Origin of the sequence: Myxococcus sp. CA033, assembly GCF_013336625.1 — a bacterium.
GTDB lineage: Bacteria > Myxococcota > Myxococcia > Myxococcales > Myxococcaceae > Myxococcus > Myxococcus llanfairpwllgwyngyllgogerychwyrndrobwllllantysiliogogogochensis.
In genome coordinates this window covers 1-56,857 of record NZ_JABUMU010000033.1, presented here as the reverse complement: position 1 = coordinate 56,857, position 56,857 = coordinate 1, and the positions used below count along the sequence as shown (strand labels likewise).

The 56,857-nt window shown below is 69.0% G+C and carries 51 protein-coding genes (1 of these 51 cut by a window edge); 16 read left to right on the top strand and 35 right to left on the bottom strand.

Translation table 11 applies throughout. From position 1 onward, the window contains the following. On the bottom strand, positions 1-184 hold the 5' end (the start) of the coding sequence (locus HUA78_RS42380) for an FdhF/YdeP family oxidoreductase (RefSeq protein ID WP_174478807.1). Its footprint begins 2,195 nt before the window's first position; the window shows 184 of its 2,379 coding nt (coding positions 1-184); it begins with the start codon at positions 182-184; the stop codon falls past the left edge of the window. 511 nt (positions 185-695) lie between these two features. On the opposite strand from HUA78_RS42380, the gene HUA78_RS42375 reads away from it, so the two are divergent. From HUA78_RS42375 to HUA78_RS42355, 5 genes are all read left to right on the top strand, one after another. Then, positions 696-1,619, top strand: coding sequence for a BON domain-containing protein (locus HUA78_RS42375; protein WP_174456794.1), 924 nt, complete (start codon positions 696-698; stop codon positions 1,617-1,619). Positions 1,620-1,790: 171 nt separating this feature from the next. Continuing rightward, positions 1,791-3,446 (top strand): urocanate hydratase, encoded by a 1,656-nt coding sequence (gene hutU / locus HUA78_RS42370; RefSeq protein WP_174462479.1) that lies wholly within the window; start codon positions 1,791-1,793, stop codon positions 3,444-3,446. 14 nt (positions 3,447-3,460) lie between these two features. Beyond that, complete coding sequence (locus HUA78_RS42365) at positions 3,461-4,201, top strand: hypothetical protein (protein WP_174456795.1); 741 nt, start codon at positions 3,461-3,463, stop codon at positions 4,199-4,201. Positions 4,202-4,205: 4 nt separating this feature from the next. Beyond that, positions 4,206-5,471, top strand: a complete 1,266-nt coding sequence (gene hutI, locus HUA78_RS42360) for an imidazolonepropionase (protein ID WP_174478806.1) — start codon at positions 4,206-4,208, stop codon at positions 5,469-5,471. Positions 5,472-5,559: 88 nt separating this feature from the next. Then, positions 5,560-6,417 carry a class II glutamine amidotransferase gene (locus HUA78_RS42355; protein WP_174456797.1) on the top strand — a complete coding sequence of 286 codons (858 nt, stop codon included), beginning with the start codon at positions 5,560-5,562 and terminating at the stop codon, positions 6,415-6,417. 3 nt (positions 6,418-6,420) lie between these two features. Here the strand turns inward: HUA78_RS42355 and HUA78_RS42350 are convergent, their stop codons facing one another. From HUA78_RS42350 to tilS, 9 genes are all read right to left on the bottom strand, one after another. Further along, positions 6,421-7,761, bottom strand: a complete 1,341-nt coding sequence (locus HUA78_RS42350) for a hypothetical protein (RefSeq protein ID WP_174478805.1) — start codon at positions 7,759-7,761, stop codon at positions 6,421-6,423. A 63-nt stretch (positions 7,762-7,824) separates the two neighbouring features. After that, entirely contained in the window at positions 7,825-8,304 is a 480-nt protein-coding gene (gene tsaE / locus HUA78_RS42345) for a tRNA (adenosine(37)-N6)-threonylcarbamoyltransferase complex ATPase subunit type 1 TsaE (protein WP_174478804.1), read from the bottom strand. Continuing rightward, the gene (locus HUA78_RS42340; RefSeq protein ID WP_174478803.1) at positions 8,301-9,836 is read right to left on the bottom strand and encodes an NAD(P)H-hydrate dehydratase; all 1,536 of its coding nucleotides are present in this window, start codon (positions 9,834-9,836) and stop codon (positions 8,301-8,303) included. Before HUA78_RS42340 ends, tsaE begins: the two co-directional genes overlap by 4 nt. Before the next feature lie 4 nt (positions 9,837-9,840). Then, complete coding sequence (gene acpS, locus HUA78_RS42335) at positions 9,841-10,221, bottom strand: holo-ACP synthase (protein WP_174478802.1); 381 nt, start codon at positions 10,219-10,221, stop codon at positions 9,841-9,843. A 6-nt stretch (positions 10,222-10,227) separates the two neighbouring features. Further along, on the bottom strand, positions 10,228-10,953 hold the full coding sequence (locus HUA78_RS42330) for a pyridoxine 5'-phosphate synthase (RefSeq protein ID WP_141646196.1): 726 nt from the start codon (positions 10,951-10,953) through the stop codon (positions 10,228-10,230). Positions 10,954-11,061: 108 nt separating this feature from the next. Then, positions 11,062-12,456: a phosphoglucosamine mutase gene (glmM, locus tag HUA78_RS42325; RefSeq protein ID WP_141646197.1), complete on the bottom strand. Its 1,395-nt coding sequence runs from the start codon at positions 12,454-12,456 to the stop codon at positions 11,062-11,064. Between the two features lie 228 nt (positions 12,457-12,684). Continuing rightward, on the bottom strand, positions 12,685-13,923 hold the full coding sequence (gene folP, locus HUA78_RS42320; protein ID WP_174478801.1) for a dihydropteroate synthase: 1,239 nt from the start codon (positions 13,921-13,923) through the stop codon (positions 12,685-12,687). A gap of 143 nt (positions 13,924-14,066) precedes the next feature. Continuing rightward, on the bottom strand, positions 14,067-15,983 hold the full coding sequence (gene ftsH / locus HUA78_RS42315; RefSeq protein WP_141646199.1) for an ATP-dependent zinc metalloprotease FtsH: 1,917 nt from the start codon (positions 15,981-15,983) through the stop codon (positions 14,067-14,069). Between the two features lie 178 nt (positions 15,984-16,161). After that, entirely contained in the window at positions 16,162-17,523 is a 1,362-nt protein-coding gene (gene tilS / locus HUA78_RS42310; protein WP_174478800.1) for a tRNA lysidine(34) synthetase TilS, read from the bottom strand. A gap of 453 nt (positions 17,524-17,976) precedes the next feature. Here tilS and HUA78_RS42305 point away from each other — a divergent pair, with 453 nt between their 5' ends. Both HUA78_RS42305 and HUA78_RS42300 read left to right on the top strand, forming a co-directional pair. Continuing rightward, on the top strand, positions 17,977-18,180 hold the full coding sequence (locus HUA78_RS42305) for a TIGR04563 family protein (RefSeq protein WP_015350409.1): 204 nt from the start codon (positions 17,977-17,979) through the stop codon (positions 18,178-18,180). A 7-nt stretch (positions 18,181-18,187) separates the two neighbouring features. Further along, on the top strand, positions 18,188-18,475 hold the full coding sequence (locus HUA78_RS42300) for a TIGR04563 family protein (RefSeq protein WP_141646610.1): 288 nt from the start codon (positions 18,188-18,190) through the stop codon (positions 18,473-18,475). 27 nt (positions 18,476-18,502) lie between these two features. Here the strand turns inward: HUA78_RS42300 and HUA78_RS42295 are convergent, their stop codons facing one another. Continuing rightward, positions 18,503-19,342 carry a 5'-nucleotidase C-terminal domain-containing protein gene (locus HUA78_RS42295; RefSeq protein ID WP_141646611.1) on the bottom strand — a complete coding sequence of 280 codons (840 nt, stop codon included), beginning with the start codon at positions 19,340-19,342 and terminating at the stop codon, positions 18,503-18,505. Further along, on the bottom strand, positions 19,342-22,359 hold the full coding sequence (locus tag HUA78_RS42290; RefSeq protein ID WP_174456804.1) for a TonB-dependent siderophore receptor: 3,018 nt from the start codon (positions 22,357-22,359) through the stop codon (positions 19,342-19,344). Before HUA78_RS42290 ends, HUA78_RS42295 begins: the two co-directional genes overlap by 1 nt. A gap of 115 nt (positions 22,360-22,474) precedes the next feature. Between HUA78_RS42290 and HUA78_RS42285 the strand changes: the two genes are divergently transcribed. Next, positions 22,475-24,031 (top strand): ChaN family lipoprotein, encoded by a 1,557-nt coding sequence (locus HUA78_RS42285; protein WP_174456805.1) that lies wholly within the window; start codon positions 22,475-22,477, stop codon positions 24,029-24,031. A gap of 3 nt (positions 24,032-24,034) precedes the next feature. Here HUA78_RS42285 and HUA78_RS42280 read toward each other — a convergent pair whose 3' ends face one another. The 10 genes from HUA78_RS42280 to HUA78_RS42235 all read right to left on the bottom strand — a co-directional run bounded on the left by HUA78_RS42280 (position 24,035) and on the right by HUA78_RS42235 (position 32,143). Then, on the bottom strand, positions 24,035-24,970 hold the full coding sequence (locus HUA78_RS42280; RefSeq protein ID WP_174456806.1) for a hypothetical protein: 936 nt from the start codon (positions 24,968-24,970) through the stop codon (positions 24,035-24,037). A gap of 260 nt (positions 24,971-25,230) precedes the next feature. Beyond that, positions 25,231-25,617 (bottom strand): hypothetical protein, encoded by a 387-nt coding sequence (locus HUA78_RS42275; RefSeq protein ID WP_174456807.1) that lies wholly within the window; start codon positions 25,615-25,617, stop codon positions 25,231-25,233. A gap of 145 nt (positions 25,618-25,762) precedes the next feature. Then, entirely contained in the window at positions 25,763-26,296 is a 534-nt protein-coding gene (locus HUA78_RS42270) for a hypothetical protein (protein WP_174462487.1), read from the bottom strand. 103 nt (positions 26,297-26,399) lie between these two features. Continuing rightward, positions 26,400-27,194 carry a class I SAM-dependent methyltransferase gene (locus HUA78_RS42265; RefSeq protein ID WP_174456808.1) on the bottom strand — a complete coding sequence of 265 codons (795 nt, stop codon included), beginning with the start codon at positions 27,192-27,194 and terminating at the stop codon, positions 26,400-26,402. Then, a complete protein-coding gene (locus HUA78_RS42260; protein ID WP_174456809.1) occupies positions 27,184-27,960 on the bottom strand; it encodes an SDR family NAD(P)-dependent oxidoreductase in 777 nt (258 codons plus the stop codon). The genes HUA78_RS42265 and HUA78_RS42260 overlap by 11 nt, the downstream gene beginning before the upstream one ends. Positions 27,961-28,110: 150 nt before the next feature. Then, on the bottom strand, positions 28,111-28,938 hold the full coding sequence (locus tag HUA78_RS42255) for a 3-keto-5-aminohexanoate cleavage protein (protein WP_174456810.1): 828 nt from the start codon (positions 28,936-28,938) through the stop codon (positions 28,111-28,113). After that, positions 28,935-29,333 carry a hotdog fold domain-containing protein gene (locus tag HUA78_RS42250; RefSeq protein ID WP_371745792.1) on the bottom strand — a complete coding sequence of 133 codons (399 nt, stop codon included), beginning with the start codon at positions 29,331-29,333 and terminating at the stop codon, positions 28,935-28,937. The genes HUA78_RS42255 and HUA78_RS42250 overlap by 4 nt, the downstream gene beginning before the upstream one ends. After that, the gene (locus tag HUA78_RS42245) at positions 29,330-30,115 is read right to left on the bottom strand and encodes an OAM dimerization domain-containing protein (RefSeq protein WP_174462490.1); all 786 of its coding nucleotides are present in this window, start codon (positions 30,113-30,115) and stop codon (positions 29,330-29,332) included. The genes HUA78_RS42250 and HUA78_RS42245 overlap by 4 nt, the downstream gene beginning before the upstream one ends. A 4-nt stretch (positions 30,116-30,119) precedes the next feature. Then, a complete protein-coding gene (locus HUA78_RS42240) occupies positions 30,120-30,596 on the bottom strand; it encodes a hypothetical protein (RefSeq protein WP_141646621.1) in 477 nt (158 codons plus the stop codon). Further along, positions 30,593-32,143: a lysine 5,6-aminomutase subunit alpha gene (locus HUA78_RS42235; RefSeq protein ID WP_174478799.1), complete on the bottom strand. Its 1,551-nt coding sequence runs from the start codon at positions 32,141-32,143 to the stop codon at positions 30,593-30,595. The genes HUA78_RS42240 and HUA78_RS42235 overlap by 4 nt, the downstream gene beginning before the upstream one ends. Positions 32,144-32,403: 260 nt before the next feature. Here HUA78_RS42235 and HUA78_RS42230 point away from each other — a divergent pair, with 260 nt between their 5' ends. Further along, positions 32,404-33,936, top strand: coding sequence for a catalase (locus tag HUA78_RS42230; protein WP_141646623.1), 1,533 nt, complete (start codon positions 32,404-32,406; stop codon positions 33,934-33,936). A gap of 149 nt (positions 33,937-34,085) precedes the next feature. Beyond that, positions 34,086-34,700, top strand: coding sequence for an ankyrin repeat domain-containing protein (locus tag HUA78_RS42225; protein WP_174462492.1), 615 nt, complete (start codon positions 34,086-34,088; stop codon positions 34,698-34,700). 111 nt (positions 34,701-34,811) lie between these two features. Here the strand turns inward: HUA78_RS42225 and HUA78_RS42220 are convergent, their stop codons facing one another. The 9 genes from HUA78_RS42220 to HUA78_RS42180 form a co-directional block, all read right to left on the bottom strand. Next, entirely contained in the window at positions 34,812-35,843 is a 1,032-nt protein-coding gene (locus HUA78_RS42220; RefSeq protein WP_141646625.1) for an L-erythro-3,5-diaminohexanoate dehydrogenase, read from the bottom strand. Positions 35,844-36,038: 195 nt separating this feature from the next. Continuing rightward, positions 36,039-37,046, bottom strand: coding sequence for an esterase family protein (locus HUA78_RS42215; protein WP_174456813.1), 1,008 nt, complete (start codon positions 37,044-37,046; stop codon positions 36,039-36,041). 24 nt (positions 37,047-37,070) lie between these two features. Continuing rightward, positions 37,071-38,198, bottom strand: coding sequence for a uracil-DNA glycosylase family protein (locus tag HUA78_RS47020; protein ID WP_174478798.1), 1,128 nt, complete (start codon positions 38,196-38,198; stop codon positions 37,071-37,073). Between the two features lie 200 nt (positions 38,199-38,398). After that, positions 38,399-39,631 carry a bifunctional phosphopantothenoylcysteine decarboxylase/phosphopantothenate--cysteine ligase CoaBC gene (coaBC, locus tag HUA78_RS42205; RefSeq protein WP_141649046.1) on the bottom strand — a complete coding sequence of 411 codons (1,233 nt, stop codon included), beginning with the start codon at positions 39,629-39,631 and terminating at the stop codon, positions 38,399-38,401. 63 nt (positions 39,632-39,694) lie between these two features. Beyond that, entirely contained in the window at positions 39,695-42,673 is a 2,979-nt protein-coding gene (locus tag HUA78_RS42200) for a carboxypeptidase regulatory-like domain-containing protein (RefSeq protein ID WP_174478797.1), read from the bottom strand. 154 nt (positions 42,674-42,827) lie between these two features. Beyond that, complete coding sequence (locus tag HUA78_RS42195) at positions 42,828-43,250, bottom strand: hypothetical protein (protein WP_254614508.1); 423 nt, start codon at positions 43,248-43,250, stop codon at positions 42,828-42,830. A 131-nt stretch (positions 43,251-43,381) separates the two neighbouring features. Further along, entirely contained in the window at positions 43,382-44,668 is a 1,287-nt protein-coding gene (locus HUA78_RS42190) for a Stp1/IreP family PP2C-type Ser/Thr phosphatase (protein ID WP_141649049.1), read from the bottom strand. A 61-nt stretch (positions 44,669-44,729) separates the two neighbouring features. Further along, the gene (locus HUA78_RS42185; RefSeq protein WP_141649050.1) at positions 44,730-45,242 is read right to left on the bottom strand and encodes an FHA domain-containing protein; all 513 of its coding nucleotides are present in this window, start codon (positions 45,240-45,242) and stop codon (positions 44,730-44,732) included. A 52-nt stretch (positions 45,243-45,294) separates the two neighbouring features. After that, positions 45,295-45,771, bottom strand: a complete 477-nt coding sequence (locus HUA78_RS42180; protein ID WP_254624210.1) for a hypothetical protein — start codon at positions 45,769-45,771, stop codon at positions 45,295-45,297. Between the two features lie 270 nt (positions 45,772-46,041). Between HUA78_RS42180 and HUA78_RS42175 the strand changes: the two genes are divergently transcribed. The 3 genes from HUA78_RS42175 to HUA78_RS42165 all read left to right on the top strand — a co-directional run bounded on the left by HUA78_RS42175 (position 46,042) and on the right by HUA78_RS42165 (position 48,620). Then, positions 46,042-46,248 carry a hypothetical protein gene (locus HUA78_RS42175; RefSeq protein WP_141649336.1) on the top strand — a complete coding sequence of 69 codons (207 nt, stop codon included), beginning with the start codon at positions 46,042-46,044 and terminating at the stop codon, positions 46,246-46,248. A gap of 123 nt (positions 46,249-46,371) precedes the next feature. Further along, positions 46,372-47,016, top strand: coding sequence for a DUF4349 domain-containing protein (locus HUA78_RS42170; protein WP_174456819.1), 645 nt, complete (start codon positions 46,372-46,374; stop codon positions 47,014-47,016). Between the two features lie 299 nt (positions 47,017-47,315). After that, positions 47,316-48,620 (top strand): acetyl-CoA carboxylase biotin carboxylase subunit family protein, encoded by a 1,305-nt coding sequence (locus tag HUA78_RS42165; protein ID WP_174478796.1) that lies wholly within the window; start codon positions 47,316-47,318, stop codon positions 48,618-48,620. A 184-nt stretch (positions 48,621-48,804) separates the two neighbouring features. Here the strand turns inward: HUA78_RS42165 and HUA78_RS42160 are convergent, their stop codons facing one another. Beyond that, positions 48,805-49,149 (bottom strand): hypothetical protein, encoded by a 345-nt coding sequence (locus tag HUA78_RS42160; protein ID WP_174456821.1) that lies wholly within the window; start codon positions 49,147-49,149, stop codon positions 48,805-48,807. Between the two features lie 38 nt (positions 49,150-49,187). Beyond that, positions 49,188-49,472 (bottom strand): hypothetical protein, encoded by a 285-nt coding sequence (locus HUA78_RS42155; protein WP_174456822.1) that lies wholly within the window; start codon positions 49,470-49,472, stop codon positions 49,188-49,190. A 377-nt stretch (positions 49,473-49,849) separates the two neighbouring features. Here HUA78_RS42155 and HUA78_RS42150 point away from each other — a divergent pair, with 377 nt between their 5' ends. After that, positions 49,850-52,618 carry an Ig-like domain-containing protein gene (locus HUA78_RS42150; protein WP_174478795.1) on the top strand — a complete coding sequence of 923 codons (2,769 nt, stop codon included), beginning with the start codon at positions 49,850-49,852 and terminating at the stop codon, positions 52,616-52,618. Between the two features lie 56 nt (positions 52,619-52,674). Here the strand turns inward: HUA78_RS42150 and HUA78_RS42145 are convergent, their stop codons facing one another. Further along, complete coding sequence (locus HUA78_RS42145) at positions 52,675-52,821, bottom strand: hypothetical protein (protein ID WP_174478794.1); 147 nt, start codon at positions 52,819-52,821, stop codon at positions 52,675-52,677. 77 nt (positions 52,822-52,898) lie between these two features. Next, the gene (locus tag HUA78_RS42140) at positions 52,899-54,041 is read right to left on the bottom strand and encodes a hypothetical protein (protein ID WP_174478793.1); all 1,143 of its coding nucleotides are present in this window, start codon (positions 54,039-54,041) and stop codon (positions 52,899-52,901) included. Between the two features lie 272 nt (positions 54,042-54,313). Here HUA78_RS42140 and HUA78_RS42135 point away from each other — a divergent pair, with 272 nt between their 5' ends. Together HUA78_RS42135 and HUA78_RS42130 are read left to right on the top strand one after the other, a co-directional pair. Further along, a complete protein-coding gene (locus tag HUA78_RS42135) occupies positions 54,314-55,072 on the top strand; it encodes a tetratricopeptide repeat protein (RefSeq protein WP_174478792.1) in 759 nt (252 codons plus the stop codon). 493 nt (positions 55,073-55,565) lie between these two features. Beyond that, positions 55,566-56,462: a hypothetical protein gene (locus HUA78_RS42130; RefSeq protein ID WP_174478791.1), complete on the top strand. Its 897-nt coding sequence runs from the start codon at positions 55,566-55,568 to the stop codon at positions 56,460-56,462. Positions 56,463-56,857: the final 395 nt, after the last annotated feature.

The window sequence follows — 56,857 nt, the reverse complement described above, 5'->3', positions numbered from 1 at the left end:
CCATCTCGCCCCACGCATGCTTCATCGTGGAGATGACGGCGGGAATACCGCCCGCGACCCCAGACAAGGGGCCCACCAGGGGAGCCCGCGGCTCCTCGGGCGGCTGAACGGGAGGAAGCAGCGGCGTCAGCGCCGAGGCGGGTGCGCCCTGCGTCTCCTCGTCGTCCCGCTGTGCTTCGGCCATGCCCCGCCCTCCAGATGCCATGCGGACGATTGCCCGACCGTGGCGCGCGCGAGTCTACCCCTCCCGGGCCTCGCGGGTATGTCTGCTCGAAGCGTCCCCTCTCGTTGTCCTCATTCCCGCCCGGCCCGTGCCTGGACGGCCGACAGGGCGAGGCTGCGTTGCCAGCGATGCACACGGTCAAAACCCTCTGGAGACAGGGCCCACGGGCGAGCCGATACGCAAGGAGACGCACGACATGAGCAGGCGCCATGAGGACTCCGGCAGGCGAGGCGGAGAGCGACACGGTCGGGGGGCCTCCCACGAGGACCATGAGGGGAGGCGCCATTCGGGCAGGGGGCCGGACGAGCACGGGAGGCACACGGAAGGGGCCGACCCACGAGGCCCACCCCGCCACGAACACCACGAGCACCACCCGAGACCCGGCCGGGACTCCCACCGCTCGGACTGGGATGCGCGCCGAGACTACGAGCACCCGTCGAGGGACTTCGCTCGCGACAGCAGCTACCGCACGATGCGGGGCGACCGCGACACGCTCGACTACGAAATCGACCGGGACTTCGGTGACGCCGCGCGGGAGCTGGACAAGGCCCGGGAGTACGGCCGGGATTATGACCGCGAGCACGAGCTGGACCGTCGTGCCCGACTTCTCGACCCCGAGCGGATCGCCCGGCGGCCGGGGTACAGCCCCAGCGGCGTCTTCCGCGACCTTGGTGAAGGTGACCCTCGCATCGGGCGGGGCGACGAGCGCCTCCGACGAAGGGGCCCCTCCGAGGAAGGGGGCCGACAGGGTCCGCGCGGCGCGCCCGCTGGAGCACATCGTCAGGGCGCCGTTGGGCATGGACATTCGCGCTACGGCCTGCGCGGCTCCGATTCATGGGACGAGCCCGAGGCCTGGATGGATGAGCTGCGGGAGCTGGGGCCTCGCGACAGGCCGGCGGAAGCGGACGTGCGACAGGGCGGCACCCAGCCTTCGGGCCATGGGCCGGGCATCGAGAACATGGCCCCGCCCCAGCAGGGCTTCTCCACCAGCATGTCGCGCGGAGACGACCACGACATGGGCCACGGCGGCTTCCTCGGCGGTGGCTACCGACCTCGTGCCCCGTCACGCCCCACGGGGCGCGGCCCGCGCGGCTACCAGCGCGGCGACGACCGCATCCGCGCGGACATCTGCGACCACCTGATGCGCGCATGGATGGACTCCGCCGACGTGGACGTCCAGGTGGAAGCCGGCGTGGTGACCCTGCTTGGCCGCGTGCGAGGTCGCGACGAGAAACGCGCCATCGAGGACGTCGCCGAAGCGGTACTCGGCGTGAAGGAGGTCCTCAACCACCTGCGCCTCCACCGAAGCGAGGGGGCGTCGCACCCACCCGCGTCACGGGCGCCGCTCGACGCACCAGCGCAGGACCCGGAGGAGGACGGCTCGTTGCACTCCTGAGTCGAGTCTCGGCCCCGCGCGTCATGAATCCGGCCCCGTCCCACCCGGGACGGGATTTTCCAGGCCTCCATCGGACACTGTGGCGTCGGGCCTCACGGTGCTGTCCCCGCGCCGCGCGGGTTCGGCTAGTGTGCCGGGCCTTTCCGCCAGCCACACCTCAGGAGCCTGTTCATGTCCCGCGTCATCCGCGCCCCCCGTGGTTCCACCCTCTCGTGCAAGGGTTGGGTCCAGGAGGCCGCGCTCCGGATGTTGATGAACAACCTCGACCCGGATGTCGCCGAGCGCCCCGAGGACCTCGTCGTCTACGGCGGCACCGGCAAGGCCGCCCGCGACTGGCCGTCCTTCGACCGCATCGTCTCCAGCCTGCAGAGCCTCTCCGATGAGGAGACGCTGCTCGTCCAGTCCGGCAAGCCCGTGGGCATCTTCCGCACGCACCCGGATGCGCCGCGCGTGCTCATCGCCAACTCCAACCTCGTGGGCCGCTGGGCCAACTGGGAGCACTTCCACGAGCTGGAGAAGAAGGGCTTGATGATGTACGGCCAGATGACGGCCGGCTCGTGGATCTACATCGGCACCCAGGGAATCCTCCAGGGCACCTACGAGACGTTCGCCGCCGCGGGCCGCTTCCACTACGGCACCGAGGACCTGGCTGGCCGGCTCATCCTCTCCGGAGGACTGGGAGGCATGGGCGGCGCGCAGCCGCTGGCCGCCACCATGAACAACGCCGTGTTCCTCGGCGTGGAGATCGACCCGTGGCGCGCCCAGCGTCGCGTGGAGACGCGCTACCTGGACGTGGTGGCCAGGGACCTCGACGAGGCGCTGGCCCTCGCGAAGGACGCGCAGCAGAAGCGCGTGGGCCGCTCCATCGGCATCATCGGCAACGCGGCCTCGGTGTTCCGCGAGCTGTACCGCCGGGGCATCAAGCCGGACCTCGTCACGGACCAGACGAGCGCGCACGACCCGCTCCACGGCTACATCCCCACGGACCTGTCCCTGGAGGCCGCGGCCGAGCTGCGCACCCGGGACCCCGAGGGCTACGTGCGCCGCGCGCGCGAGTCGATGATTCAGCACGTGGAGGCGATGAACGACTTCCAGCGCGCCGGCAGCCACGTGTTCGACTACGGCAACAACCTGCGCGGACAGGCGCAGCTCGGCGGCATGGAGAACGCCTTCGAGTTCCCCGGCTTCGTGCCCGCGTACATCCGCCCGCTGTTCTGCGAGGGCATGGGCCCGTTCCGCTGGGTGGCGCTGTCCGGAGACCCGGAGGACATCCGCCGCACGGACCGCGCGGTGCGCGAGCTGTTCCCGCAGAAGGCGTCGCTCCAGCGCTGGCTGACCATGGCGGAAGAGCGCGTGGCGTTCCAGGGCCTGCCGGCGCGCATCTGCTGGCTGGGCTACGGAGAGCGCGCGAAGGCGGGCCTCGCGTTCAACGAACTGGTGCGCAAGGGCGAGGTGAAGGGGCCCATCGTCATCGGGAGAGACCACCTGGACTGCGGCTCGGTGGCGTCGCCCAATCGCGAGACGGAGGCGATGAAGGACGGCACGGACGCGGTGGCGGACTGGCCCATCCTCAACGCGCTGGTGAACGCGGTGAATGGCGCGTCGTGGGTGTCCTTCCATCACGGCGGCGGCGTGGGCATGGGGTACTCGATGCACGCCGGACAGGTCATCGTCGCGGACGGGACGGCGGAGGCCGCGCGCCGCATCGAGCGCGTGCTCACCAGCGACCCCGGCATGGGCGTGCTGCGCCACGCGGACGCTGGCTACCCGGAGGCCATCGAGGTGGCCAAGGAGCGCGGCGTGAAGATTCCGGGCATCACCGTGTAGCCTCCGGAGTCGCCATGCCCCACCCCGCGCGCCTGAGCGTCGTCCTTCCCCTGGCCCTTGCTCTCGGAGTGCTCGCGGGGTGTGCCCCGACGGCCATCGGACCCATGGTCATGCGCCTGGGTCCGGGGGCCGCGGAGCAGCGCATCCTCCAGGCAGGCATCCGCAGCGGCCCCCGGCTCAGCGCGCCCATCGCCGGCACGCAAGGGGTCGTCAGCGTCGACGAGCGCTTCCGGGGAGACGACGCGAGCTTCTCCACGCAGCAGTGGGGACTCGCGTTCGATGCCGCGATGACGTGGCCCCTCACGGAGCGGCTGCACCTGCACACCGGCATCCAGGGCGAGATGTTCCTGCCCCTGCCCGTGCCGGGCTACGGAGTGTACGCGGGCGCGTCGTATTACCTCGGCTCGGAGCAACTGGGCGTGGCGCCCTCGTTCGCGCTGCGAGGGGCGTCCGACTTCGGCATCACCTCCAGCAAGGGCGGGCCGGGCAGCATGGCCGGCGCGGAGGCGACGTGTGCCTTCAGCTTCTCGCCGGAGCCGGGCGTGTCCGTGGGATTGGTGCCCTTCGTCGCGGTGCACACGCTCGCTTCGCATGGCACGAGCCAGGGCTCCTTGTATTACGGCGGAGTGGTCGCCGCCCGCTTCACGTGGAGGTGGTTGGACACGCTGGAGCTGTCCGGCGGTTTCGGCCGGGCGAAGGTTGGCAACAGCGCGAGCTGGAACGTCCCCATCGTGGGCGTACGCGGAGGTCGTTGACGCAATGGATGCGCTGGAGCTGCTGGTCCGCAACACGTCCGAGGTCCTCACCCTGGAAGGCACGCACCGCGAGCGCGCGGAGACAGCGCTCACGCCGAAGCCAGGCGCCTGCGTGGGCGTGCGCGAAGGCCGCATCGCCTTCGTGGGCCCGGAGTCGGAGCTGCCCTCGGGGGCCGTGAGTTCGAGCACGGTGGTGCTGGATGCCGAGGGAGGCTTCGTGGGCCCCGGCTTCGTGGACCCGCACACGCACCTCGTCTTCGCGGGAGAGCGCTCCGCCGAGTTCGACCTGCGCAACCAGGGCGCCACGTACCTCGAAATCGCCAAGGCCGGCGGCGGCATCGTGAGCACCGTGCGCGCCACACGCGCCGCCAGCGAGGACGAGCTGGTGCGCCTGGCCCTGCCCCGCGTCCAGCGACTCCTGGAGCAGGGCGTGACGGTGGCCGAGGTGAAGAGCGGCTACGGGCTCGACGTGGAGAACGAGCTGAAGATGCTGCGCGCGGTGCGCAGGCTCGGCGCGCTGACGCCCGTGGAGTTGGTGCCCACGCTGCTGTGCGCGCACGCCATCCCCCAGGAATACCGCGAGCGCCGCGAGGACTACGTCCGCCTCTGCATCGAGGAGATTCTTCCCGCCGTCGCCCGAGAGGACCTGGCGCGCTTCTGCGACGTCTTCGTCGAGGACAGCGCCTTCACCGTGGACGAGGCCCGCCGCATCCTCACCACCGGCCGCGCGCTGGGACTCGTGCCGCGTCTTCACGCCGACCAGCTCACCGCCCGAGGCGCCTCCGAACTCGCCGCGGAGCTGGGCGCCGCCACCGCCGACCACCTGGAGCAGGTCACCGACGCCGGCATGCGCGCCCTCGCCGACGCCAACGTCACCGCCGTGCTCGTGCCCACCTCCACCCTCTTCCTGCGCATGCGCCCCTACGCGCCCGGACGCCGACTCCGCGACGCGGGACTCAACATCGCTTTGGGCACCAACGTGAATCCGGGTTCGGCCATGAGTGAAAACACGGCCTTGGCGCTGGGACTGGCGTGCCTGGAGAACGGGCTGAGCGCGGCGGAGGCCTACTGGGCCGCCACGCGCGGCGCCGCGCTCTCATTGGGACTGCAACGACATGGTCGGCTGGCCGTGGGTGATGCAGGCGACCTGGTGCTGTTCAGTTGTGCGTCTTTCCGCCATCTGCCCTACCATTTAGGCGTAGGGCACGCGCGCACGGTCGTGAAGGCCGGGCGCGTCGTGGTGAGGCAGGAGCTGAATTCCTGCGGGTGAAGCGACGTCGTCTGGTGACACGTGCGTCGCACGGGAGGGCAAGAGAGCTTCCCGTCGGGGCCGGCCGTTATAAGTACCAACTGCAGCCATGTGCCGACTTTTTGGATTTCGTTCTTCAGTGCCTTCCGCCGTCCACCCTTCGTTGGTGACGGAGAAGAACTCGCTGCTCATCCAGTCGCGCGAGCACAAGGATGGGTGGGGAATCGCCGCGTACGGTGCGGAGGCGCTACCGCTGGTGGCCCACGGTGTGGGGCCCGCGCACAGTGACCCTGACTTCGAGCGGGTGAGCAGCCGTGTGTCCTCACACACGGTGGTGGCACACATCCGGCTCGCGTCGGTGGGCGCGGTGGAGCTGCGCAACTCCCACCCCTTCCAGCATGGCCGGTGGACCTTCGTCCACAACGGCACGGTGCGGGAGTTCGCGAAGCACAGCGCCGAAATCGAAGCCCTCATCTGTCCCACGTTGCGCGCGGGCATCCAGGGCACCACGGACAGCGAGCGCTGCTTCTACGTCTTCCTGACCCGACTGGCCGCCCGGCATCCCATCGCCCATCCGGTCCCCGTGGAGGGCGTCGCCCGGGCGCTCGCGGAGACGATGAGCCTGGTGTCCGCCATCACCGACGAGCCGCAGGTGCAGCCTCGCTCGGCGATGAACTTCCTCGTCACCGACGGCGAGGTGATGGTGGCTTCGCGGCGCAACCGGACGCTCTTCGTGTCCACCGGTGGGGCTCGCTGCACCACGGGCGCCCTGCCCGAGGTGGGCACGCGGCTGGAGCAGCTCATCGTCTCGAGCGAGTCGCTGTGCGGCGGGCCGTACTGGACGCCCGTGGGCGAGGAGGACGTCATCGGCGTGGACGCCGGCCTCGTCTTCCATCGATGGAGCGTGCCGGAGCTGGCGGGGGATTTTCAGCCCCCCACGCCGGGCCCCACGCGCCACGCGGCCTGAACGTCAGGGCACCACGGGAGGCTGAAGCTCGCGCAGCGCGGGCACCAGCTTCTCGCGGATGGCCACGACGCGCTCGAACAGCCAGAAGCCGAAGGGCTGGATCTGCTCGGGCGCCGTGGGCTCCTCGGGGAGCTCGGGCTCGTTCTCGTTGAAGCGGTGGATGCCGTACTCCCCTTCAGGCGTCTGGGAGCGCCGGTCGAAGAGGAAGCTCGCGCCGTCGTGCCAGCCTCCGTGGAAGACGAGGGACTGCGCGAGGCCTGGCACCGGCTCGTCCAGGTTCTCCGCCAGCTCCTTCACGTTGTACTCGTTGGCGTTGATTTCGAGCACGCACGACCCACCACCGCTGACGTTGCCACTCAGGTGCGTCGTCACGTTGCTCGGTGCCATCGACACCCACGTCGCGGTGCCGTAGCGGCGCGTGAAGTAGTCGAAGGAGGAACCCGCTGCTTCGACGGCCTCGGGCTTCGTCCATCGCCCGAAGCGCTTCTCCTGCATGGAGCGGAAGAACTCGCTGCCGTACCCCATGCGCTCGAGCCGAGCCCGGTCCTGGGTTGGGTCGATGAGTTCGACGACGAAGTGGCCCACCGGAAGCTTGTGGTGCAGTTCGGTGAGGAGGGCCACCGCGGCGTCCACAGCCTCGTGCGCCGTCGTGGGCCGGGCCACGGACGACAGCTCCACCCACGGCGATTGAGATGGGGGCGCGGGGTTCTCTTCCCGCGCGGGGGGCGTCGAGCACGTGAAGGCGGACAGGCCCTCCTGCTCCAGGTTGAAGAGCCGCTGCTCCGCCGCGACGAGCGCCTCTTCGCGCGTCGCGAACGGAGTGCGCTCCTCTTGAGAGGTCTTCTCCAGCCCCGCGACGCGCACGGAGACCGTGTGGAGCACCACCCCGTCGACGCTCACCGTCTCGGAGCGAACCAGGCCCGGCTGCGTGACGCGCAGTTCGCGCCGCACCAGCCTGTTGGAGGACACGTTCCATCCCAGGCCGGAGTGGAAGCCGAGACGGCCATAGTGGAGCACCAGGGCGTCGACGTCGGACAAGCGCACGCGCGACTGAGTCACGCGTCCGCCCAGCATTCCTCGCGTACAGATGGCTCCGTCCTCGTAGAGCGCGACCTCCACGAAGAGGCCCTCGAGCCGCGACACGAGGAAGTGCCGCTGGCGCGCGACGGACGGCGCGGGCATCGCGTTGAACTCGAGCAGGGTCTCCCGAGTCCACACCTGGAGCCGGTTCTCGCTGTCGTAGAACCAGCACTCCTCGGGCACGTCCCACACTCGCACCCGGTCTCCGGGCGCGATGGGCCGGCCGCGATTGAGTTCACGTATCGCCGAGTAGCTGCGCGCCATGCTCCCACTCCTCCAACGTGAGGCCCTCGTGGGCCTGAAGTCGATGCGTCGCCCGGCGAGGGCTCAGGGCAACCACGCCGTCAGCAGCGCCACCGAGCGGACACCGTAAGCCTCCGCCTTGAGTGAGCGCGCGTCCCCGCCCGCGTGGGCCAGGGTGACACGCAGGTGCTCGGTGGGCGCCGCCTCCGGCACGCGATCCAACCACTCCACCAGCACCGCGCCCTCCCCTCCGACCAGGTCCATGAAGCCCGTGGCGTAGAGGTCGTCGTAGCCCGTCAGTCGGTACAGGTCCGCGTGGTAGAGCGGAATCCTTCCCGAGTACGGATACACAATCGCGAACGTGGGGCTGGCCACCTCGGAGCGAGGCACATGCGCACCCTCGGCGACTCCGCGCACCAGGTGCGTCTTGCCCGCGCCCAGGTCACCAATCAGCCCCACGAAGTCGCCCGGCTCCAGAAGCCCGCCGAGCCGCACGCCGAGCCGATGCGTCTCCTCGGGTGAAGCCAGCAACAGGGTCCGCGTCACCAACTCTCCGTCACTCATCGACCCCACCTCACCCACAGCTCGCAGAGGCCCTGCTCGATGAGGTCCCCGGCCACCAGGCCTAGCTGTCCACGTCGAGCCGCGGCCAGGTCTCCCGCCAGCCCATGCGCGTACACCGCCGTCCAGATGGCGTCGGGCAGAGCAATCGCCTGAGCCAGCAGGGCTCCACACACACCGGACAGCACGTCACCGGAGCCGCCCGTGGCCATGCCCGGGTTGCCCGTGGTGTTGATGAAGACGCGTCCGTCCGAGTGCGCCGTCAACGTCCGGTCACCCTTGAGCACCACCGTCACGCCGAGTCCCGAAGCGAGTCGACTCACGACCTCCAGTCTCTGGGACTGGACCTCCCGGGTCGACTTGCCTGTCAGCCGGGCCATCTCCCCCGGATGCGGCGTGAGGACCACCGGCCCCTTCGCGCGGCGCAGCACGGACAGGTCATCCGCCACGGCGTTCAAGGCGTCCGCATCCAGGACCGCCGGAATCTCCAGGCGCGACAGGAGCTCGCCAATCAGCGCGCCCGTCCCAGGCCCGCGTGGAATTCCCGGCCCCATCACGAGCGCATCCTTGCCCTCGGCGGCGGCGAGCAGCGCGTCCAGGTCCCCCATGCCCAGAGGCCCCGCGGCCTCCAGCGGGATGCCCATGATTTCAGCCGAGTGCGACTGCACGGCCTCCAGCGCATCGCTCCGCGTGGCCACGGTGACGAGTCCCGCGCCGCTGCGCAGCGCCGCCTTCGACACCAGGGCCGCGGCGCCCGTCTTGCCCCGGCTGCCCGCGACGACCAGGACATGGCCGTACGTGCCCTTGTGCGTGTCCGCCTTGCGCACCGGCAGGGTGTCGCGCGCGTCGGACTCCTCGACCACGAAAAGCTCGGCGCCGGATACCTCGCGAGCGGACGCGCCGCCCATGCCGATGTCCACCCGCCGCACGCGTCCGCACAGCGTCGCGCCGGGCTCCAGCACCTGCCCTGGCTTGAGGAAGCCGAAGGCCACCGTGGCGTCCGCCTCCACGCAGGGAGAGAAGGACTCGCCCGTGTCGCTCTGGAGGCCGGACGGCACATCCGCCGCGACGACCCTGGCTCCCGCGCGCCGCCAGCGCTGGATGGCGGAGATGGCCTCCGCGAACGCCCCCGCGGGTGCCCGACTCAGTCCCGTTCCGAAGAGCGCGTCCACCACCACGTCCCCCGCGCCCGGCGGCTCCAGCGACTCCAGGGCGCGCGACACACCGCCGAAACCTCGCAGCGCCTCCAGGTTGCGCTTCGCCTCGGGCGTCAGCTTCGCGGCGTCTCCCACCAGCGACACCGACACCTTCGCGCCCCCTTCCATCAGGAAGCGCGCCGCCACCAGGCCATCCCCACCGTTGTTGCCCGGCCCGCACACCACCACGAAGCGGCCACCAGGCCCGGCCAGCTCGCGAGCCACCTCCGCGAGCCCCCGCCCCGCGTTCTCCATCAGCAGCGCGGAGGGCATGCCGTGGCGCTGCTCGGCGGCCTCTTCGGCCTGACGCATCTGGGCGGCGGTGAGGACGCGCAACATGGGTTCAAGCCCCTTTCGACTGGAGGACCACCGTGGCGGCGGCCACGTCGGCATCGTGGGTGAGCGCGAGGAACGCCTCCAACCCCCGCGCCTCCATCACTTCGAGCGCCACGCCAGAGAGGGCGAAATACGGCGCCCCTCCGTCGCGGCGCACTTCCATGTCCTTCCAGCGGATGCCCGGAGGCGCGCCCAGCGCCTTCACCAGCGCCTCCTTCGCCGCGAAGCGCGCGGCATAGGCACTGGCGGCGTCATGGCGCTGGCCACACAGGGCGCGCTCCGCCTCGGTGTAGACGCGGTTCAGGAACGGCTCCGCGCGAGGCCCGTCCATGATGCGCTGGATGCGAGAGATGGAGCAGATGTCCAGGCCCAGGCCCCGGATTCCCATGGCGCGCTATCCCGGGTTGCGCATCAGGTCGAGCATCTCCCGCACCGCGCGGTCGAAGCCCACCAGCACGGCGCGCGCGACGATGGCATGGCCGATGTTCAGCTCGTCGATTTCGGTGATGCGGGCGATGGGCTGCACGTTGTCGTAGTTGAGCCCGTGGCCCGCGGCCACGCCCATCCCCAGCTTCGTGCCCGCCTTGGCCGCATCGACGATGCGCGCCAGCTCCCGCGCGCGCTCCTTCTCGTTGCGCGCCTCGCAGTAGCGTCCGGTGTGCAGCTCGATGCGGTCCGCGTTCACCTTGTGCGACGCGCGCACCTGGTCCAGGTCCGGGTCGATGAACAGCGAGACAGTGATTTCGCCGTCCTTGAGGTTCTTGATGATCTTCGCGACGTGCTCGCGCTGACCGGCGACCTCCAGGCCGCCCTCCGTCGTCAGCTCCTCGCGGCGCTCCGGCACCAGCGTCACCACGTCCGGCTTGTGCTCGTAGGCGATCTTCACCATCTCCGTGGTGGCCGCCATCTCGAGGTTCAGCAGGGTCTGCGTCGTCTCACGCAGGATGCGCAAGTCGCGGTCCTGGATGTGGCGCCGGTCCTCACGCAGATGGATGGTGATTTGCTGCGCGCCGGCCAGCTCCGCCATGGCCGCGGCCGTCACGGGGTCCGGATAAGTGGTGCGCCGCGCCTGCCGCAGCGTCGCCACATGGTCCACGTTGACACCCAGTCGCTGTCCCATCGACCGCACCTCGCTTGATGCGCGGTCCCGGGATTGTCGGGGGCCCCGGCACGCGCTGGCCCCTCTAATCGCGGCCAGCGTCCGGAAGTCAACCGTCGTGAACGACGACTAGCGATTGCACGCCTTGGACAGGGCCTCGGCGATGTCCTTCGCGTAGGCCTCGTTGCGCGTGGCGTCCTCGCCTTCAATGAGGACCCGGACCTTGGGCTCGGTACCGGAGAAGCGCACGAGCACACGGCCGGAGTTGCCGAGCTTCTGCTCCACGGATTTGATGATTTTCATCACCTCCGGCATCTCGCCCAGCTCCTTCTTCTGCTTCACCACCACGTTGACCAGTGTCTGCGGCACCGGCTCGAAGATGGAGGCCAGCTCGCTCAGGGGCTTGCCCGCGCGGCACATCACCGCGAGGAGCTGGAGCGCCGCCAGCGTGCCGTCACCCGTCGTCGTGTGGTCCAGGAAGATAAGGTGGCCGCTCTGCTCGCCGCCCAGGTTGTAGCCGTTGCGGCGCATCTCCTCGACGACGTAGCGGTCACCCACGCGCGTGCGAGCCACCTTCACGCCCCAGCGCGCCACCGCCCGCTCCAGGCCGATGTTGCTCATCACCGTGGAGACCAGGACCTTCTTCTTGAGCTGCTTGCGAGCCATCAGCTCGCCGGTGCAGATGGCCATGATGGCGTCGCCATCCACGACCTTGCCCTTCTCATCCACGACGATGAGCCGGTCGGCGTCGCCGTCCAGCGCGATGCCCAGGTGGGCGCCGTGCTTGATGACCGAGCGCGCCAGGTTCTCCGGGAACAGCGCGCCACACTTGTGGTTGATGTTCTTGCCGTCCGGCGACACGCCCAGGGTGATGACCTTGGCGCCCAGCTCCTCCAGCACCGCGGGCGCCGTCTTGTAGGCCGCGCCGTTGGCGCAGTCGACGACGATGGTCAGCCCCTCCAGCGTCAGCTCGCGGGGGAAGGTCGCCTTGAGGAACACGATGTAGCGGCCCCGCGCGTCCTCCATGCGGAACGCCCGGCCAATCTTCGTCGCGGTGGGGCGGATGGAGTCGATGGCGCCCGTGGAGAGCAGCTCTTCAATCTTGCCCTCCGTTTCGTCCGGCAGCTTGAACCCGTCGCGCCAGAAGAACTTGATGCCGTTGTCCTCGTACGGATTGTGGGACGCGGAGATGACGGCGCCGGCGTCGGCGCGCATGGACGTGGTGAGGTTGGAGATGCCCGGCGTCGGCAGCGGACCGACGAGCTCCACGTCGACGCCCATGGACGTCAGGCCCGCGGCGAGCGCCTGCTCCAGCATGTAACCGGACAACCGCGTGTCCTTGCCCACGATGACGCGGTGCCGGTGCGGCCCGTTGCGGATGAGGAACGCGAGTGCCCGCCCGAGCTGCATCGCCACTTCCGCTGTCATCGGGTAGACGTTCGCCTTTCCGCGAACCCCGTCCGTACCGAACAGCTTCTGTGTCGTGCGCTCCTCCTTCGGAGGCATGTTCATCCTGTACGCCATGGTGCCGCTCCACCTTTCCCACGCCGGGCCTGTGCCGGTCGCTCGACGTCGGGGCTTATACCCCGCCCACCGCCGGGGCTCGAAGGTAGGGCCCCAACGCCTCCCTGGCAACGGCCCGGCCTTGCAGGCTCTATCACCCCTGAACAACGGTGCGAAAACGATACCAGGACCCACCCGCGGGGCCCACACCACGAGGGCCACGCCGCGTGGCCCCTCGTCCACGCACGCTCACCGTCCGAGCAGGGTGCCTCCATCACGGGCGGACCGGATGGCATCGGCGACCACGAGCGCATCACGCGCCTCGGCCACGTCGTGGACGCGGACGACATCCGCGCCACCCAACACTGCCATCGCCGCCACGGAGCCCAGTGTCGCCGCGAGCCGCTCGCCCGCCGGCTTGCCGCCCGTCAGCGCCCCCAGGAAGCCCTTGCGACTGGTGCCCACCAGCAGGGGCAGGCCCGACACGCGCAGCTCCCCCAGACGCCGCAGCAGATAGAGGTTGTGGTCGAACGTCTTGCCGAAGCCAATGCCAGGGTCCAGCAGGATGCGCTCGCGAGCGACGCCCGCCGAGGTCGCCAGCCGCACCGAGTCGTCGAGGAAGTCGAGCACCTCGTCCATCAGGTCCTCGTAGCGCGGAGCCTGCTGCATGGTGTCCGGGGTCCCCTGGATGTGCATCAGGCAACAGGCGGCGTTGGACTCGGCCACGGCGCGGGCCAGCTCCGGGTCCGAGCGAAAGCCGGTGATGTCGTTGACCAGATGCACGCCCGCCTTCAACGCCGCGCGCGCCACCTCGGCCTTCGTGGTGTCCACCGAGAGGGGCACGGAGGTGCGAGCGCGAAGTCCCTCGATGACCGGCAGCACGCGGGCCACCTCCTGCTCGGCGGTGACGGCCTGGGAGCCGGGGCGCGTGGACTCACCGCCCACGTCCAGCAGGTCCGCGCCCGCCTCCGCCAGGGCGAGTCCATGCGCGATGGCCGCCTCCGCGCTCAGGTAGCGGCCCCCATCCGAGAAGCTGTCCGGCGTCACGTTGACCACGCCCATGACGTAGGTGCGCGAGCCCCACTCGAACGTGCGATCCCCCAGCACCATCGACCCGGGCAACTTCCCAGCATCCAGGCCGCGCTCCAGCGCGCTCGCCAGCTCCGCGAGCACGCCGCCCTCGCCACGCGCCAGAGCCATGAGCCGCTCGAACTGCTCGCGACGGCCCGACAGCAGCCCCACGCCGGGACGTGAGCGCACGTCACCGGAGACCCACGAAGGATGCTCCTCGCGGCCAGGCACGAGGGCCCGCTCGGGGAGCGAGTGGAGGAAGCTGCCCACGTCCCTCGTCAGGCCGGTGAGCAGGAGCTGCGCGTGCGGCAGCTTCTCCAGCAGGTACTCGCGCGCGGGCGTGGGCAGGCCCATGCGCCGGAAGGCCAGCGTCAGGTCCTCTGCGCGGTCGGCGCTGATGGGGCGGGCACGAATCATGGGAAGTGACTCCAGGGCACCGCGCCACCCTACCCCGTGAGCCACGCGCCTGGCCGCTGGAAGCAAACCCGAGCGCGGCCCGCAAAGCAGAAGGCCCTCCCCGACAGCGGGAAGGGCCTTCGTCACTTCGGACAGCGTCGAGACTACGCCTTGTTCGGCTCCATCTTCGGCAGCCCATCCAGGGCGTCGAGGATCTTCCGCTTGTCCTTCTTCTCCGTCGCCTTCGGGGGCGCATTCACGCGCGGGGGCGGGCGCTCACGGGTGAGCTGACCACCCTGCAGGAGGATGTTCACGTCCTCGGCGTCCAGCGTCTCGTACTCCACCAGGGCGTCGGAGACGCGGTGGAGCGCGTCCAGGTTCGCCGTCAGCAGGCCCTTGCCGCGCTCGTAGCAGCCCACCACGATGGCGCGAACCTCGGAGTCGATCTCCCGCGCGGTGTCCTCGGAGTAGTCCTTGGACGAGTTGAAGTCGCGGCCCAGGAACACCTCGCCGTCACTCTTGCCGAACGCCAGGGGCCCCAGCTTCTCGCTCATGCCCCAGCGGCACACCATGGCGCGCGCCGTCTCGGTGGCCCGCTCGATGTCGTTCGCCGCGCCGCTGCTCATCTCGTTGAAGAGCAGCTCCTCGGCGATGCGGCCACCCATGGCCATGGCGATCTGGTCCAGCATCTGCTTCTTGTACCCGTTGACCTTGTCCTCGGTGGGAAGGCTCCAGGTGACGCCGAGGGCCTGACCGCGCGGGATGATGGTGACCTTGTGGAGCGGGTCGCACCCCGGCAGCAGCTTGGCGAGCAGCGCGTGCCCCGCCTCATGCACCGCGGTGTTCTTCTTCTCCTTCTCGGTCATGATCATCGACCGGCGCTCCGGGCCCATGAAGACCTTGTCCTTGGCGGCCTCGAAGTCGCTCAGGTCCACGCGCTCCTTGTTCTGCCGCGCGGCCATCAGCGCCGACTCGTTCACCAGGTTCTCCAGGTCCGCGCCCGTCATGCCCGGCGTACCGCGAGCGATGACCTCCAGGTCCACTTCCGGAGCCAGCGGCACGCGGCGGGTGTGCACCTTCAGCACGCCCAGGCGGCCCTTCAGGTCGGGACGCGGAACCACGATGCGGCGGTCGAAGCGACCCGGACGCTGCAGCGCGGGATCCAACACGTCCGGACGGTTCGTCGCGGCAATCAGGATGACGCCGTCGTTGGACTCGAAGCCGTCCATCTCCACGAGGAGCTGGTTGAGCGTCTGCTCACGCTCGTCGTGCCCACCGCCCAGACCGGCGCCACGGTGACGACCCACGGCATCGATTTCGTCGATGAAGATGATGCAGGGGGCGTTCTTCTTGCCCTGCTCGAACAAGTCGCGGACTCGGCTGGCGCCGACGCCCACGAACATCTCCACGAAGTCCGAGCCGGAGATGGAGAAGAACGGCACGCCCGCCTCGCCGGCCACGGCCCGCGCGAGCAGCGTCTTGCCCGTTCCCGGGGGGCCCATCATCAGCACGCCCTTCGGGATGCGACCGCCCAGCTTGGTGAACTTCTTGGGGTCCTTCAGGAAGGCGACGATCTCCTCCAGCTCTTCCTTGCACTCGTCCACACCGGCCACATCCGCGAAGGTGACCTTGTTGTGGCTCTCGCTCAGGAGCTTGGCCTTCGACTTCCCGAAGGTCATCGCCTTGCCGCTGCCCCCCTGGAGCTGGCGCATGAAGAAGATGAAGAAGAGGAACAGGAAGACGACAGGCATCCACTGACCAAGGATGGTCAGCCAGAGGCTGTTCTGCTCCTCCCGCTCATACTTGACGTCCACTCCGTTGTTGCGGAGCTGGTTCAGCATGGCCGCGTCCGGCGCGGGGCCCGTCGTGCGGAACTTCTCGCTCGTGTCGACGAACTTGCCGGAGTAGGTGTTGCCCTTGACCGCCACTTCCTTGACCTTCTTCTCCTCCACCTTCGTCAGAAGCTGGGTGAAGGAGGGCTCCTGGACCTGGTCGTTGCCCTGGGAGAAGAAGTTGTAGAAGGCGACGAAGAGGACGATCAGGATGACCCAGAGCCCGATGGTCTTGTAAGTCGAACGCACGTGTCAGCTGCCCTTTCGGTACTCGGCGGGATGAGGGCCGCGCCGGGAGAAACCCAGCCTTTTCAGTCGTTTGCCCGACACCAGGCGAGCTCCCCTGTCGTCGGACCGTATCAGCAACAGCAAAACGCCCTCAACTATTTAGGGGCCGCGACCAACCCCCGACAACTCTCATTCCACTCTATAACGAAGGGGTCCGCTGAATGCTCGGACCCGGGGGTGTCGCCCACAGGTAGTGTCCGGAAACATCCGCCCTGCCGGGCGGAGGCATCCAGAGTCCCGGAAGCCACACCACTGTGCCCGAGGCGTCCAGCACCACCGGCCGCGAATCTCTCGACTCCGCGGGCACTCGAAGATCCACCAACACATCTTGAAGCCGGCGTTGTCCCGCGCTCATCCGGACCTTGTCCCCCGGCTTGCGTGTCCGCACGGTGAGCGGCCAGTTCACATCCCCCGCCAGCGCCAGCCCATGCACTCCCTCGGGAGGTGCGTGGTCCGCCACGCGGAACGCCCACCCCGTCCCCTCCAGCACGCCCGTGGCTCCCGCCCCCTCCAGACACAGCGTCGGCGAGGCTCGCGCGCCGGCGACCTGAGGCACGCAGCGCACCCGCCCTCCCGTCGCTCGCACCCTCGAGCCGCGCCCCACCGGCGCGGAGCCGCCCTGCTCCACAGCGCGCAGCACGCGCTCCACCGTCCCCGCATCCGTCACCACGTCATGCTCGGCCAGCAGCCGGGCGAGCACCCTGCGCCGCAGAGGAGGTTCCAGCGCGCGCACCGCCACCGCATCCAATCCTCCCTCCGACAGCCGCACGCGGTGCCAGGCCGCGTCCGCCAACTCGCTCAGCAGCGCTTCGTCCTCCGCGGCCAGCCGCGCGAATGAGGCCAGCCGCGCGTCCACCCGGAAGCCGGCCGCCCGGCTGAGCGCGGGCAAGGCGTCCGTTCGGACCCGCACCCGGAAGAAGGCCGGGTCGGCGTTCATCGCATCTGTCCAATACTCGACGCCCTGCTCGGCCAGAAAGTTCACCAGCTCCTCGCGCGTGCGCTCCAAGAGCGGCCGGACGAGCCCGGGACGCGCTTCGTGGATGCCCACCGCGCCTCGCGAGGACGTCCCCCGGGCCAGCCGCATCAGCAGCGTCTCCGCCTGGTCGGTGGCCGAGTGGGCTGTCGCCACCACCGACAACCCTCGCGCGAGCCGCACCTCCTCCAGCGCCGCGTACCGCGCATGCCTCGCGCGCGCCTCCACTCCCGCTCCAGACTTCAGCGCCAGTTCGCGGACATGACACTCCAGCCCCAGCCTCGCGGCGAGCGACGCCACGGCCCGCGTCTCCGCTCGGGACTCGGGGCGCAGGCCATGGTCCACCGTGGCGACTTCCACGCGCAGCCCCAGGCGCTCTCGCACGCTCGCCGTGCCGACGAGCAGGGCCACCGAATCCGCGCCTCCAGAGACGGCGCACAGCACGGAGCGGCCCTCCAACCCGAGGCGCGCGTACGCATCGAGCAGCGTCGTCGTCAGCAAACGTGTCGTGGGTCCAGTGCGTGACATCTGACAGGGGGAATGGAGTGTCGGGTAACAGGGTTACAGAGGCGCGTGCGGTTGAAGGCAGGGGGGCTGGTTCTTATGATCGTCACACCGGATGGGCGCGGACTCGGAAGAGGAAATATGCGCGGCCCCCGGAGTTGTTGAGGGGACGGTCGAATTTTCAAGGTGTTGGGCCTAGGGGTCCCCCCCCTCCCCCTCTGGGCCCACGGGTCCGCTGGGAGATCCACTCCCGGCGGTCCCTCTTTCCGAGACGCCCCGGTCCTCCTATCGCGAGGGCCGGGGCGTTTCCTTTTTCGCGCACAGTTGGATACGTCAGGCTTGACTGAACGTGCCCGGGCGAGGACCCAGCGAGCGCGGAATGAGTCCTCCGAAACCGTTGACCCTCTTGGGCGTCTGTCGGATAACGGCCCCGGTGTGTTCAGGTCGTCACCTCGAATCCGCCCCGGAGACTCAAGTATGGCAGGCACCGACAAGCGCAAGCAGTCGCTGTACTTCCCCGAGGAGATGCTGAAGGAGATTCAGGAGGAAGCGAATCGACAGGACCGCTCCCTCTCCTGGGTTGTCCAGCAGGCGTGGAAGATCGCCCGCGAGCGCATCAAGTCGTTCCCCGCCGTCAACGACGTGACTGGCGACGAGCGCCAGGACCCGCGCGAGGAGTAGCGCAGGCATGGCCACCACCGACCACCGCAAACAAAGCCTCTACTTCCCCGAGGACATGCTGGAGGAAATCCAGCGCGAGGCGACGAGGCAGGACCGCTCGCTCTCCTGGATTGTCCAGCAGGCGTGGAAGGTCGCGCGTGCGGAGATTCGGAGAATGCCGTCGGTCAACGACGTGCTCAGCTCGCCTCCTCCACCGCGTCCCGCCCCTGTCGTGGCGAGCCCGGCGGCGGCGGCGCCCGCGACCCCACCGAGCATGGTGGCGGCCGCTCCGAACCCGGACGAGCCCAAGTCCTGAAGGGCCCCGCGAGCGGCCCACCGGCACTCACCCGCCGGCGGGCCTCGCGGGCAGCGCGCAGTTCTCGAAGACGACGCGAGGCTCCTCGGAGAGCGCCTGGACGGGCGTGGGGTACTTCTCCCGCATGTACGCCGAGGCGATGTTCGCGTCGGTGCCGCCCAGCTTTCGCGCCTGCACCGGGTTCCGGTCAGGGTCCTGACCGGCATTGCCGAACACCGTGCCGTAGCCGTCGCCCCCCTCGAGCAGGAAGCTGGGCATGGCCACGCGATAGCGGATGCTCGCGTCGTCGCGAGGCGGCAGCGGAATCTGCTGCCCCCCCACTGTCAGCGCCCGCACCCGCTCGCCCTTGGGGCGTGAGCAGTCCACGCGAACCGACGTCCCCGCGGACACGTGGAGGAAGGCGCCGGAGGGCGAGGCGATGAGCTGTCCCTCCACGTACAGGGCGCCCACGCTGTTCTCCATCATCCCCACGACCTCGCGCTCGGTGAGGTCCACGGTGACGATGAGGTTCTCGAAGAGGATGACCTCGTGGAGTACGCCGTCGGTGAGCGGTCCCTTGCGCAGCGCCATGCGCGTGTAGCAGAGGCCCTCCGCGCGCAGCGAGCCGCCGTTGACGACGCCCAGTACGGCGGGCCGCACCGAGCCGTCCTCGGCATGAAGGAACGCATCGGCGACCAACTGCGCCAGCGCGTTGTTGTCATGCCGGGTGAAGGGCTTGTCGAGCTGGACGTCCTGGCCCAGGTAGCCGACGACGGCATCCGGGTCCGCGACGAGCGGCTGGCACGAGTCGTTGTAGGAGATGCACCCGGCGAGAGGCGACGCCAGGGCGCACGCGAGCGCGGCGATGATGGACTTGGGGAGCGGCATCAGAAGTGGGCCCTCACGGTGAGGTAGCCGGACATGCCCTCGCGAGGGAGGCTCCCGGTGACGCGGTCCGGGCGGGGAACATCGTCGCGAAGGTCATGGTCGAAGACGTTGTGCGCCACCAGCGACACCTCCCAGATGTCGGCGATGGGCTCGCTGCGAATCTGCGCGGTGATGAGGCTGTAGGCGGGAATCTTGTAGCGGCGGACCAGCTCCAGCACGGAGCGGCTGTTGTTGCGTCGCTCCGCGCCCGTGCGCACCACCACGTCGAAGTTCACCCACGCGCCAATGGGCATGGACACGCCCGCGTTGAAGCGGGCCTGCGGCGTATCCGTGAGCAGGCGCGACTGCGAGGGCAGCTCCATGTCCTGCGCGCGGGAGATGCTCGCGTTGAACCAGGCGTTGGCGCGCTTGGAGGCCTCCAGGCGAGCCTCACCCTCGATGCCGTACACGCGCACGCCCAGCTCGCGGTTGCGCAGCGGGACGATGTTGCCGGACGTGTCCACCGGGATGATGGGCGAGTCGAAGAGCTCCAGGTACGCGTTGGCGCGCAGCCGCACGCGGGCCTCTCCGGCGGACTGGATGAGGTCGGCGCCCAGTTCGAAGGTGTCCACCGTGGAGGGCTGCAGGCGCGGGTTTCCCTCGAAGCGGCCCTGGTTGTAGGTCGTGTCCGGGATGCGCTCCACGAGCTCCTGGAGCGTGGGCGCGCGGAACGCTCGGCCGTACAGGGCCTTGAGCACCAGGGCGTCCGTGGCGGAGAACACCAGGCCCACGCGGGGGTTGATGCTGGGCACGAAGCTGGTGCCGGTGATGGTGCCGGAGCCGTCCACGGTGGGCAGTTGCGTGGCGTCCACGCGCACGCCGAACGTGAGCGTCAGGGGGGTGATGACGGTCCACTGGTCCTGCGCGAAGAAGCCCACGATGAGCCGGCGTGACGCGGCGCCATCCGCGAGGCCCAGCAGGTCCGTGAGGCCCTCGGGCGCGGTGAAGCCTTCCGGGCGCACGCGCGCGTCCAGCGTGTAGTTGGTCTCGTAGTCGTAGTCGCCCAGCGACTGCTGCTCCACCACCGCGCCCAGCGACAGCCGGTTGTTGGCGGACAGGGAGATGTCCGCGTCCACTCCGCCGGTGATCGAACGCACGGAGATGCGCGTGCGCTCCCGCAGGCCCTTGTCGAAGAGCTGGTTGGCGTCCGGGCCCGTGCGGAAGTTCAGGGGGGTGATCTGGAAGAGGCGGTCGGTGGACTGCTGGTCGAACCCGGCCCGCGCGCGCAGCAGCACCGAGGACCCGATGGCGCGCTCCCATTGGAGGTCCGCCATGAGGACGTTCCACTTCAGCTCGGAGTCCTCGCCCACGGTGTCGAAGAGGCCCATCAGGGCGGTGCGGTTCTCGGTGAGGAAGCGCACCGAGGCCCCCAGGCGCCCCGCGTCTCCCATGGCGTAGGTGGCGCCACCGCCCAGGTTGAGGAGGAAGCGGTCATCCCGCGTCTTGCCCGCGGGGTCTTCCACCGCGCGAAGCCCCTGGGAGGTGGACTCGTCATCCAGGCCGTCGTGCTCGATGACGTTCGAGTCACCCGTCTGGTTCCACACGTCCGCGTCCGCGAAGAGGCGCAGGTCGCCGAAGGTCTCTCCCGCCGACGCATGCCCGTTGACGGTGATGGCCAGACGGTCATCCTTCTCCGGGAAGCCTCCGGCGGAGACGGCCGTGCGCACACCATCCGAGGTGTCGGTGACGATGTTCACCACGCCCAGGAAGGCTCCCGCGCCGTAGAGGGCGGAGCCCGGACCGCGGATGACCTCGATGCGCTCCAGGTTCTCCACCGGCAGGTTCATCAGCGCCTTGCCGTCGAAGAAGTTGTTGAGGCGATGGCCGTTGAGCAGGAACAGCACCTCGGCGTCATTGCGCAGGCCGCGCACCGCCGTGCGATGGAAGCCCTGCACGTCGCGGCTGATGGTGAGCCCGGGCACCACGTCCAGCACGTCGGCGACGGTGCGGGCACCCAGCGCGCTGATCTGCTCGCGGCCGAACGAGGCGGCGATGGCGGGCACCTTGCGGACCTTCTCCTCGTGGCGCGTGGCCAGGGCCAGGGTGTCCTCGGCGCTGTAGAGGGCCATGTCCTCTTCCAGCTCCGAGCGCGGCGGCACGACGACCGCGCTCTCGCGCGGCGAGGAGGACTCTCGCGAGGATGACGTGTCGCGCGTCGAGGACTCCCGGGAGGAGTCACGCGAGGCCACGGGCTCACGAATGGGTGCGTCGCGTGAAGTGCCAGCCTCTCGCGTGGGCGCGTCACGTGAGGTTCCAGCCTCGCGGGCGGTCGCGTCGCGGGAGGTCCCCGACTCACGCGGGGGCGCTTCTCGCGTCCCTCGAGTGGGCTCGCGTGAGGTGGTCGCGCTTCCTCGCGTCGGAGGCGGAGGCTCGCGCGACGTCGAGGGGGTGCGGGTGTCCCGCGACGACGCCTTCGGCGGCGGAACATCGGAGGGCAGGTCCGCGGTGAGGGCCGCCATCGAATCGTCGTCGGAGGTGCTGCTCGTGGGCGGCGGCGTCCGGGTGCGCTCGGGAGGTGGCGTCCGGGTGGACGGTCGCTCGTCGGCGGAGTTGGAAGGCGCCGGCTCCGGCGTCGCGGGCCGGCTCGCGGTCGCGGACACGTCGCCCGCCACGAACACGCGCGCGGGCCGCGCGGCCGTCTGGAAGATGGGGATGCGCTCACCGTCGGCGGTGAGGCCCTCGACGTAGTACTCGACGCCCGGCGGCACCATGTGCTCGGCGGGGATGACGCCGCGATAGAGGTCGCCGTACTGGCGCTCCATCAGCACGCGGGCGAACGGCTCGCCCGGGCCGCGGTAGCGGACGTACATCTCCAGGATGCGACCGCCTTCCACGAGCGTACCGTCCAGCCGCAGAGGCAGCTTGGGCTCGGCGCGGGTCGGTGCGGAGTGAAGAAGAGAAGGCTCCTCGGCACGGACAGGTACCGCCAGGAAGAGCACGAAGCTGAGGAGGGTCGCGCGCGCGAGTGTGTTCTTCAAGCTGAGGGGGATGGTCCATTGCCCCGATCCCCGAGTCAAGGAAGGGAGCCCCCGGGCCACTCGCCGCTGATTTTTTGCCGGGCCTTCAGGGCCGTGCGAGGGATCGCCGCACTCCATGCGCGACTCGCTCGCCCTGCACCTTGCCCTCTTCCGTCGTCAGCGGGCACAAATCGCCCGCGTGGTGGACGGGCAGACAGATGCCTTCCGCTCCTACGAGGCCCGCTACCGGCGGCGTACCGCCAGCTATCGGCGCGTCCTGCCGCTGACCGAGGTGCACCAGCGCGTGCGCGCCTCGGACGTGGTGTACGTGGGCGACTACCACACGCTGCCGTTGGCGCAGCAGACCTACCTGGAGCTCGTCGAACGCGCGCTCACCTCGGGTCGCCGCGTCGTCCTGGCCCTCGAGTGCATCGAGGGCCGACACCAGGCCTCGCTCGATGCCTGGCGCACGGGACGTCTCTCGGAGCGCTCCCTCCTGGCGCGGCTGGGCGGTGAAACGGAGGGTGCGGGCTTCGGCCCGGGCACCACGCTGCGCACGCTGCTCGCCTTCGCCCGGCGCCACCGCCTGGAAGTCGTGGGCATCGACCGGCGCGCCCAGGGTGAACGCTCGCTCGCGCTGAGGGATGCCTACGCCGCGGAGCGCATCGCGCGGGTCGCCCGAGCCGAGGACCGTCCGCTCGTCCTCGTCCTGGTGGGCCAGTACCACGTGGCGCCGTGTCACCTGCCCACGCAGGTGGAGCGCGCGCTCGGTGACGACACGCGACGAGGCCTCGTCGTCTACCAGAACGCGGAAGGCGTCTGGTGGCGGCTGGCCCGCGACGGGCGCATGGGCGTGGCCGAGGCGGTGGAGCTGGCGGACGACACCGTGTGCCTGCTCAACGCCTCCCCTGTCGTCTGCCAGCAAAGCTTCCTGGATTACCTGGAAGCAGAGGCCGGAGACTCACCGTTGATGGACCGGGGCGCCTCGGAGCGCTTCCGGGAGATGGCGGCGCTCATCGGCCGGCTCGCGGGTGTGCCGGTGGTGCGCGCGCTGGAGTCGGTGGAAGTCGCCACGGTGGCGGACGGAGACGTGCTGGCGCGCATCCAGCGGCGCGGGCGCTTCACGCAGGCGGAGCTGTCCCAGTTGCGCCGCCACATCCTGTCTCGGGAGAGCAGCTATATCCCCCGAGCGCGGACGGCCTATCTTGCCTCGCTGTCCTTGAACCACGCGGCGGAAGAAGCCGCGCACTTCGTGCGGCACTGCGCGGTGGGCAGCGCGATGGAGGCGCCTCGCACGGCGTCCGACGCGTTCTACGCGCGGTGCATGGAAGAGGCGCTGGGGTTCTTCGGCTCCCGACTGGTGAACCCGCGACGCACGTGTCTGGGGCTGGCCGAGTGGGCGAAGCGTTTCGGCGAGAGCCGAGGCGTCGAGCGGCAGGTCTCCGCCTTCGTGCTGGCGCACAAGGCCGCGGAGCTGGAGGCGCCCGAGGAGGCGGTGAAGCTGCTGCCCCTGCGCAAGGACCGCCTGTTCCATGGCGTCAGCCACGCACTGGGCTACCTGCTCGGAGACAGGCTCTACCGCGCGTTCGACGAGGGGCGCCTGGCGAAGGCGGAAGTCCGCGCCTTGTTCAGGGACCCCTTCGTGGAGGCGCGGACCGTGTACTTCACGTGGGCCGAGCGGCTGCGCGACTGAGGCTCACGGCGCCTGCTCGTGGGAGGCCTCCGGCTCCGGAGGCTTCGCCGCATCGGGCGCGGGCGCGAAGGTGCCATCCGACAGCAGGTCTCGCCTCGTCGCGGGATTGTCCTCGGTGACGACGCTGATGCTGCCATCCGGGAACAGGACGTAGGTCACCGCCGTGTCCACGTGGCCCACCGCCAGCGAGGTCAGCTCCGGATAGAGCATCAGCAGGGCCAGCTCCGTCTCCAGCGGCCCCTTGAAGTGCTGGTGCAGGTGGGCATCCATCCGCGAGGCATCCTCGGTGATGGGCGCGACGTCGACCGCGATGACGCTCGGGTGCAGCTTCACCTGCTCGCGCAGCGTCCTGCCATCCGGAGCGAAGCGGAACCGGAAGTCACCCCCGTAGAAGAAGCGCTTCGGATCTCGCGTGCCCTGCAGCGTGTACACGGTGATGTCGCCCGACGCCTCCCGGACGACCACCGGGTTGACGCTGGTTCGCCCGAAGGTCTCCACGGTGATCTGCTTCGCCGTCTTCACGGCCCGAGCCACGGGACTGAAGTCGACGGGAAGCGTGTCCACGGGGATGAGTTCCATCCATTCGGGCTCCTCGTGCGGCGCCTTCAACGCGTAGGCCGGGATGAAGGTCCCCGCGTCGTCCACCCGGCCGAAGAGGCCGTACCACGCGCCCTCGTGAGGCAGGGTGACGTGCATCTGCATCCGGGCGGGACTCAGGTCCACGTCCTTGCTCTCCATCAGCACGTCCGTGGCGCGAATGGCGGCACGCTCCGCCTCGACGATGTAGCGGGCGCGGGCCTGGACCCGGAGCAACTCCGCGTCGTCCACGGGAGTTCGAGAGGGAGCAGGAGCCGCGGCGTCGCCGAGGAACGCGCGCGACGAGTGCGCACCGCATCCGACGAGCGACACGAACACCACCAGGGACACCACCAGTCGCATGCGAGACCTCGTGCCACGAGTCTGCGCGATTCCCCAAGGTCCGTCACGCCGCGCGTGCGCGTCGTCGGCGAGGCCGCTTGCTTCCAGGGCCCCTCTGCGCTCGTCGAGAATCTTCAGGCGGCCTCCACCACGATCTCCATCTTGGAACCGCGGGTTCCGTGATGACGGCGGGAGGCGGGTGCGGCACGGCCCGCCGGGGTCAGCGTCTGGCCTGTCTTGGGAAGGCCTCACGCTCCATGGGAACCCGCTGCCTTTCTGACTCAGGTCTTCGTGGGCGCGGTGGCCTGCACGGCGGACTTCACCTTCTCGCGCAAGGCACGGACGCGCTCACGCGCCTGGAGGCGCTGGTCCTCGGAGAGCTGACCGCCGGCCGCGTCACGCTGGGCCTTCAGCTCCTCTCGCAACTGGCGGGCCTCCGTCTTGAACTGGTCCGCCTGCGACTGGGTGAGGCGACCTTCGGACACCGCGCGGTCCAAGCGGTGCTCCATCCGGGCGAGCTTCCGCTCTCCCTTCATGCCCTTGTGGCCATGCCGCCCGTGGTGGCCCTCCTTGCATTGCGGCGCGGGCGCGGTGTCCTCCGCGAGCACCGGAACGGAGAACAGGAGCGAAGCCGTGACAAGGGAACGCAGCAGGAAACTCTGACGCATGGTGAGGCTCTCCAGTGGGTTGAACTGGACGCGAGCGGCACTCCCGCTCGCGTCCTCGTTGCCTGGAAGAACCCCGCGCGGAGGAGAAGGTTAAATCCACGCTCCGGCACCGGGCTGGAGCACCTCCCCTCCCCCTTCGTGCTCGCTAGCCCGCCGTGCAGTCATTGAGCGCGTAGGAGAAGTCGCGCCGCGGCGTCTGGCCCGGGTCCTGGTTGACGACGCCGATATCCAGGAGCTGGTCCGACACCTCCTGGGTGGGTCCACCGATGACGAGCGACTGCCGCGTCACCTTCGTGGAGAACATGCCCATCTTCCCAATCGTCCCATTGGGCTCGCGGCGCCAGCAGCTCACGATGCGCGGGTCCGACGGGGCGAACTGGCAGGACGTGTACTGCCCCACCACCTCGCGCTTCAGGTAGATGCAGCGGCAGTCCCACGGGTCATAGACCTGCGTCGCCACCACGCCCTCGTAGCCCGTCGCCGTCTGCTTCAGCTCGAAGTAGCTGCCGTCCTGCGGGATTTCGCAGAACAACTTCACGTCACCCACCGCGCGGTCCTTCTTCTGCTCCAACACCGCGCCTGACTCGGACGACACCGGCGACGGCGCCGGCTCACAACCCGCGCCCAGCAGCGCGAGGCTCACGAAACAGAACGAGGAGATACGCCAGGGTGTACGCATTTGCGCTCCTTGCGGGAAGTCCTGGGGATTCCAGGACAACCCGCATGGGAGTCTTTTCAGACCCTCAGCGCAACCCACTTTTGTGTCGCGAAGGCTCGGGTGCTCAGGGCGCGCCGGGTTTCACCGCGCGGGTGGCGATGAAACCCTCGAAGTATTCGGAGAGTTTGTCGCCCGCGACGTGCCGGTCCTCGAAGAAGCCAGCGAGGAGGAAGCCCGCGTCGAGCTGTCCGCCCATCTGGTCCTGGAGCGAGTGCCCCACGCAGAGGGGCTCACCCTTGTCGGTGTACCTGCTGCGCTCGGCATCCGTGAGGCTGGTGAAGTCCGAGTACGGCATCTTGTACTTGAGTTGCATCACCCCCTGCTCCTGGAGGTCCGGGTCGAACAGGAAGATGACCGGGTTGCTGAAGCCCGACAGGAGCGCGCCGCCCGGACGCAGCACACGGAAGGCCTCGCGCCAGACGGGCCGCACGTCGTCCACGAAGGCGTTGGAGCACGGGTGGAAGATGAGGTCGAAGCTTCCGTCCTCGAATGCGGACAGGTCCTTCATGTCCCCCTCCACCAGCCGCAGCTCCAGGCCCTCCCGCTCCGCCACCTTGCGGTCCTGACCGAGCTGCGCGGGCGAGTTGTCCAACACCGTCACCCGCGCGCCCGCCGCCGCGAGCACTGGCGCTTGTTGTCCGCCCGCGCCCGCCAGACACAGCACCCGCTTGCCGGTGACATCACCGAACCACTCGCGCGGCACGGGCTTTGTCGGGGTGAGGACGATGCTCCACTCCCCTCGCTTCGCCGCGGCGATGACCTCTGGCGTCACCGGTACCGTCCACCGGTCTCCCGCGGCCACCTGCCGGTCCCACGCCTCGCGATTGTACTTCCGCACGTCCACGGACTCAGTCGTCATGCAGCACCCTTCCTTCCATGCCTCCCGCCACGGTGATGACCTCACCCGTCACATGGCCGGAGATGCGATCCGATGCGAGCGTCACCACGACGCGCGCGACATCCTCGGGCTGGCCCACCTTGCGCAACGGCATGGTGCGCGTCACCCGCTTCACGAAACCCTCGGCCTCCAGCTTGGCGCGGTTGCGGTCCACCTCCGTCCAGCCGGGGCAGACCACGTTGACGCGCCCCAGCGGGGCGATGCGACCCAGCTCGTTCTTCAGGCTGCGCACGAAGCCGCTCGCGAGCGCGCCCTTCGCCGCCGCGTAGTCGGCGTGCCCGGCCTCGCCGAACAGACCCGCCGTGGAGCTGACGATGACGATGTTGCCCACGCCCGTGGTGGACACGTGCCGGAGGAACGCGCGGCAGCACAGGAAGACGCTGTCCAGGTTCTCCGCCAGCGTGCGGCGCCAGCGCGCCAACGACATCTCCCAGACGGGCTCATCCGGGGCGGGCCACACACCCGCGTTGCACACCAGCACGTCCAGCCGGCCCAGCGCGGCCACCGACGCGGGCACGAGGGCATCCACCTCCGCCTCCACCGTCAGGTCCGCGCCCACCGCCGCGCCGCCCACCTCACTGGCGAGCTTTCGCGCCTGCGCCTCGCGAGAGCGGTAGTGCACCGCCACCTTCGCGCCTTCGTCGGAGAACGCTCGGACCAGCGCGATGCCAATACCGCCCGCGCCGCCCGTCACCAGGACGCCTTTGCCCCTCAGCTCCGTGTCCATTCAGATGGCTCCTCGGAAGACATGGGGCCCTGTCGCGCCGGAATCCGGACAGACGGGTGGCGTCCGGCTGCTGCCGACGCAAAAGGCCCGCGGTTGCTGACATGGAAAAGAAAACCGCCGACGCGAGGAAGGCGCGTCGGCGGGAGTTCATCAGCTCAGGCGCAGAAGCTTGCGCGCCTGCTCTGGCGTCGCGGGCTCGCGGCCATGGGCCCGGGCGCGTTTGGCGGCCTCGGCCACCAGCTCCCAGTTGCCCTTCGCGAGCACGCCCTTGGACACGTAGATGTTGTCCTCCAGGCCCACCCGCGCGTTGCCGCCTCGCTTCGCCGCCTCGTCCACGAAGGGAAGCTGGTGACGGCCCACCGCGGCCACCGTCCAGGTGCTCCCCTCCGGCAGCGAGGCAATCATGAAGTCCAGCACCTCCGGCCGCGCCTGCAGCGTGCCCGGCACGCCGAGCACGAAGTCGAAGTGCGCCGGCAGGTCCACCAGGCCCTCCTTCGCCAGATAGCGGGCCTCGTCGAGCATGCCCACGTCGAAGCACTCCAGCTCCGGCCGGAGGCCCAGCGCCTTGATTCTCTTGGCGATGTCCCGCACCAGCGGGCGCGGGTTCCAGAACACCTCTTCGCCGAAGTTCACCGTGCCCGTGGTGAGCGTGGCCATGTCCGGCCTGTCCTCTCCCGTGAGCGTCAGCGGGCCACAGCGCTGGTCCACCGTCATGCCCACCGCGCCTCCGGTGGACGTCTGGATGAGCACGTCGGTGCGCTTGCGGATGGCCCGGATGGCGGCCCGGAACAGCTCCGCGTCCTGGGACGGTTTGCCGTCCGCGGTGCGCACGTGCAGGTGCACCATCGCCGCGCCGGCCTCGCGACAGCGCAAGGCGTCCTCGGCGATCTCCTCGGCGGTGATGGGCAGGTGCGGCGTCTGCTCGCGCGTCGTCTCCGCGCCCACCATCGCCGCGGTGATGACCATGGGAGTGCTCATCGCTGGCCTCGCTGCTTGTCCTTGGGAACCACGCAGGTGCCCGAAGCACGGCACACCACGACAGGCTCCGGCAACAGGTCCGCCGCCGAATCATTCACATCCGTGCGAGGCCGGATGACCTTGCGGGCCTCGAAGCGCATCTTCCGCGACGTGTTGCCCGCACTGATGATTTCGCCCTCCGCCTCGATGAAGTCTCCCGCGTACACCGGCGCCAGGAACTCCACCGAGTCGTATGCGCGGAACAGGCCCTCGTCGCCGTCCGCCCGGATGCACAGCTCCGTGGCCACGTCGCCGAACAGGCCCAGCATGCGCGCGCCGTCCACCAGGTTGCCGCCGTAGTGCGCGTCGTGGCTGCTCATGCGCAGGCGGATGATGGCCTTCGTCCCAGTGCTCACGTCGGCTCTCCCTGGTAGTGCGCGTCCTTGGGCTCCTTGCCTTCCTTCTTCAGGAGCGCATGGACGATGTAATTGGCCACGTCGGACGGCTTGGTGCCCGGCCCGAAGCCGGCGTCGAAGCCCAGCTCCAGCGCCAGCTTGTGGTCCACGCGCGGGCCACCCAGGAGCAGTTGCACCTTGCCGTGGATGCCCGCGGCCTTCGCCGCGTCGATGAACTGCCGCGAGTTGTCCTTGTGCACGTCGCGCTGCGTGACGACCTGGCTCACCAGGATGGCGTCGGCCTTCTTCGCCATCGCCTTCTTGATGAGGTCCTCGTTGGGCACCTGGCTGCCCAGGTTGAACGCCTCGAACCCGGGGTAGCGCTCCAGGCCGTAGTCGCCCGCGTAGCCCTTCATGTTCAGGATGGCGTCGATTCCCACCGTGTGAGTGTCCGTTCCCGTGCACGCGCCGAACACGACGATGCGACGGCCGACCTTCTCCTTGATGAAGGCGTTGAGGTCGTCGAAGGACATCTTCTTCACGACGACTTCCGGCACGTCGATTTCGGCGTAGTCCAGGTACATGCCCGAGCGGGCGTACACGATGAAGAACGTGTAATTGTCGGCGGCGCGCTCGGCGGCGGCGACCTTGACGTCGGAGAACCCCATCTTCTTCGTGAAGACGGCGGCGGCCTCCTTGGCCTTCTCCGACAGGGGCACCGGCAGGGTGAACGACAGCTGCACCACGCCGTCGTCCCGACGGTCTCCGTAGGGACGGATGATCTGCTTGCTGGGCTTCACCATCGGATCATTTCCCCCCGGCCCGCTGAATCTTCACGCTGGTGCCCACCTTGTCGGCGAGCGCGGCGAAGCGCTCCTTCTTGCGCTGCTCCAGGTGGAAGACGACCGACCACGTCGTGCGCCCATCGCACCCGACGTACGTCACCGTGTCCACCACCCCGCCGTTCGTCGAATTGTCCGAGTCCAGCCGCTTGGCCGCCGGCTGCCCGCCCACCTTGAGGCGCTCCCAGTTGGCCCCGCCGATGCCGGCGACAATCTTGTCCACGCAGACCTGGGCCTTCATGCCCGCCGTCTGCACCGAGCCCACGTCCACCAGGAAGTACGCATCGCCGCTGGGCGCGGTGAACTTGGTCGTCCCGTCCTCGACGGAGCGGTTCCACGCGGCGGGCACCTGCACGCCCACGTTCTTCACCTGGAACTGCGCCAGCGAGTCCGCCGAGCCGCCCGCGGCCATCACCACGGTCAGGATGGTACCGAGCATCATGTTGCCTCCAGGATTTCCAGGAACGGGTTGAAGTAATCGGGAGCCTTCTCCATCACGCCATCCAACCCCTTGCCGCCGGTCTCCTCGCGCTTCACGTCGCCGAAGTGACCCTTGCCAATGGCCGCCACCATGCCCTCGTCGCGGCACTCCTGGAGCAGCTTCATCGCCTGGCCGAACACCTCGCGGGCCCGGTTGGCGATCTTCCCGTCCTCGCGAACGGTGAACTCCTCGTCGATGCCCCGCGCGGCGCGGTGGATGTAGTTGGCGGACTTGAGCGCCACGAAGCGGTCCGCGAGCAGCGGCGTGTGCATGGCCTCCGTCATCATGCCGAGCAGCTGGATGCCCTGCTTCGTCCAGATGGCCACCAGGTCCGCCATCACGTCGTACGCGTGGCTGAAGAAGATGTCCGTCTCCTTGTGCTTGGTGGGCGGCATGTACTTCAGCGGCGCGTCCGGGAAGCAGCGGCGCACCAGCATCGCCTGCGACAGCTCCAACAGGAGCGTGTCGTCCCGGTACGGGTCGATCTCGTACGAGTGGCCGATGCCCAGCTGCCAGTCCTTGAGGCCCGCGCGCTTGGCGAAGCACTCGTTGATGAACTGGCTGGCGATGACGGTGTGGGCCGCGTCGAACGCGTCCGCGGTGGTGATGTAGTTGTCCTCGCCGGTGTTGATGATGATGCCGGCGAGCGCGCAGATGCGGCGGCTGAAGTACTGGTCGATGAAGGTGCGACGCATGTTGATGTCGCGGAAGAGGATTCCGTACATCGCGTCGTTGAGCAGCATGTCCAGCTTCTCGTAGGCCGCGCAGAAGGCGATCTCCGACATGCACAGGCCGGACGAGTAGTTGGTGAGCTGGATGTAGCGCTTGAGCTTGCGGCTCTCCTCATCCAGGGCCTCGCGCATGATGCGGAAGTTCTCCTGGGTGGCGTACGTGCCGCCGTAGCCCTCCGTCGTCGCGCCGTGAGGCACGTAGTCCAGCAGGGACTGCGCGGTGGAGCGGATGACGGCGATGACGTCCGCACCCGCCTGGGCCGCGGCCCGAGCCTGGTCCACGTCGTCGTAGATGTTGCCCGTGGCCACGATGACGTACTTGTGCGGCGCCGGCGACATGGGGAACTGCTGGCGGAGCGCGTCGCGCGCGGCGAGGCGGGACTTCATGTCCTCCAGGGCGGAGCGGGCTTCCGCGCGCACCTCGGCGCGGAGGTTCTGTTCGACTTCCGGAGACAGGGGACCCAGCTTGTCCGTCGGCAGCGCCGTCAGCCGCTCCACGGCCTCCAGCGGGCTCTTGGCGCCCAACTGGAGCGCCCGGCCATACCAATAAGCGGCGCCCCGGTTGAGCACCCCGGCGGCCTTGAGCTTGTCGACCATCAGGTTGGCGAGCGGAACCCCCCGCGCGCCGGCCCCGGAAATGCCGAAGAAGCGCAACACGGTGCGCTCGATGGATACAGTGGTGTTACGGCGGATGAGGTCGAAGATCGGGTTGACGATCTCTTCCGCCAGAGTGCGCGCGTGCGCAATCTGCGCGTCGTCAATGAACGGGCCAGGCATCCGCGCACCTTACCCGCCCAAACGCCTACAGGAAGCGCCGAAGCAGACCCCGAACGCGCTGCCGCACCGCATTATCGGTTCTGGAGCCAACGCACCGAAAAAGCGATGTTCCCCTGCACCGAGCAGGCGGTGTTTCCACCGACATGCCGGTGAGTGGCGCTGTTGGCTTCGTGACAAGCCTTTGGATTTATTGGAATCCAGGAATCGGCACGGCGCGTGCTCTGGAGCGGTCCGCCTCATCCCCCGAGAGGAGACTTCGAATGAAAACCCGCTCCCTGTTGCTGTCGGCCGTGTTGCTCAGTGGTCCTGCCTTCGCGGCCAATCCGCCGCCCCTCACCACGGACACCGGTGCCGCCGTGGGCACCAATCAAAGCTCCAAGACGGCCGGCCCTCGCGGCGGCATCTTGCTGGAGGACTTCCACCTCATCGAGAAGCTGGCCCGGTTCGACCGCGAGCGCATCCCGGAGCGCGTCGTCCACGCGCGCGGCACGGGCGCCTACGGCGTCTTCGAGAGCTACGGCAACTTCTCCAACCTGACGCGCGCGTCGGTCTTCTCCAGCAAGGGGAAGAAGACGCCCCTGTTCGTGCGCTTCTCCACCGTCATCCATCCGTCCGGCTCGCCGGAGACGCTGCGAGACCCACGCGGCTTCGCGCTCAAGTTCTACACGGACGAGGGCAACTGGGACCTGGTGGGCAACAACCTGCCCATCTTCTTCATCCGCGACGCCATCAAGTTCCCGGACATGGTGCACTCGCTCAAGCCGTCGCCCATCAACAACAAGCAGGACCCGAACCGCTTCTTCGACTTCTTCTCCCACATCCCCGAGTCCACGCACATGCTGACACAGGTGTACTCGGACATCGGAATCCCGGCGAACTACCGCCAGATGAACGGGCACGGCGTCCACGCGTTCAAGTTCGTCAACGCCAAGGGTGAGTACCGCTACGTCAAGTTCAACTGGGCCTCGCAGCAGGGCGTCAAGAGCCTGACCTCCGAGGAGGCCGCGCGCACCGCGGGCGAGGACCACCAGCACGCGACGACGGACCTGTATGCGTCCATTGGCGCGGGCAAGTTCCCCGCGTGGGAGCTGTCCGCGCAGGTGTTGGACCCCAAGGACCTGGACAGCTTCAGCTTCAACCCGCTGGACCCGACGAAGATCTGGCCGGAGGACAAGGTGCCCTCCGTCAAGCTGGGCAAGTTCGTCCTCAACAAGATGCCGGACAACTTCTTCGAGGAGACCGAGCAGGCCGCGTTCTCCCCCGGCGTACAGCCCTCCGGCATCGAGCCGTCCGAGGACCGCCTCCTCCAGGGCCGGCTCTTCTCCTACGCGGACACGCAGCGCTACCGCGTGGGTGCCAACTACCAGTCCCTCGCCGTCAACCGCTCGCGCGCCTCGGTGAACAGCAACAACCAGGCGGGCAGCATGAACATCGCCAACACGAAGTCGGACGTGAACTACGAGCCGAGCATCGCCCGTGAGTCGCAGGAGTCCCCCGCCGACCTCTTCTCGCGCGCCGCGCTGTCCGGCACCACGCAGCAGCAGCCCATCGAGAAGACGGACAACTTCTCGCAGGCGGGCGCCTTCTACACGGCGCTCGACGCGGCCGCGAAGGACCGGCTGGTGAAGAACCTGGCCGCGGACCTGGGTCAGGTGCGTGACGCCCGCGTGAAGGCGCGCATGGTCGGCCACTTCTACGTCGCCAACGCGGAGTACGGCACCAAGCTGGCCAACGCGGTGGGCGTGAAGGTGGATGACGCTCGCGCCGCCGTGGCCCCGCTCGCCACGCGCTGAAGCTCGCGGTGATTCACACGGGTCTCGGCGCCAGGGTGTCGCCGGGCCCCCTTGAGAGACGGCCGGGGCGTGGCCAGGGAAGGCGCGCTCCCCGCGAGGTGGCCTCCCCCGCCCCGGCCTTCTCATCCGACTTCGTCTGGAGGACGACCATGTTTCGCAAGGTGCTGCTCGGAGCCCTCGGTCTCCTGGTGCTGGTGTGCGCGGTGCTGACGGCCGCCTGGTGGTCCCTGCGCGCGGAGCCCGCGCCCCAGGGGCGGATGCTGGCCACGAGCGAGGCGGAGAACTACCTGCTCGCCGCCGCGCGCGTCGGTGACACGGAGATTGTCACGGGGTTGCTGAAGGCCGGAACCCCCGTGGAGGCTCGCGACTCGCGGGGCTTCTCGCCGCTCATCCTCGCGGCGTACCACGGCCATCTGGACACCGTGCGGGCGCTGCTCGCGGCGGGTGCGGATGCATGCGCGGGCGACAAGCGCGGCAACACGGCGCTGATGGGCGCGGCCTTCAAGGGCTACGGCGACGTCGTCGCGCTGCTGAACCAACAGCCGTGCGCCGTGGACCAGGCCAACAGCCTGGGCCAGACGGCGCTGATGTTCGCCTCCCTCTTCGGGCGGCGGGAAGTCGTGGACCAGCTCCGCGAGAAGGGCGCCTCTCCCGAGGCTCGCGATGCCAGTGGCCGGAGTGTCGGCGACTGGGCGCGGACGCAGACCGAGCCCCAGGCACCCGTGGCGCCCGAGACCGATGGCGCGTCCTCCGCCGCGAGGTAGTGCGACACGACGCTCACGTCGCGACCGATAGCCTCGCGGAGGATGCGGCGACAGGGGCCTGACGCGCGGGGAGCAAGCCTCTCTGGACGGGCTTGCACCCCGCAGCCTCGTTCAGACGTAGCGCGTGGCGAAGAGCTGGAGCAGCGCCGGCTCCGTGCGCAGCAGCGCCAACGTCAGCGAGGCATGACCGGGCACGTAGCCGTTGCCCACCAGCATGGTGACGTCCTTGCCCACGCCCTCGGCGCCGAGCGCCGCCGTCGTGAAGCTGGTGGCCATGGAGAAGAAGATGGCCGTGCCGCCATCCTTCACCGAGAGAATGGTGGCCATCTCCGTGTTGCCCACGCTGGCGCAGTTCACCACCAGGTCACAGAGCTGCCCATCCGTGGCCTGGCTCACCGCCTCCATCACGTCCACGCCCTGGGTGGCATCCACCTTCAGCGCCACGTCACACAGGCCGATGGACGACAGCATGTCGAGCGCCGCCTGGGACACGTCCAGCGCGATGAGCTTGCCCCGGCTCTCCAGGTTGCGCCGCGCCTGCGCCAGACACAGCGCCCCGCTCTTGCCCGCGCCCAGCACCGCCACCGTCATGCCCGGCCGCACGTAGCGCGCCACCAGCGCGGGCGCGCCGCACACGTCCAGCGCCGCCAGCGCCAGCGTGTCCGGGATGTCCGACGGGAGCTTCGCGTAGATACCGCTGGCAAAGAGCACCGCGTGCCCTCGAATGTCCAGCCGGTCGATGTCCACCTGGACGGCCTTCACCTCTTCAATCACCAGCGGAGTCAGCGTCAGGCTCACCAGCGTCGCGATGCGGTCTCCAATCTGGAGCTGCCCCTTCGCCGGGTGCTTGGCGCCAATCTCCTTCACGCGGCCAATCAACATGCCGCCCGAGCCCGTGACGGGGTTCTGCATCTTCCCCCGCTCCCGGACGATCTCCTGGATGCGCTCGCCGATGCGCGCGGGGTCGCCGCCCACCTCGCCCTTGATCTGCTTGAAGGAGGCCGCGTCGATGTTGAGGCTCTCCACGTCGATGAGCACCTCCGAGTCGCGGCACGGCAGCGAGGGGTCCAGCTTCCGCGCACGCTGCGGCAGCACACCCTTCTCACCGACGACGCGAGACAGCCCGTAGAGGTCGTTGCTCATGTTCCCATCTCCCTGAAGGTCTTCCCGCACCTGCCACCGAGCCACCGTGGCGCGCGGGCGCTCTGCCTCTACCCGCTCCCCTGGGGCAATGGCCAGCGCAACGTCACGCTTCCGAGGGATGACGTCACGCGGCAATCAGTCCCGGGGCCCCACGTCCCATGGGGCCCGTCCAGGACCGACGCCGCGCCCGGTCCGCTACTCCCGCGCGAGCTTCGGCAGGAGGACCGACAGCGACCGCTCGAAGCGATAGCTCACGCCGGAGTGGCCGTCCTCGAACTCCTCGTGCACCAGCTCCACGCCGGCGTTCTTGAGGTCGTCCGCCAGCATCCGCGTGCCCCAGCGCATGTTGAACTCGTCTCGGGTGCCGCAGTCCAGGAAGACGGTCTTCATCTTCCGGTAGGCGTCCAGGAACTTGGGCACGAAGCGCACCGGGTCATGCACCAGCCACCGGTTCCACACGTCGATCTTCAACCGGCCCGTCTGCGCGTCGAAGGGCAGCTCCAGGTTGAGCGGCTCTCCCTTCTTCGGCGAGTACGCCGCCGCCATCGCCAGCGTGTTCACCACCGGAAAGTCATCGCCGCGCATCTTCGTCTCGCGCACGCGCTGGCGGAACTCGCCCTGCCAGGCCTCGATGCCTCCGGCCTTGAGGAGCACGCCCGCCGCCTTCGGCAGGTCCGGCAGGTAGCAGTACTCGAAATACGAGTCCGCCGAGTGCGCGCCCAGGTGCGAGAAAATCTCGGGGTGGTAGCGCCCCATCACCAGCGCGCCATACCCGCCCGAGCTGTGTCCCAGCACGGCTCGCGACGCCGCCTTGGGCAACGTGCGGAAGGTGCGGTCCACGAAGCCGACGATGTCCTTGGCCAGGTAGTCCCGGTAACGGCCGATGGCGTCGCTGTTGATCCACTGGCTGCCGCCCAGGGACGTCCAGCCATCCGGGAAGACGCCCACCACCGGAGGCACCGCGCCAGACTCGATGAGCGCGTCCAGCCGCTCGGGCACGCTGGGCGCGAAGCCCGAGGCATTCGTCCAGCTGCCTCCGCCGCTGCCAAACGCGTGCAGGAAGTACACGGCCGGATAGCGTCGGTCTCCCTCGCCATACCCTGGCGGCAGGTACACGGTGAGCCGCCGCCGAGCCGGGTCGCCCAACGGATTGGACTCCAACGCGGGCGACTGCACCTCGCGCGTTTCCAACAATCCCCTCATCTGAGTCTCCCCCCCGAGGCCCCGCTATGCGCGCGAGCCCGGGTTCTTGCCGAAGATCTTCATCACGGCTTGCAGGTCCTCCCACGCCTTGCGCTTCTCCGCTGGATTGCGGAGCAGGTACGCGGGGTGGAAGGTGGGCATGAGCTGAATGCCCTCATAAACGCGCCAGGCACCACGCATTCGGGTGATGGGCGTGGAATCGCGCAGCAACGTCTGCGCCGCGAACTTGCCCAGGGCCACGACGACCTTGGGCTGGATGGCCGCGAGCTGCGCCCGGAGGAACGGCTCACACGCGGCGATCTCGTCCGGCTCCGGATTGCGGTTGCCTGGAGGCCGGCACTTCACCACGTTGCAGATGTAGATGTCGTCGCGACGGAAGCCCATCGCCTCGATCATCTTCGTCAGGAGATCTCCCGCGGCGCCCACGAAGGGAACGCCCTGCAGGTCCTCGTTCTCGCCCGGCCCCTCGCCGACGAACACCAGCTCCGCGCGAGGGTTGCCCGTACCAAACACGATGTTCTTGCGGCCCGAGCACAGCTTGCAGCGCTGGCAGTCTCCCAGCTCGCGACGCACCTGGTCCAACGTCGGCCGCTCCCCGTCGACACTCCCTGGCAACGCGGTGGTTCCGCCCGGAGACGACCGGGGAACGTCGAGCAGCGTCCCTGCGCTCGCGGGAGCGGCGGGACGAGACAGCGGCGCGCGTGCCGCCACGGGTGCCTCCGCGCGAGGAGGAGGCGCGTCGACGAGCGGACGCGACACGGGCGCCGCGCGGCTCGAATCCGGGGGACTCGCGGGAGGGCCAGGTCGACGCTCGGCCATCGAGGGCGCGCTCGGAGGCGTCGCACCGGGCAGCACCTGCGCGGGGCCGGGACGGCGCTCGGCCATGGGGGAATCGACGGGGGGCGTCGCACCGGGCGAGCCCTGCACGGGGCCAGGTCGGCGCTCGGGCGCGGCAGCCGTGGGCTCGGCCGCACCACCGGGCCGAGCAAATCGCGAACGCATGGAGGGGGCGAGGCGCTGAAGCTCGGCCGCCGCCTTCGCGTCGATCATCAGCAACCGGCCAGCACCGTCCTCCTGCCAGAGCAGGTGACGGCGCACGTCCTCGAGCACGGCGCTCAGTTCCTGCGAGGCATCGGGCGAGTCGTCGTTCACGGTGGTGGATCGGTATCGGACGACGGGACCGAGCGCAAGGAAGCGGTCATCCTTCGCGACCGTACGCCTCTCGCCACGGCGGGCCCACCGGCACCCACCGGGTCAAGTCCTCGCTGGGCCCACACATCGCGTCACAGACCTGTCGCTCGGACGTCCTGGAGCGGCATTCAGCCCTGTCCGTCGATTCCAGGCCCCGCCGCTCAGCCGTTCGCCGGGCGTTGTTCCACCAGCAGCAGTTCGAGGATTCCCCGGGCCACCGCGTCCTTGGTGCCCTGGAGCTCTCGTGGCGAGCCGGCGCGCGTCAACACCGTCACCCGGTTGGTGTCGGTGCCGAAGCCCGCGCCGGGCGCCGTCACGTCGTTGGCGACAATCGCGTCCAGGCCCTTGCGCTCCAGCTTCTCGCGTGCGTGCTCCAACACCCGCTCTGTCTCCGCGGCGAAGCCCACCAGCACCGGACGCCGCGCCTGCCCCGCCACCTTCCGCGAGGCCTCCGCCAGCACATCCGGCGTGCGCACCAGCTTCAACGTCTCCGGCCCGGAGGCGGCGCCCTTCTTCACCTTCTGCGCGGCCCGAGTCTCCGGGCGCCAGTCACTCACCGCCGCCGTGGCGATGAATACGTCCGCCTCTCCAACCCTCCCCAGGACCTCGCGCGCCATGTCCTCGGCGGACACGACGTCGACGACTTCCAGCCCCGCGCGGTCCACCGCGCCCACGGGCCCCAGAACCACCGTCACCGAGGCGCCCAGCGCACGCGCCGCATGCGCCAGCGCCAGTCCCATCTTCCCCGTGGAGGGGTTGGAGATGAACCGCACCGGGTCCAGGAACTCGCGCGTGGGGCCCGCCGTCAGCAACACCCGCTTGCCCGCGAGCGGCCCCGGGGCGAAGCGCGCGGCCACTCCCGCGACGATGGCCGGCACCTCCGCCAGCCTCCCCTCACCCACGTCGCCACAGGCCAGCAGGCCCGCGCCAGGGCCGACGAAGGAGAAGCGCGCATGTGCCAGCAGCGCCGCCACGTTCTCCTGCGTCATCGCGTTGTCCCACATGGCCACGTTCATCGCCGGGGCCAGCACCACCGGCCCGCGGAAGGCCAGCAGCGACGTCGTCACCGCGTCGTTGGCCATGCCCGCGCGCACTCGCGCCAGCAGGTCCGCCGTCGCGGGAGCCACCACGAAGGCCTCCGCCCAGCGCGCCAGGTCCAGGTGCCCGAAGTTCCCCTCCTGCGAGGGGTCGAAGTAGTCGGTGAGCACCGGATGCCCGCTGAGCGCCTGGAAGGTGAGCGGGGTGACGAACTGGCGAGCGGACTCCGTCATGGCCACCCGCACCTCGGCGCCCGCCCGACCCAGCTCGCGCACCAGCTCGCAAGCCTTGTACGCGGCGATGCCACCGGCCACGCCCACCACGATGCGACGGCCCTTCAGTGCCGATACGTCCATGCGGCTTCCTAATGCGCCCGCCCGTCGGCTCGCAACCGAAGCAGTGCCCAAGCCACCGACGCGTCAACGCCCCAGCGTCAATTCGCCCCGCGAGGGCACATCCACCACGCGCACCTCCGGGCCACCGGGCGTCTCCACATGGAACGCGCCCCACACCACCGTGTAGCGGCCGGGAGGCAGGCCCGACACGATGACCTGCTCGGTGCGAGGCTGATAGACGAGGTGCGCCCACCGCGAGCGCATCAACTCCTGTGCGGGCGGGTTGCTCGACACCGGGACTTCTCCGGCCACCACCCAGAGCGCCTTGCCCCGCTCGGGCTTGAGCTGCACCGTGAGCGAAGCGCTCCCGGGCGAGGGGCCCAGGTCCAGGTGCATCTCCGCGCCGCCCACCTGGACCACCAGCGCGGGCTCCCCCGAGTACTCGAGTCCCGAGCCCAGCATGAACCGGTAGCTGCCCGGCGCCACGTCCACGGAGTAGCCCCCGTCAGGACCGGTGACGATGGTGAGCGGCTCGCCTCGGTCGCCATTCACCGCCTCGACTTCGATGCCCGCCGCCGGCTGTCCGCCTGGACGGAACACGCGACCACTCAGGCGCGTGGCCTGCTTCAGCGTCAGCTCCAGCGCCGCGCGATTCCCGCGCTCCACCGCCTGCGTTCCGCTCAGCCGGCCCTTGCGCGCGGAGACGGTGTAGCGCGCGACATAAGGGGGGCTCGCCAGCGTGAAGCGGCCGTCCGGTCCCGAGAGCACCGACTCGTCGCACACCTCGCAGGAAACCACCGCATCCGCCACCGACCCTCCGCTCGCGTCCCTCACCAGGCCACTGATGCTCGGCAGCTTCTCCAGCACCAGGTCGCCCAGCTCGGGTGACACCGGGCGGTCCACCATGAGCGGCTCGTAACCGGAGGCATCCACCGCGACGATGACTCGGTCGCCCGCGGTGGGCAGCGCCAGTTCGAAGCGGCCATCCGGGCTGTCCACCTGATGCTCGTCCATCCGGAAGCGGCGCACCGGAGCGCCGTCATCGCCGACGACGCGCCCCCGGAAGACATCGCGCTTCTTGAGCACCACCTTCACCGGCGGCCCGCCCGCCTTGCCTTCCGCGCGCTCCGTCTGGTCATAACCGGAGTGCTTCACCTCCAGGCGATAGCCCCGGTCCGGGCGCAGTGAGCGGAACTCGAAGTGGCCCCGCGCGTCGCTGATGACAGGCTCCGCGCCCCGCGGCACCACCGACAGAGAGGCACCCGCCACGGGCGTGCCTTGCGTGTCCACCACGTCGCCCGTCAGGGGCGCACCGGGCTTCAGCTCCGCCTCCAGCTTGAGCGTCTGACCCTCCACCACCGTCACCTGCCGCCGCTCGGAGGGCTGGTAGTCCGGATGCGAGGCCACCATCGAGTAGGACCCTTCCGGAAGCCCGCGCATGGGCACGACGCCATCGGGGCCGGAGGGACGGTCACTCCGGAAGATGCCCTCCTGATCCACCCACAGCACCACGTCCGCGCCTTCCACGCGCCGACCGCCGGATGACACCGTCACCTCCAGCGCGGCATGAGGCTCCAGCGGAAGCTCCACACCGGAAGCCGGCGCCGTCACCTTCACCTGACCACCGCCCCACTCCGAATGGTGCGCGTGCAGTTCATACAGGCCCGGCGTGGGCACCTGCGCCGCGAAGCGCCCTTCCCCATCCGCCAGCACCGACTCGCCCGTGGGCTGCACCAGCACCGACACGCGGGGCGCGGGACGTCCATACTCGTCCATCACCCGTCCGGTGATGAGCGTGGCGCGCTCCAGTTCCAGCTCCAGGGTCGTCTCGCCCTTGCCCACGCGAGCGGGCAGCTGAACGTCGCGGAAGCCTTCCGCCTTGCCCTCCAGCAGGTACTCGCCCACGGCCAGTGGCCCCAGCTCCACCAATGCGCCCGTGGCCGCGCGCTCACGCCGGACGAGTTCGCCCCGCGAGGTGCGCAGCATCAGCTCCGGAGTGGGCACGGGCTGTCCGGCCTCGTCGACCACCGTGACGAGCAGCTTGCCCGCCTCCTCCAACTCCAGCGTCACCTGCGTCACGCGCGCGTCGAGCGTCAGCGTGCGCGGGGCCGAGCCCAGACCCGGGGCCTCCGCCGTCACCACCAGTTCGTCCGGATACAGGCCGGTGAAGCGCACCACCTCGCCTTCGGTGCGCAGCTCACGCGACAGATGGTCGGCACGAAGGCGCACCGTCGCGGCCGCGGGCTGGCCCTGTCGCATGACGCGAACCTCGAGCGTGCGCGCGGGAGTCAGCTGCAACCGCACCGGCTGCGGCCCCGCCTCGACGTGAGCCTCCACGGCGGGCAGGTAGCCTTCCGCCATCGCCAACACGTAGAAAGGCCCTTCGCCCAGGCCATCCAGCGAGAAGGCCCCTTCCGCGCCGGACTCCGCCTCGAAGGGCAGCGGCACGCGACGGGAGACGGCGTGTACGCGAGCGCCCTTGAGCGGCTGCCCCGCTTCGTCCACCACCTGGCCTCGAATGGAGCGCAAGGGCGGGAGGTACAGCTCCACCGGGTCTCCCGGGGCCGCCCTGTCCCTCAGCGCCACACCCAACCCCGAGGCGCGAGCCCACACGGAGAAGGACACACCAACGAGGTGCTCGAAACGGAAGCGCCCTTGCTCGTCCGTGCGCACCGTCGCGCGTGGACTGAGAAAGCCTCGCTCCTGCTCGAAGAAGGCGAGCGTGTGCAACGCGGACTCGCGGGCCGGGCAGGACAGGAGCGCCTGGTCGCACTCGTCGCAGCGCACGTCCGCCAGCGTCCGCTCGGCGCTGGCCGCGAGGAACACCTCCGCCCCCGACACGGGCTTGCCCGACGCATCCAGCACGCGGCCGGTGAGCGCCAGGCCCTCCTGGCCTCCCGAGGAGACCTCCACCGCGGAGAACTCGGGCAGCGACTTCGGCGTGGAATCCAGGGACGCGGCGGACGCAGGGCTCCGAGGCCCACTCTCGGAATGGGACCAGAGCCAGGCTGCCCCGGCCACCACCAGGGCGGAAATCACCCCTATGAGAATCCAGTTGCGCATGCGCACGTCACTCGGACCTTAGCCCGCGGCCGGGCCCGGAACGGGTGATTCCCTCCGGAAATTCCGGACCCCGTCCTCTCCCGGACGCTCCCCCCATGACGCGTTCCCACCCGGTGGCCTGCGTTGCCACCGGGGAAACACCGTCATGCGTTGGTCACTGCTTCGTGTCGTCCTCGAGCGCGTCCAGTCGCTTCTCCACCCGCTCGAAGCGCGCGTTCGTCGTATCCGCCAACGAGCCGAGCAGCCGAGCCATGCGGCCCGCATGTGTCTCCATCCGCTGGAGTCCACCGGACAGGCCACGAAGCTCACCCGCCACCGTCTCCATGTGCGTCATCATGACGTCCATGTTCGCGCGCAGGGAGTCCGTGCTCGCGCTCAGGGAGTCCACGTTCGCGCGAAGCGATTCGATGTTCGCCTGCATCGCGCCCATGTTGGCCTGCATCACGCCCATGTCCTCGCGCATCACCCCCATGCTCTTCAGCACGAAGCCCATGCTCGAGGCCATGACTCGCGTATGCGTCCGCGTGGTCTGCATCTCCTCCCGGAGCTCCGCGACCTCGCCGATCAACCGCACCATGACATCCCGCCCCACCGCCCTCGCCATCCGACCTCCCACCATGGTTTGGCGGGAAGCTACATGGCGGGTCTGACGAGGACCGGACGAGACAACGGAACCACGACGGGTGCGCTGGCTCATGGTCGGTCTCCTCACTCTTCAGCGAAGGGCTGGATGGCCTGCGCCACGGCGAGCTCCTGTCGGGCCTCGCTCAACTCCGAGTTGGTCGCGCGCAGCCGGTCACTCAGCACCTGCACGAAGCTCCAGAGCATCTTCACCGCGAGGATGGACTCGCGCTTCATCAGCCCCATCAGGTCCGGACGGGAGATGACCATGGTGCGCGTGGGCTCCGTCGCGCGCACCGTCGCCGAGCGCGGCGCGTTGTCGATGAGGCCCATCTCTCCGAAGTGGCCGCCAGAACGCAGCTCGGCGATCTCCACGCCGTTCTTCTCGATGGCCACCCGGCCCCGGATGACGACGAAGAGCTCCTCGCCCGGCTGCCCCTCCACCACGATCTCCCGGCCCGCGGGATAGGTGCGCGTGGTGGCGATGGACAACACCGCCGTCTGCTCCTTGTACGTGAGGTGACGGAAGAGCGGAATCTTGCGCAGCGCCTCCATGCGCGACTGCGCTTCGCTCGTCTCCTCGTTGGCCATGGCGGCGCTGTCGCCGGCCACCTTCACCACCACCGCGGTGATGTTGTCCTTGCCACCGCGCTCGTTCGCGATGTCGATGAGCCGCTTGGGCAGGTCCGCCGGCTGAAGCCCCGACACCAGCGGCAGCATCTCCTCATCCTCGACATAGCCGTGCAGGCCGTCCGAGCAGAGGACGAACATGTCGCCGGGCACCAGGTCCACGATGAGCGTGTCCACCTGGACGGATTCCTGGATGCCCACCGCACGCGTAATCACGTTGCGGTACTGCGACGTCGCCGCCTGCTCCTTGGTGATGGTGCCCGCCTTGAGCTGGGCGGCGACGAGCGTGTGGTCCTCGGTGAGCCGGTGACACTGCCCGTGCCGCACCAGATAGACGCGGCTGTCGCCCACGTGGCCGATGACGGCCTTGTTGCCGCCCACCGCCAGGCACACGAAGGTCGTCCCCATGCCCCGCTTGGTCGAGTCCGTCATCGCCGTGCGGTAGATGTCCGCGCACGCCCGCTGGACGGCCACTTCCACCAACGCCGCCGCCGCCGAACGACTGTCCGCCGTGGGGTTGTTGCCCAGGTCCTTCAGCAGATGCCGGTTCGCGGTGATGTGCTGCTTGACCACCTCGGTGGCCCGATTGCTCGCCACCTCTCCCGCCGCGTGCCCGCCCATGCCGTCGGCGACCACGTACAGGCCGAGCGGCACGTCCACCAACATCGCGTCTTCGTTGTGCTGCCGCTTGCGGCCGACGTCGGTCAGTCCGAAGGCTTCTGTGGTCAAGGCCACCGCGAACACTCCCGTGTGTGACTGTAGGCGACTCCGCACGTTATGCAGGCCGCTTGAGACGTGGCAAGGCTCAGGGAGCCATCCGAACCGCGAGCATCCTGACAAAGCCGCTTGCCGTGTAGAACGCCAGCTCCACCTGTCCGAAGCGCAACCGGACGCCATCCTCCAAAAGGACGGGCTTGCGAGGGGTGAGCCGAACCCCGCTCAGCCACGAGCCATTCTTGGAGCCCGCGTCGGTCAGCAGGAAACCCGCCTGGGCTTCATCACGGGCCAACCAGGCGTGGAATCGCGACACACTGCCGTCATCCAGCACCACGTCGTTGTTCCCCGTGCGGCCCACGGTGACGCCCCGGCCGAACGCGTTCGTCCGGCACTTCACCACCGGAAACACCACCGGCTCGTGGGCCCCCAGCGTCGGCGGCCCCGCGTTGGTCACCGTCTTCAACCGGTACTCCTCCTGGTCCGCCAGGCTCTCCACCACCGCCGGAGGCGAAAAGACGAGCAGCCCGGGCGGCAGGTGCCGCTCGAGGTCGCCCCGGTTGCGCAGGTACCGCGAAACATGGGCGCTCAGCAGCTCGGGCATACAGGGGGCGCGGGAGGGGGGAGATTCCCGCGAAACCCAGTCTACGCGGACTTCACCGCCAATCCACGAACAACCCGAGCAGCGGGCCACCCACGAAGCTCCGGCCCAGGTAGCGCCTCTTCAGGCCGAAGGGTTCCCCGTAGCCCACGGCGAGTCCCAGCGCGAACGTGTCGAACTGGTAGCCCGCCTGGAGGCGGCCCTCGATGATGCCCACGGTGTTCTTGTCCGCGGGGGCGCCGCCGTCGAAGTGGGCGCCGTAGAAGACGGGTCCGCCCGTCACCTGGAAGCCCCAGTGAAGGCCGTGGGGCAGGTGGTTGCGGTAGCCGACCCCCACCTGCGCGGTGTGCTCGTAGTACGAGCCCAGCAGCGTCTCCGGCTTGCCTGCTTCCGGGGTCGGCATCGACGCGCCCCACCCCACCCCACCCTCGAGCAGGAAGACGAAGGCGTCCTTGCGGTCCTGGAAGAAGGCCCACTCCCACTGCACCTTCAGGCGCGTGGTGAGGAGCTCCTCGCGCAGAGAGGCGCCCACGAGGACACCTCGGGGCAACCAGGCGGGTGTGGGCGAGGTGTGCACGCGGCGCGGACGTGACTGGGCTTGGGCGGTGGAAACCAGACCCAGCGTAAAAACCAGCAAAACGAAGAGCTTGCGGTCCATAGGAACCATCTTCCCGCCACGGAGCGGAGCGCTTGTCAACGAAGTGTTGGGTTGGCTATGACGCGTTCGTTACCTGCGGATGGATACGGAGCCGGGCCTTGCCTGGAGCCGCCCACCGTGGGGCACCAAGGAGCGGGACACCGCATGCCAGTCGTGACAGTCCGGGCCAGCAGCAGCAAGCAGGGCTCGGTGAAGTTCGACACCCTGGTCCGCAAGGCCACGGAGAAAGCCTCCGACCTGCTGGGCCAGAGTGATCGAGTGCTCGTCGTCTACGAGAAGGGGTGCGCGAGCATCTACTACGAGGGTGACGGCGTGCAGCCGCTCCCCGCCCCCGCCTCCCGCGTTTCCTGAAGTCGTGGTTCCCTCCGTCGGTGCCCTCCAGGAGGGGGCGCTGACGCGTGAGGATGGAACGCGAATAATCGCAGGTGTGTCCTGGAGGAAGTCCGCGACTGTCCTCTCTCTCCAAGGAACTCCGTGCGCCCGCTCCTCCTCGTCCCCCTCTTCGCACTCGTCGCGTGCTCCACTTCTCGTGTCCACGAGCGCGGGGACGTCATGGACGGCCTGGCGACGGGCGGCGCCCCGGGAGCGGCCGAGCAGAACCGGTCCATCATCCACCGCGCCACGGTGCAGTTGGAGCGCGACGAGCCGGAGCAAGGGCCCGCGCAAGCCATCGCGTTGGCGAAGTCCCATGGGGGCTATGCCCAGCAGGCGATGACCCAGGCCGTCGTGGTGCGCATCCCCGCCGAGCGATTCGAGGGCTTCCTGGCCGCGGTGCCCGCCCTGGGCACGGTGGCGAACAAGAGCGTCTCGGCCGACGACGTGACGGACACGCACCGTGACCTCAAGGTGCGCCTGGACAACGTGACGCGGATTCGCGAGCGCTACCTGGAGCTGCTCCAGCGCGCTGTCACCGTCGAGGACACGCTCAAGGTGGAGAAGGAGCTGGAGCGAATCACGCTCGAATACGAGACCCTCAAGTCGCGCCTGGAGGGACTGGAGGGCAGCATCGCGCTGTCCACCGTGTACCTGGACTTCCAGCGACCGGTGCGGCCCGGGCCCGTGGGCTGGGTGTTCTATGGCCTGGGCAAGGGCCTCAAGTGGCTGTTCGTCTGGGACTGACGCGCTGACGCGCTGAGTGCGCTCCTCGAGGAGGTGCTGTGGGCGACACATGCACCTGCCCTCTTCGACGAGAGCAAGGCCCTCCAGGTCACGCTCTCGCAACGGCGCGGCATGGGCATCGTCCAGGGGCGGACGCTCGGTCCACGGACGCTCGGCGCTGGGATGACCCCGGGAGGGAAAGAAGGATCTGCTGGAGGCCGACCTCGCGAGTGAACCGTGCCCGGACGCCATCGGGGCGAGCCCGGCTTCGATTGGGCCGGCGGTGCTGGCAACCCTCTCGGGGCGATGAGGCACTTCGCATGGCCTTGATGACGACGACTTCCTCGGGCGCCTTCGTCCAGCTCGGCGCCACCCGCGATGGACTGGAGCCCTATCTCGACGCGGCTCGCAGGCGCGGACTGCAGACCATCCTCGTGGAGACGCCCGCCTATCTGAGCTGGCGGCAACAACTGGGTCGCCGCCCCTTCGACCTGGAACTTCCGGTGGAGCACCCCTCGCAGCCCGCGGAGGTCCAGCACTTCCTCGAGTCGCTGGGTGTCCCCGTGACGCTGCTGCTCGCGGGCTTCGAGCGGTACGTGGAATGCGCCTTCGCGCTCGCGCCCGTCATGGAGCACGGGCCTCGCCAGCGGTGGCCTCATGGGGCCTTCAATCCCCTGGACAAGTGGGGGCAGCGCGAGGCCCTGGCCCACGCGTGTCCCCGCGTGCTCCAGCCGCGCCACGTCAGCTTCGAGCTGGGCTCACCGGGTGCTTCGGCCATGCTCACAAGGGTGGGCTTTCCCCTGGTGGTGAAGCCCTCGAACGGGAGTGGCGGCCTGGGCGTCTTCCTCGTCGAGGATGCGCGGCAACGCGACCAGGCCCTGGCGGCGCTGGGAGAGCTGTCCAACTACGACGGCGGGCGCTTCGAGCGGGTGTTGCTCGAGGAGTTCATCGAGGGACGCGAGCACTCCATCCAGGGGCTCGCGCATGAGGGGCGGGCGCTGCTCCTCACCACCTGCGAGAAGCTCGTCACGCGCGAGCCAGCGCCAGGCACACCCGAGCTGCGTGGCTTTCGCGAGGCGGGCCACATCGCCACGCATGGAGACCGCGCGGAGCCCGCCCTGCGCGCACTGGCCCAGGCGTGCCTGGATGCCACGGGCTACCGCGAGGGCCCCTTCCATGTGGACCTCCTCCGCAATCAGGGAGGCGCCTTCTTCGTCGAGATGGGCTTCCGCCTCTCCGGAGGGGGACTCTCGGGGCTGGTCGATAGAGCCACCGGAATGAAGTGGGCGGAGCTCGTCTTCGAGACGCACCTGGGAGAGCGAGTCCCCACGCTCCCACCCTTCCGCGAAGGACCTGGCGCCTACGTGGGGCAGGTGACGTGCGCCTCCGAGGACGAGCTTCGTGCCGGGGAGACCTTGCGCGCGAAGGGTGTGACGGTGGAGGTGCAGCGCTTCGCCGCGACTCCGCCGGGGGTCGAGACCGTCGCGAGTCCCCGCCGGGAGGCGCTCGCCGCCGACAAGCTGCGCGACTCGGGTTTCGCGGGGCGCCTCGTGGTCAGCGGCACCACGCTCGAGGAGGTTCGCCACTCCCTGCAGTCCTGCATCTCCGCCCGGCTGGGCGTCTGAACAGGCGCCAGCGCTTCGCTCCACGCGAGTGGGCCCAGATGTCCAGCAAAGCCAACCGCCACCACAAAGACATACACCGCGAAATGACGCACAAGGTCAGCGACTCCGCCCCCCCGAAATGAAGAAGGCCCCAGACTCGAAAGAGAGCCCGGGGCCTCCGAGACATCGCGGACGTCAATCGCGACTACGGGTGCGGGTTGCTGCTCCAGCAGGTGGCGTAGGCATCACGCCCGCAGAAGTTGTTCGCGTAGGCATTGCACTGCCCATACGCCACGCTCTGCGTGGCCCACATCCACTCGCTGGAGCTGCGGCAGCGCCACGAACACGTGCGCCCGCCGTCCGCCCAGCCGGCACAGTTCGCGGTCCAGGACGCGCTGACTTCACCCGGAACGCGGTCTCTCGACAACACGGCCGTCGAGGGGTCCGGCAGAGCGGCTTCCTCGGCCATCTCCTCGGGAGCTCCGCCGCACGCGGAGAGGCACGCCATGGACACCAACGCCATCATCAGGGGATTCATCAGGTTCTTCATGGGAGGGATTCCTGGGGTGAAAAGGGGTGGGGCCCGACTCAGGGAATGCTCCAGCAGACGCTGTACGGATCCCTGCCGCAGTCACGCCGCGCCACGTTCTCGCACTGGCCCCACGCGACGTCGTTGTAGCCATACCAGTGACGCCAGTCGTTGGCCGTGCACTTGAACGTGCAGTGCCGCGCGCCGTGGTCATAACCCTCGCAAACACCCTGCTCCGCCTCGCCCACAGGAATCTCGGTGTCGGCCACTTCCTCCGGCGCGCCACCGCACGCCGCCAACAGGCCTCCGAACGCCAGACTGATAATCAGGGTCTTCATCTTCACGGGTGATTGTCCTTGGGGTGTGTGCCGGCGAGATGACCGACTCCGAGAACATAACCCGATTAAGCCGTCTTGATCAAACAATGAGACTTAACGGACTTACCAGCCTGGGCGGGATTCGGCCAGACAAGCCAACGCACGCTCGACTCGAAGGATGAAACAGTGAGCCGCTCCCCTCCTGGGGTCCAGGAGCCCCCACATCGTTCTTGACCGCCGGTGCCACATACAGCCGGGCCTCTTCAAGCAGCCAGCAACCCGGCAGGTGGGGGCCGAGGATACCCCACGCAGTCCCATCCGAGGTTCCTCCTCGCCGCGAACGACAGGTTTGCAGGAGAGGCACCTCCTGATCTATAGCCCCGCTCAACCAAGAGGGGGATTCAATGTCTGTGTTTCTTTGTGTCGGGCGTGCCGCGTCCCTGGTGACGACAGTGCTTGCCCTGGGAGTGTTCGCGGCCTGTGGTGGAGACAAGAGGGCCTTGCCTCCGGCGGCGAGTGCCGACGTCAAGGTCATGCTCGGCCAGGCACTGTCGGCCGACGACGTGGCGCGCATCCGAGTGGAGGTCCAGGGCCCGGGCATCCCCACCGTCTTGGGGATGGACCTCGTCCGCGATGGGAACACGTGGAACGGTACGCTCCACGACATCCCCGCGGGGGCGGACCGCTTCTTCACGGCGAACGCGTACGACGCGGCGTCCACCCTCCTCTACGCGGGCCATGCGGGTCCCATGGCCATCCATGCCGGCCGAGTGGCCGCGGTCTTCATGGTGTTGCAGCAAGCCAATCCCCTCCCGCCCTTCGAGAACGAGGCCCCCATCATCGACTCGCTCGCGGTGTCCTCCAATGAAGTGGAGCCGGGCGCATCCCTCACCCTCTCGGCGGTCGCGCACGACAACAACCCGGGTGACACGCTGACCTATACGTGGAGCGCGCCCGGGGGCACGTTCAGCCCCCCGTCCGCCGCGTCCACCACGTGGACCGCACCCGCCACCGAGGGCGTGCAGCGCATCCAGCTCGAGGTGCGGGACTCCAAGAACGCCACGGCCACCGTCACCGTCGACCTCACCGTGCGGAACGTAGGCCCGACAGGCCGCGCCGCGGTGACAGTGCGCCTCAACACCTGGCCAGAGGTGAGCGCGATGATGGGGGCGCCATCCGTGCTCGCCGTGGGTCGACCGACGCAGTTGGCGGCCTCGGCCTCCGACCCGGATGGAGACACCCTGTTCTTCTACTGGACCTCCACGTGTGAGGGCACCTTCGACTTCGTCAACGCCCCCACCCCGACGTTCACCCTGAGCGCCGCCCCTGTCGAGGGCCGGTGCGGCTTCAGCGTCTTCGCCTCGGACCTCTCTGGCGGCATTCACGACGGCACCCTCACCCTCCAGGTGGGCCCCGGCCCCCAGGTGGACATACAGCGGGTCCCCGTCGTGGACGGCGTCTCCCAGTCCTTCCAGCGTGCGGGCCTCGGCCAGCTCGTGACGTTCGAATTCACCGCGCATGACCCGGAAGGAACGGCGCTGAGCGTCTCCTGGGTGGCCTCGCAAGGCACCCTCGTGGCGACTCGCGGAAGCGGGGGTTCGGCCTCCGCGGACTGGACCGCCCCGGCCTGCTTCGACGCCCCCGCCGAGGTGACCGCCATCATCACCGACGCGAGCGGCGCCGCCACGGAGGTGACGTTCACCGTCCGGCCAGGGTCCAACACCCCTCCTTGCGACGAGACGACGGTCCTCGGTCACAGCTCCACGTTCTATTTCCAGGAGGACGGCTCCACCGTCACGCGTCCCACCGACCTGAGCACGAACTTCATCGTCGCCTGGGTGCCCACGGCGGAGGGGACCTATACGCCGCACTACGGCCTCGGACTGCGGGATGGAACCTTCGTCATCCAGGGTGTGGAGAACACGCCCTACCTGCTGCAAATCGGCACGGCCTACTACTGGACGCACAGCCGTACGCCGGACTTCAGCCAGGCGCTCGCGGGCCGCGCCGATCTGGAGCCGGAGCCCGAGGGCACGCGCTTCAACCTGAACCTGAGCGGGCTCAACCCGTGGGCCTCCGGGGACGAGCTCCAGTTCAGCACGTTCGGAGCGGGCCTCACCTACCTCAGCCTGCGGGATTGTGCCTCACCGGCCCTGGGACCCGTGGTGGGCTCGACGGTCCTCTCCGGCGGCACCGGATACAACACGTCCCTCGATTACTGCGGCAACCGGGTCGGTCGTATCGACCTGGCGCGCGGGGACACGGTGCACGTCGGCCAGTTGGTGTCGCGTGCTCCAGTCGCCGGGGGGCTGAACGTGCTCCGGGAGGTGCGCCGGGGCTTCGAGGTCTCCAGAGGGAGCCCGGGAGGCGTCGTCTCCGGGGGCGGCGCGGTCAGCCTGACGGGGACGCTCTTGCCCCAGGCCACCTCGTCGCGGACGGTGCGGATCAACGCCTCCGAGTTCGAGGCCCTGGCGCTCGCCGCCCATCCCCGCGTCACGCTGCGCAACACCCAGGACCTGACTGTCGGAGCGCTGCCGGGCTTCATGCGCTTCGGCAGCTACGCCAGTTGGTTCGACCTGGCTTTCGGCACCAACCTCGTTCCAGGCCAGCCACTCGTCACCCAGGAGCTGGAGTTCGCCGACCCCTTCCCGGCATCGTGGACCCGGTTCGCCGCAAACATCGCGGCGGGCTCCATGACCTATTCGGTGCCACGAGAGGGCGGTGGCAACACCGTGCCGGCGTCGGTCCGGTTCACCGTCTATACGCATGCGCCGTTCCAGGAAGGCGCGCCCCTGCGGCTCAGCCCCACGGTGGGCCCGCCGCGCGACCTTCGCATCAATGGCCTGGCCGCCACGGAGGACGGGCTCCAGGGCGTGGGCGAGACGCCCCTGGTGACGTGGAGTGCACCGGTCCTGGGCACGCCCACCTCGTACACCGTGCGCTTGTATGGGCTCTACGCGACGAGCACGAACCAGACGGGCCGCATCCAGCGAGCATTCTTCCGCACGACCGAGACGCAGCTCCGTCTTCCGCCGGAGCTCCTCTACCCCGGGGGCCACTACTTCCTCCAGGTGACCTCCGACGTGCGGACCGGAGGGGCTGTGAGCAGTCCCCGCTTCGACGCGCCATGGAGCGCCACCGCCCCCGCGTTCACGGGCCGCTTCCAGCGCTGAGTCACCTTTGAACGCACCGTGTCCCACGCATCAGGGTGGGGCACGGTGCGTCCTCTTCAAGTGCTCGTCGAAGTGCCTTCTTCGTCGTCTGGCCTGTCGAGGGCGGCGATGAGCTTCTTCGCGATGCGGTCGACGCCGAGGAGGGCGCGCGTGTCGAGCAGTGCGGCCCCCCGCTGCACGAGCTTCGCGTTGGCCGCGTTCACCCGCTTTCACGGCGGGCTGATGGAGGGGGCGTTTTCGTGGAGGCGGCGGCCATCGAAGCCGCCGCCTCCGAGGGGCATCAGGCCGTGTGGAAGGCCCTGGCGAAGAGGTTCTCGAGGCGCGACTTCTCGGGCTGAATCGTGCTCGCGGGCGAGGCCACGCTCGTGGCGGTGCCCAGGGCGGGACGCAGGCCCGACGCGATGCCCGGCTTGATGTGGTGACGCAGGTCCACCGCCACGTCGGACTTCAGGTGGGTTCCCACACCCGCCGCGGCATTGACGTCCGCGGCCGTCTTGAAGAAGCCATTCTCCAGCCCCACCTTGCCGCCCGCCTGGGCCGCGGCTCCCGCCACCACGCCGCCCGTGACGGAGCCATGCAGCCGGCCCAGGTGCCCGCCCGCCGTGCCGTACGCACCCGCCGTGGCGGACGCGCCCACCTGACCCGAGAGCATCGCAGTGGCCGTCCTCGGGTCCAGGCTGGCCACGCCCTCGGCATAGGCGTTGGCGGAGGCCCTGGCGTCGCCCTTCACGTACCCACCCACGTGCCGGTTGAAGTCGTGGCTCGCGCTCGCGCCCACGCCCACGCCCGTCTCCGCCTTCGCCGTCAGCGCCCCCGTGTACGCGTGCGAGTTCCTGTCCAGCGAATACCCGGCCTGGGCCTGGCCCTTGAAGCTGGTGGCATCGGCGGTGAGCTGGCCGCTCGTCACGCCATACCGGCCCGCGTGCGTCTTCTGCAGCTCGTAGGCGGCGCCAGGCCCATTCACCTCGGCCTGGGCCGACTGGTAGCGCACGCCGTTGCCGCTGTAGTTCGACGTGGAGGCCTGCATCGAGCCCACGTTGCCGCTCAGCTTGCCGCCGCCGTAGGTGTCCTTCTCGAAGGGCCGGCCCGGCCTGTCGACGAGCATGTTCTGCGTTGCGCCCGGGGGCGGCGTGAGCTTGTTGTCACCGCCGCTCACCATGATGTCCGAGGCCTGTCCCGTCGTCTTCTCCCAGGGGCTGTAGGACGGCCCCCCCTCGGGCATGCCCGGGTGCTTCACCGGCTTGGACTCCGGAGCGGTCGGCGTGCTCGCGGCGGGCTTCGTCTGCGAGGGCTTCAGGGTCTGCGAAGAGGGCGCCGAGGCGGGGAGCGTGTTGGCGCGCGCGGGCGGCTTGGGCTTGGACGTCGAGGAGGAAGGGAAGGTCGAGGAACGGGAGGGGGACGAACCAAGGCGGCGAGTACGCATGGGATGCTCCTCAAACAGTGCGGTGAGTGGTTCAGTGCGGCGGTGTCCTGTCTGATTGCACCCGACATGCCACGCTCAAGTCGCACGACGTGGGCAACGCGCCTCCCTGATTTCAACAGGTTGGAGGGAGGGACTCGGCAGGCCAGGGGCGGGCCCTGATGTTCACGGTCATCAGGGCCCTGACAGCAGTCATCCCCCCGCGAGCAGAGCGGCGGCGGTGAGTCATGGCCATCGGCAGGCTCGACACCCGCGCGGACTAGGATTCACCCTCCATGCGCTTTCGAAGGCCCGCTCTCGCCCTCTCCTCCACCGCGACGCTGCTCTTCGCTGCCTGCGCGCATGACCCGCCGGTCATCGAATGCGGGCTCCTGGGCAACCACCTCGACCTGTGTGCGGAGGAACTGGCCAGGGGGAACCTGGACAAGGCGGAGGCTCACTGCGACATGGGCCTGGAGTTCAGTCCCCAGAACCCCGAGCTGCGCGCCAACAGGGGCGTCATCGCGTTGATGCGGAATGACACCGCGACGGCGAAGCGGCACCTCCGCCTGGCGATCAAGCTCAACCCAGACCACCCACAGGCGCATTCGAACCTGGGGTTCACCTACTTCAAGGAAGGGGACCCCGAGTCAGCGCGGAAGCGCTTCAGCCAGGCACTGAGCTTGAAGCCAGACCTGCTCGACGCGCGGCATGGACTGGGGCTCGCGCTCATGAAACTCGGCCGGCGGGAGGAGGCCCGGAAGGAGTTCACCACGGTGCGGGACGCCGCCCCTGACAACGCCAACTTCCACCGCACCCTCGGGATGTTGGACTACCAGGAGCAGAACCTGGAAGGCGCGCGCCAGAACCTCGACAAGGCGGCTCAGCTCGCGCCCGAGAATCCTCTCGCCTGGCAGGCGCTGGGCTCGGTGTTGATGGAGCAGCGGCGATTCAGTGAGGCGGAAGCGGCGTTCCACCGCTGCTTGAGATTGCAGGAGGCACCCGCCGAATGCCAGACCGGGCTGGAGCAGGCCCGGCGTGCGGCGGAGCCGTGAGGAGGCTACGGGCGGGTTGAAGCCGTCATACCGCTGACCGGCATCAACGCGCTCCTATCCCGGGTTTCGTATTCCACGGCTTGACACACGATGTATCCAAGGCGCCGGCCTTCGATGACTGGCCATACCGAGTCTTCAGATGCGTCTTCATCCGCCAACCCGAACGCCAGGATCGTGAAACCTGGGCGTACGCCGCCGGCCAGCCACTTCAGATGCTCCGGAAGACTCTCGCTCGCATACCACTCCAGCCAGCCATAGAGGTCATCCGCGGGCGCGAGAACACCGCGTGGTCCTATCGCACAAGGTGCGCGATAGCAGTCCCCAAACCGCGTTACGTCTTGCACCTGGAGCTACTGAAAGGCGACCGCTCTCTCCAAAAATTGAAGCACCGCGCAACCAGCAATCGACTTTATCGATGACACGCCATGAATTGCTGGACTTCACGGCTAGTCAACTATAGACCGAACCCAACCTCCCACTCAGCGAGCTCGCCATGCTCACCGCCCACGTGCGTCTTGTTCTTGTCGCAGTCCTATCCCTCATCACCCCCTCAGTTGCGATGGCGGCCAATGCCGTCGTGGGCACTACGTATCATGGACAAACCATTACTGCGCCACCGGGGACAAGCGTCAGCGATTGGAACATCCTGGTCGTTCCCAAGTACATGGGTTACACGGAGATCGGCTCCGAGGACGACAATGCCCTCCTGCGCTTCGAGGTATCGGCTTCTCCTCTCAACAACGTTGCGTGGTCGGTCTGGGCCCGTTTCAAGTATCGTAACAGCAGTGGGCCTGGCACCTGGTATGCCGGCAGCGTCGACTTTCTGCTGGTCCGCAAGACGTTGAGCGCCGCCGGTACGCTCACGCATGGTGAGAACCTTGCCGTGCCATCGGGCACGTCGATGGCTGACTGGAACATCATCGTCAGTCCCGCGTCGGCCGGCTTCGAAGAGCCAAGCGCCGAGTTCGACAATGCCCTGCTGCGGTTCTCGACGTCCTACACCATCGTCGACAACTTCACCTGGCAGCTCCAAGCCCCCTACAAGTTCCGCTATTCCAACCAGGGCCTGTCGTTCGTAGGCGCAGGCCAGGTGAACTACCTGCTGGTCTCGCGCAACGCGAGCTTCACTGGCTTCGCCTCGGATGGCCAGACCTTCGCCACGCAGGGAAACACCGCCGTGAGCGACTGGTCGGTGCTCGTGCTCCCCTCGAGCGTGGGCTTCGAGGAAGTGGGCAGCGAGGGCGATAATGCCCTTCTGCGGTTCGAAAGCACCGTTCAGGCCTTCGACAGCTACAGGTGGCAGGCGTTCGGCTCATACAAATACCGGAATCATAACGGCAGCGGCTTCTGGTATGGAGAAACGCTCAGCTACATCGCCGTCCGCAACTGATTCAATGGGTGGGTTGGCCCTCTCTCCAGGGCCAACCCAGCATCCCCCGGGACGCATTCGTGGACTCGACCGCTCCCTGGGCCAGGACCTCCGACACCGGCCTTGGGGCGACGCGAAGCCGCGTCCCAACGGCGACGGTTCACCCCACGCGTCGCGGAGCCCGCGAAGCACCGGCGACCGAGTCCCTCACGAAGATGAGGTCGACGATACCTTCGGCCAGGACCTGCCCGGGTTCGGCCGGTGCCATGTCCCGAGGGCCCTCCCAGTAAGAGCCTCTATCAAATGTGAGGATAGAGGCTTCGGAAGAGCATGACGCAGCAGCCGAGGACGAGGAAGCCGAAGTGGACGTCGTCCCTGCGCTCGTCACGGACACGGAGCCGACGAAGTTGATTTTT

Bases quoted from the DNA above. Each gene is read 5' to 3' on its own strand.
- HUA78_RS42375 (WP_174456794.1), top strand. From the start codon at position 696: ATGCGGGGCGACCGCGACACGCTCGACTACGAAATCGACCGGGACTTC.
- hutU (WP_174462479.1), top strand. From the start codon at position 1,791: ATGTCCCGCGTCATCCGCGCCCCCCGTGGTTCCACCCTCTCGTGCAAG.
- HUA78_RS42365 (WP_174456795.1), top strand. From the start codon at position 3,461: ATGCCCCACCCCGCGCGCCTGAGCGTCGTCCTTCCCCTGGCCCTTGCT.
- hutI (WP_174478806.1), top strand. From the start codon at position 4,206: ATGGATGCGCTGGAGCTGCTGGTCCGCAACACGTCCGAGGTCCTCACC.
- HUA78_RS42355 (WP_174456797.1), top strand. From the start codon at position 5,560: ATGTGCCGACTTTTTGGATTTCGTTCTTCAGTGCCTTCCGCCGTCCAC.
- HUA78_RS42350 (WP_174478805.1), bottom strand. From the start codon at position 7,761: ATGGCGCGCAGCTACTCGGCGATACGTGAACTCAATCGCGGCCGGCCC.
- tsaE (WP_174478804.1), bottom strand. From the start codon at position 8,304: ATGAGTGACGGAGAGTTGGTGACGCGGACCCTGTTGCTGGCTTCACCC.
- HUA78_RS42340 (WP_174478803.1), bottom strand. From the start codon at position 9,836: ATGTTGCGCGTCCTCACCGCCGCCCAGATGCGTCAGGCCGAAGAGGCC.
- acpS (WP_174478802.1), bottom strand. From the start codon at position 10,221: ATGGGAATCCGGGGCCTGGGCCTGGACATCTGCTCCATCTCTCGCATC.
- HUA78_RS42330 (WP_141646196.1), bottom strand. From the start codon at position 10,953: ATGGGACAGCGACTGGGTGTCAACGTGGACCATGTGGCGACGCTGCGG.
- glmM (WP_141646197.1), bottom strand. From the start codon at position 12,456: ATGGCGTACAGGATGAACATGCCTCCGAAGGAGGAGCGCACGACACAG.
- folP (WP_174478801.1), bottom strand. From the start codon at position 13,923: ATGATTCGTGCCCGCCCCATCAGCGCCGACCGCGCAGAGGACCTGACG.
- tilS (WP_174478800.1), bottom strand. From the start codon at position 17,523: ATGTCACGCACTGGACCCACGACACGTTTGCTGACGACGACGCTGCTC.
- HUA78_RS42305 (WP_015350409.1), top strand. From the start codon at position 17,977: ATGGCAGGCACCGACAAGCGCAAGCAGTCGCTGTACTTCCCCGAGGAG.
- HUA78_RS42300 (WP_141646610.1), top strand. From the start codon at position 18,188: ATGGCCACCACCGACCACCGCAAACAAAGCCTCTACTTCCCCGAGGAC.
- HUA78_RS42295 (WP_141646611.1), bottom strand. From the start codon at position 19,342: ATGCCGCTCCCCAAGTCCATCATCGCCGCGCTCGCGTGCGCCCTGGCG.
- HUA78_RS42285 (WP_174456805.1), top strand. From the start codon at position 22,475: ATGCGCGACTCGCTCGCCCTGCACCTTGCCCTCTTCCGTCGTCAGCGG.
- HUA78_RS42280 (WP_174456806.1), bottom strand. From the start codon at position 24,970: ATGCGACTGGTGGTGTCCCTGGTGGTGTTCGTGTCGCTCGTCGGATGC.
- HUA78_RS42275 (WP_174456807.1), bottom strand. From the start codon at position 25,617: ATGCGTCAGAGTTTCCTGCTGCGTTCCCTTGTCACGGCTTCGCTCCTG.
- HUA78_RS42270 (WP_174462487.1), bottom strand. From the start codon at position 26,296: ATGCGTACACCCTGGCGTATCTCCTCGTTCTGTTTCGTGAGCCTCGCG.
- HUA78_RS42265 (WP_174456808.1), bottom strand. From the start codon at position 27,194: ATGACGACTGAGTCCGTGGACGTGCGGAAGTACAATCGCGAGGCGTGG.
- HUA78_RS42260 (WP_174456809.1), bottom strand. From the start codon at position 27,960: ATGGACACGGAGCTGAGGGGCAAAGGCGTCCTGGTGACGGGCGGCGCG.
- HUA78_RS42255 (WP_174456810.1), bottom strand. From the start codon at position 28,938: ATGAGCACTCCCATGGTCATCACCGCGGCGATGGTGGGCGCGGAGACG.
- HUA78_RS42245 (WP_174462490.1), bottom strand. From the start codon at position 30,115: ATGGTGAAGCCCAGCAAGCAGATCATCCGTCCCTACGGAGACCGTCGG.
- HUA78_RS42240 (WP_141646621.1), bottom strand. From the start codon at position 30,596: ATGATGCTCGGTACCATCCTGACCGTGGTGATGGCCGCGGGCGGCTCG.
- HUA78_RS42235 (WP_174478799.1), bottom strand. From the start codon at position 32,143: ATGCCTGGCCCGTTCATTGACGACGCGCAGATTGCGCACGCGCGCACT.
- HUA78_RS42230 (WP_141646623.1), top strand. From the start codon at position 32,404: ATGAAAACCCGCTCCCTGTTGCTGTCGGCCGTGTTGCTCAGTGGTCCT.
- HUA78_RS42225 (WP_174462492.1), top strand. From the start codon at position 34,086: ATGTTTCGCAAGGTGCTGCTCGGAGCCCTCGGTCTCCTGGTGCTGGTG.
- HUA78_RS42220 (WP_141646625.1), bottom strand. From the start codon at position 35,843: ATGAGCAACGACCTCTACGGGCTGTCTCGCGTCGTCGGTGAGAAGGGT.
- HUA78_RS42215 (WP_174456813.1), bottom strand. From the start codon at position 37,046: ATGAGGGGATTGTTGGAAACGCGCGAGGTGCAGTCGCCCGCGTTGGAG.
- coaBC (WP_141649046.1), bottom strand. From the start codon at position 39,631: ATGGACGTATCGGCACTGAAGGGCCGTCGCATCGTGGTGGGCGTGGCC.
- HUA78_RS42200 (WP_174478797.1), bottom strand. From the start codon at position 42,673: ATGCGCAACTGGATTCTCATAGGGGTGATTTCCGCCCTGGTGGTGGCC.
- HUA78_RS42195 (WP_254614508.1), bottom strand. From the start codon at position 43,250: ATGGTGCGGTTGATCGGCGAGGTCGCGGAGCTCCGGGAGGAGATGCAG.
- HUA78_RS42185 (WP_141649050.1), bottom strand. From the start codon at position 45,242: ATGCCCGAGCTGCTGAGCGCCCATGTTTCGCGGTACCTGCGCAACCGG.
- HUA78_RS42175 (WP_141649336.1), top strand. From the start codon at position 46,042: ATGCCAGTCGTGACAGTCCGGGCCAGCAGCAGCAAGCAGGGCTCGGTG.
- HUA78_RS42165 (WP_174478796.1), top strand. From the start codon at position 47,316: ATGGCCTTGATGACGACGACTTCCTCGGGCGCCTTCGTCCAGCTCGGC.
- HUA78_RS42160 (WP_174456821.1), bottom strand. From the start codon at position 49,149: ATGAAGAACCTGATGAATCCCCTGATGATGGCGTTGGTGTCCATGGCG.
- HUA78_RS42150 (WP_174478795.1), top strand. From the start codon at position 49,850: ATGTCTGTGTTTCTTTGTGTCGGGCGTGCCGCGTCCCTGGTGACGACA.
- HUA78_RS42140 (WP_174478793.1), bottom strand. From the start codon at position 54,041: ATGCGTACTCGCCGCCTTGGTTCGTCCCCCTCCCGTTCCTCGACCTTC.
- HUA78_RS42135 (WP_174478792.1), top strand. From the start codon at position 54,314: ATGCGCTTTCGAAGGCCCGCTCTCGCCCTCTCCTCCACCGCGACGCTG.
- HUA78_RS42130 (WP_174478791.1), top strand. From the start codon at position 55,566: ATGCTCACCGCCCACGTGCGTCTTGTTCTTGTCGCAGTCCTATCCCTC.